This window comes from Thiorhodospira sibirica ATCC 700588, assembly GCF_000227725.2.
Lineage (GTDB): Bacteria > Pseudomonadota > Gammaproteobacteria > Ectothiorhodospirales > Ectothiorhodospiraceae > Thiorhodospira > Thiorhodospira sibirica.
Map to the genome: position 1 here is coordinate 2,599,011 of NZ_MU255056.1, position 57,335 is coordinate 2,656,345.

Consider the following 57,335-nt stretch of genomic DNA (forward strand, 5'->3'; position numbering starts at 1 on the left):
CAGCCGATCCTTGTGGGTAATGACCAGCCGCCGCATTTGCCGCCGCAAGATCATTTCTAATAGGCGTTGCAGTCCTTTTTTGCGGTCATTCATGCCCGATCCAAGGTCACGGATGACCTCTGCCCGCCATCCCTTAGCCGCGCAGTACGTTTCTAACATTTCTTGCTGGCGGTCGAGGTCGGCTTTCTGGTCATGACTGGATACGCGGGCATAGCAGATGGTCGGCGCATCTACATCACCCAGCCCAAGCAGTTGCGCGGTGTCGTAGTAGCGTGTGCCGCCTTTGGTCTTACGCGCAGGGAGCAATTCTCCGGTGGCCTCCCATCGACGCAAAGCGTCTATGGAACACCCCAGGAGTTTTGCGGCCTCGCCTATCTTAACTAATCGCTTTTCCATTATCGTAGATTATCAGAGATAATCAGATATTGTAAGCGTCAGTTAAAAACCCTTTAATGCAGTCATCACGCAATCATCGCCTAAATGGATAACGGTTATGCAGTGGCTTAAGCGGTTGTACGCACGGCATCGAGTGACAGCGGGGGGCGTGACTACTCAGCCCACACGCCCGCCGGATTGGAAACTCATGCTTGATGATCTGTTTGCCGAAATGCAGGCGGGAAAACGGGCATCGGTCGGCAATCCCCAAGCCCAATGGGCAAAGGACTTTGACATCCTCCCCGCCCTACCTGCCTGCGCCGCGTGCGTCGCGGCAGGCAGGAAGGACGGGGATTCCCGGCATTGCTGCTGAGCGCTTTCTGCTTCGCCGAGACCTGCCAAATGCCTCAAAGAGACACCGGACTTACAGTTTCTCCACAGACTAACCCCGCCAGCCCGGCGGTTAAAATGAAGATAGCATCCATGTATAAAGAGAGCAAGCTACCAAAGAGGAGGCCTCGGGAACAGGAGCACGCTTTGCGTGCTGCGCTATCCCTCCTTGGCCTTGCGGCCGGGGTTTCCCGCGCAAACTGATGACACAACGGAGAGCCATGGCCTAGACTTTGAACAAGGCCGCCAGATTGCGATTTAACAGCGTTTCATTGCCTAAATTGAGCTCTACCAAGCGGCGCAGGTGTTGGGCACTTTCGATATCCATTTGCTCAACCTGTAGGCCGATGGTGCCATCGGCGACACGCACCACGGTGACTTCCAAAAAAATATCCAGTCCGGCGCCCAGGGGGACGCGCAACTGATAGCGTGTCTCATCCATGGCGTAGTGCTGATCGGCCTTGATCAAGGCACCGTGCAAAGAGAGGTCGATAAGATCGACTTTGCGTTCGCTATCGCCGGGCAGTGAAAGGTACGCCTCGCCACCAAAGCTGATGCGATTAAAACGCCGTCTGTTCTGTTCCTGAACCATCTAGGAGACTCCAATTCTGTACAAGTATCCGCCGCCAAATAGCGCATGTTCAGCGGCCCCAAGGGTTAAGCATGCGAAGGTGAGCGCACGCGCCTTTAGGATTTTTTCGGAAGGTTGACCAGGCGCGTGCGTGACAACCAGTCATGCAGCATCAATTTTTGCGGATGTCGCAGACTAAAGGCAAGCCCGATAAATATCAGCGCTGCGATCAGGCCGACTCCGGCATACCAGTGTCGTATCCACACATACACCAGCGAAAGAATCACCAGCCATTGCAAAAAGGCGTAGATAAAGCGCAGCAAGGCAAGATTCCAGCCCACCGCGCGTCCATCATCAGCGATGAGCTTGACCCGCCAGGCGCGCATCCCCAACGATTGACCGCCGTGCGTCCAGACCCAGCCATACAGAAAAAAGCTCACGCCCACAAGAATGGGCAGATTGAGCACAAACAGAGGGCTTTCGGGACGCATGCCCACCACAACCAGGGCAAAAGAGACAAAGACCAGGGTTCCGGCAAGCAAGAACGCATCATAAATGACCACCAGCAGGCGCTTGATCAGGCCGACCGGGGTGTAGTGGATGGCGGCAGTGCTTTCGCTTTCCAAAATAAAAGACTCCCAGGCAAGGTTAATGATGAAACGTCGGGCCCCCGCCCGGCACATATAGAGCGCCGGGCACCAGGCATTTAGCAGCAGTTTTCCTCAACCCAGTCGAGCAGCTCCAGCGCCGTCTCATCGTCATGCGCCTCAAAGAGTTCCCGCAAGGAATTAAGATGTGCATGGATCAAAAACAAATCATCGGGCTGCGGGCCCGAGGCGCCGGTACGTTTGTTCAACAGGTAGCTCACCAAGGGGCCATGTTCACCGGCACGCTCGGCATAGCTTTCAACCTGCTGCATGAGCTTTTCAGCATTGCCATTGCAATCAATGCCTTTGAAGCTGATATAGCGATCGATCACGGTGTTTTGCGAGGGGTTGCCCTGTTCTTGCATTGAAAAACTCCACTGGCTAAGGTGAGTATTGGATATGTGAGACTGGCGGCGGCAAAGCCGGCCAAGTCCCATGGATTGATTCCCTGTTATAGTGCGATTGGTACAAAATTGGAAGGATTTTGTAAATGCTTTATCACAGTCATGACCCCGCCAGCCTGCAAGCGGCGTTTATACAGCATTTAACCAGCCAGCCCCTGGCGGTGTTTGCCCATGAATTGATTCTGGTGGATAGCCCGGACACGGCGTTTTGGCTGCAAACGGCGCTGGCACAGCCCACACAGCACGGCGGTCTGGGGATTGCCAGCGGCTTTGATTGGCGTTTGCCGGGGGCTTTTTTGCATTGGGCCATGCAGCGGGTGCTCGGCCCCGTCTCGTCCAGCGCGCCGCCCTTGGAACCGGCCAGCCTGCAATGGCGGATCTGGCGGGTGCTGCCTCAGCTCCTGCCCCATCCCGACTGTATCCCCCTGGCCCATTATCTGGCCGGCGATCAGGGCCAGCGCAAGCGCTATCAGCTCAGTGTGCAGGTGGCCGGGCTGTTTGCGCAGTATCAATATTATCGTCCCCAGTGGCTGGAGGACTGGTACGCAGGGCAGATGATCCAGCGTGATCAGCCCACATCCGAGGGCGTGCCTTTAGCGCCAGAACAACGCTGGCAGGCGGTTTTGTGGCAGGCATTATGTGCCCAACACCCAGCAGATACCACCGCAGCAAGCCCCTTGCGTTACCGCGAGGCCCGTTTTCTGGAGGCCCTGCACCGCGCACAACTCCCGTCAACGGGATGGCCTGAGCGCCTGTGGGTGTTTAGCCTGGGGCGCTTGCCCGCGCCGGTCTGTAAAACCCTGGAAGCCATACAGCGTACCAAGGTCATGCGCCTTCATCTGTTTCTGCGACGCGGGAGCGAACTGGACCCCGCAAGACCGCATCCACTGTGTCAATCATTAGGCCAACGTTCGCGGGAACACAACGGCTGGCTGGCGCGGCTCACTGAGCCTGACGCTCACGCGCTGCCAATGCCGCCGGGGGCAGATACCCTGCTTGGGCAATTACAGCAGCAGCTGCGTCATGGCAAGGCCCCTCAACGGGCCAGCGCCATCGCCCCGGATGATCGTTCCATCGTCTTTCATCTGGCACACAGCGCCCATCGCGAGGTCGAGATCCTGCATGATCAAGTGCTTGACGCCCTAACGCGCACCCCAGGACTGCATCCTGGGGATATTCTGGTGCTATCACCGGATATTAGTGCCTATAGCGCAGCGATTGAGGCCGTATTTGGGCAATATGCCCCTCATCATCCGGCCTATCTTCCCTTTGCCATTCATGACCAGAACCCATTGCAGCATCATCCCTTGCTGTTGGCCCTGCAAGCCCTGCTTGATGCTGAATTCAGCCGCTGGCAACACAGCGAGCTTCTGGCCCTGTTGGATGTTCCTGCCGTACGCGAGCGCTTTGCCCTGCGCGAGGAGGATTTGCCCACCCTGCAACGCTGGATCAGCGAGTCTGGCATCCGCTGGGGGCTGGATGCGCCGCAGCGCACGCGCCTGGAGCTGCCGGATGGGCTTCATCAGCACACCTGGCAATTTGGGTTGCAGCGCATGTTGCTGGGCTATGTCACCGACCAGCACAGCGCCTGGCACGAGATCGAACCCTATCCCGAAGTCGCGGGGCTGGAGGCCGCATTGGCGGGTAAGCTGGCACAGCTGATCGACGCCATCCAGCGCCTGCAAACGCAGCTCCTGCAAGCGACCCATGCGGCTCAGTGGCAAACGCGCTTTACGCAGGTACTGGATGATTTTTTTGCCCCGAACAGTGAGGCGGAGATCGCGCTGCTATCGGCTTTGCGCCAAGCCCTGACACACTGGATAACACAGCTCAGCGAGGCCGGATTGGAAGACGATGTGCCGCTGGACGTGGCGCGAGCAAGCTGGCTGGCCGAACTTACCCAGCTGCCGAGTACGCCGCTGCGCTTAGGTGTGGTGAATTTTGCCAGCCTCAGTAGCGCCCGCCTGCGGCCAACGCGCTACCTGTGCCTGCTGGGGATGCACGATGGTGCCTTCCCACGTACCCCCGCGCAGCTGGAATTTGACCTGCTAGCCCCGACTTATCAAGCGGGCGATCCCTCCGTGCGTGAAGATGAACGCGAGGTTTTCTTGCAGGCACTGCACACCCCCCAAGACACCCTCTACATCAGCTGGATCGGCCGCTTTATCCGGGATAACAGCGAACGCCCGGCCTGCGTACCGGTAGGACAGCTGCGCGACACCCTTGCGGTGATGGCGCATCCTGATGCGCCACAGCACGGTGCCCGGCTGCTCGTCCGCCTCACCACACAACACCCGCTCCAGCCCTTCAGCATCCGCTATTTTTCCAGTGCCCCGGAAGATCATGGGCTATTTACCTATGCACAGCACTGGCGGCGCGTCCATCAAGCCATGACTTACGCCGTCCCAACGCTTTCTCGTCTACCGCCCATGGATCATGAAATGATTCTAAGAATCAATGATCTGCAATCCTTTTTACGACATCCGGTGCGCTATTTTTACAGCCAACGCCTGCGCATTGACTTTGCCAGATTGCCCGATGCCGAGGTTTTGGATGAGGAAGCCTTTAGCCTGGATGGACTGAGCCGCTGGCAATGCCACAGCGAGGTATTGGATCAGGCATTGCTTGAAGAGCACGACCCCGCACAACGACACGCCGTGGCACAGCACGCCATTGCCCGACTACAACGCGCCGGACGGCTCCCCTTATTCGGGCGCGGTGAGCCCGCTCGCCAGCAATTGCAAACCGTCACCGCCACGCTGCTTGAGCGCTATGAAGCGCTACGAAGCCAATACCCCAACCCCGTAGACGCCGTGACACTGGAACTCACCCAAGGCCCCCGCGTGATTCGTGATACCGTACACGGCCTGTATGAAAACGCCAGCGCGCAGCGCGCATCCATCACACTCTTACCCACCACGCTGAAAAACAAACATCACCACCTGGTCAGACCCTGGGTCAGGCACCTGCTGCTGTGTGCCAGTGGCCAAGCCTTAACCAGCTACCTCATCGCCCATGATCAAATCTGTTTTTGGCCGACATTGGCAGACACTGCCGCCACGCAATACCTCAGCGATCTCCTCACCGCCTGGGAAGAAGGCACCCAACGCCCGCTAGGACTGGCCTGCAAAACCGCATTTGCCTGGCTTGAGGCCCTCCACAAAAACGACGGCGACAACACCGCCGCTTCACACAAAGCACAGCAATGCTACGAAGGCAGCTACGCCCGCACCGGCGAAGTCTCTAACGACCTGTGCCTACTGCGCGAATTCCCCCGCTTTGCACCACTCATCGCCACCAACGACCTGCCCCAATGGGCCGAGCGACTCTACCAACCCCTGTTAAATATCGACATACGCACCGATACCTAGACGGTGTCGTCATGGCGATATTTTATCTTATCGATCTATTTGTGACGACGCACTCTATTTTTATGCACTATCCCAAAACCGGCAGCCAATCAAGGTGCAACAGCCCCCAGGCCAGTAAATGCAACACCGCCGCTGCCGCTATCCCGGCCAGGACATCATCCAGCATAATCCCCATGCCGCCGTGAACCCGGCGATCAATCCAGCGAATCGGCCAGGGTTTCCAGATGTCAAACAGGCGAAATAGCATAAAGCCCACGACCATCCATTCCCAACCGCTTGGTGCTGCGATCATTGCAATCAGATAACCGACAATCTCATCCCACACCACCGAGGGCGGGTCATCACGCCCGAGCTGGCGCGCCGCCAGCTCGCAAATCCACACCCCCAGGGCAAACAACACCAGGGTAATTCCCAGATACCACCACAGCGGTAAATCGGCCATCAGCCAAAATAAAAACACCCCCGGTAAGGTTCCCACCGTCCCCGGCGCCTTTGGCACCCGCCCGGTGCCAAAGCCTTGTGCAATAAATAAAATCATAGAATTCATAACGCGTTGATCTCCATGCTTTTCAGATTGTGTGTTTGCCTTTCAAGGCGTTGAATCACTGGAATGGTGAGCGCTGCCGGACGCAGACGGCCAGTCGATAAACCCCCGCGCATTTTAAGGTACACGATACCTGGTCATTGTCGCTACTTTGTTTGGCTCAGTAGACGGCGTCAACAGCGGTTAGCCGGGGAGAAATGCACGAAGCTTCGTTCAAGACGTTCCTTGCGAAAACAGGGCCTGGATAGAATGTTTAATCGCTTGCCCGCCGACGTGCGGCGCCCCTCCTTGAGGAGGAGGGGCGTTTTTAGAGGCGCAGCGCTTAGAGCGGGGTGTCGAAGGGGTGGCGAAGGAGGATGGTTTGTTCCCGATCCGGGCCAGTGGAGATGATGTCAATCGGCACGCCGGTGAGGCTTTCGATACGTTTGAGGTAGTCTCTGGCGTTTTGCGGGAGTTCCTCGTATTGGGTGATGCCCAGGGTAGAGCTTTGCCAGCCCGGCAGGGTTTCGTAGATAGGCTCGCAGGCGGCGAAGGATTCAGCGCCCGAGGGAGGGACGGCAAGATCCTGGCCGTCACAGCGGTAGCCAATGCAGACGTTGATGGTTTCAAGGCCATCGAGGACGTCGAGTTTGGTCACGCACAGGCCGCTGATGCTGTTGATGGCAATCGCCCGGCGCAGAGCCACGGCGTCAAACCAGCCGCAGCGGCGCGGACGGCCCGTGGTGGAGCCAAATTCATGCCCACGCCGGGCGAGATGTTCGCCCATCGCGTCAAACAGTTCGGTGGGGAAGGGGCCGGCGCCGACGCGGGTGGTGTAGGCCTTGGTGATCCCCAGCACATATTCAAGCCCCAGCGGGCCGATCCCGCTGCCGGTACACACGCCGCCAGCGGTGGTGTTGGAGGAGGTGACGAAGGGGTAGGTGCCGTGATCAATATCCAGTAATGCGCCCTGTGCGCCTTCAAACATGACCTTGGCGCCGGCCTGGTGAAGCTGATGCAGGCGCTGGGGCACGTCAATGACCATTGGGGCGAGAAGTTCGGCGGCTGCCAGCGATTGTTCCAGCAATGGCTGAAATTCGACCGGATCCGTTTTGAAATAGTGTTTGAGGACGAAGTTGTGATAGTCCAGCACTTCGCCCAGTTTGGCGGCAAAGCGTTCGCGGTGGAACAGATCGGCCAGACGCAGCCCACGACGGGCAACCTTGTCTTCGTAGGCCGGGCCGATACCGCGTCCGGTGGTGCCGATGGCGGCGCCGCCCCGCGCCTGTTCTCGCGCCAGATCAAGGCGGACATGGTAGGGCAGAATCAGCTGGCAGGCATCGGAGAGGCGCAGGCGTTCACGCACGGGCACGCCTTTTTGCTCCAGCATGTGCATTTCTTTGAGCAGGGCCTCCGGCGAGAGCACCACGCCGTTGCCGATGAGGCACTCCACCCCGGCGCGCAAGATGCCGGAGGGAATCAGGTGCAAGATGGTTTTTTCGCCGTTGATGACGAGGGTGTGGCCGGCGTTGTGGCCGCCCTGAAACCGTACCACGGCGGCAGCGCTTTCGGTGAGCAGGTCAACAATCTTGCCCTTGCCCTCATCGCCCCATTGACTGCCAATGACTACAACAAATTTAGGCATGTGTTAAATATCCGCAATAATCCACTGTTGGTTGTGTTGGTGCAAACGGCGCTGACACCCCAGCGCATCCGCCGTATCGCCCGGCGCTAGAGCATGTACGATGCACATGCCCTGGGCGCGCAGGGTGGCGATGGTCTGGGTTAATGCCGGGTCATCGCTGCAGGGGGCAAAAATGCGCTCTGGCGCGGGCGGTGTACTCGGTGAAAGCCCCGCCAGGGTTTTGAGATCCGCACTAAAACCTACCGCTGGCCGGGCCCGGCCAAAGACTTCGCCGATGGCATCATAGCGCCCGCCGCGAGCAATTTCCTGACCCATGCCGGGGGTGTAGGCGGCAAAGACCAGGCCGGTATGGTAGTGATAGCCGCGCAGTTCTGCCAGATCAAGATGCAGGCCGATGTCGGGATGTTGTGTTTGCAAGGCGCTGGCGGTGGCCTCCAGGTGGCGCAAGGCCGCCTCAATGCCCGGCTGTTCGGTAGGCAGGGCAGCGCGGGCCTCACCCAATACGTCCAGATCGCCGTTGAGTTGCGCCAAGGCCGCCAGCGCCTGACGATACTGCGGGGCGGCATCATGGGCGTTGAGAAACTCTTCAATCTCGGGCAGGGCCTTGCGTTGCAATAGCTCAAATAACAGGGCTTCCTGCGGCTGATCCAGCCGGGCCAGGGTGCTGAGCGTGCGAAAGATGCCGACATGGCCCAGGTCAAGGTGAATCGACGGGATCTCACAGGCTTGCAGCGTGGCCAGCATGAGTTTGAGGATTTCCAGATCACTGGCCAGACCGGCATGACCATAAAGCTCTGCGCCGATTTGCAGCGGGGCGCGTGAGCCCGCCAAACCATCCGGGCGGGTGCGCAATACGCTGCCCATATAACATAGCCGGGTGGGCGCACTGTGTTTGAGACGATGCGCGTCAATGCGCGCCACCTGCGGGGTCATATCCGCCCGCACGCCCATCAGGCGACCATTGAGCTGGTCGGTGAGTTTGAAGGTGTGCAGGGAGAGATCATGCGCCGCACCGGTCAGCAAAGACTCCAGATATTCGATCAGGGGCGGCATGACCAGTTCATAGCCCCAGGCGGTATAAATATCCAGCAGATGACGACGATAGTGCTCAAGCTTGCGCGCCAACGGCGGCAGGGCCTCGTCAATACCCTCAGGCAATAACCAGCAATTGGAATCTGTCATGAATTTTTGCCTAGCCTCTTACCCACCATAGCAGCAACAGTCCCGCGAGCATACAAAAAAGGCCGACGCCGCGAAAAACGCCGGTAGGGATCTGGGCCATTTGCAGCAGACGGCGACGGGTTCCAGCGGGGTCTAAAAACGGCAGTATGCCCTCGATGATCAACAACAGGGCAATGGCTGCCAGAAAATCCGTCCATAACATAATGGGGTCACTTGGGAGCAGGCAGCGAGCCGCACACGCAGGGTGTGCGGCCCACCATCGCTACGGCGGGCGCTTAACGACGCCCCGTGGCGGGTGCGGCGGCAGAGGGTTGTTCAATCCCCATTCTGCCTTGCGGATGGGTGAAGTAGCGGAAGAAGTCTGAATCCGGCTCCATCACGAACATATTGCCTGAGCCGCTGAGGGTGTTGCGATAGGCGGTCAGGCTGCGATGAAAGCGGAAGAACTCTTCATCTTTACCAAAGGCGGCGGCATAAATCTGTGCCGATCCGGCATCCCCTTCACCGCGCACGGTTTCGGCCTCACGGTAGGCATTGGCGACAATGACGGTGCGCTCACGGTCTGCACGGGCGCGGATGCGTTCGGCCTCTTCCTGCCCTCGGGCACGGAAGTCTTGCGCAATACGCTCACGCTCGGCGCGCATCCGGTTATACACCGATTCGCTGACCTCATCGGGCAGGTCGATGCGGCGAATGCGCACATCCACCAGCGTTACCCCCAGTTCGCGGGCCGTCGGAGTGGCCGCTTCACGGACCGCGCCCATGATGGTGATACGCTCACCGGCGACCACATCGCGCAGGGTGTAACGGGCAAACTCGTTACGCATCCCGTCGCGCAGAATCTGCGCCAGACGATCCTGAGCACTGCGCTCATTACCCCGCGTTGAACGGAAAAACTGGCCTACATCGTCAATGCGCCATTTGGCATAAAAATCGACGATGACGTTTTTGGCCTCGCTGGTCAAAAAGCGATCCGGCGGAATATCCAGCGTCAGAATCCGCGCATCAAATTTGCGCACATTGTTAACCAGCGGAAATTTCAAATGCAAACCCGGATCCAGATCAACCTTTTTGATCTCACCCAGGCTAAATAAAATGACGCGCTCGCGCTCGTCCACGGTATAAGTCGATAAGGAGATGATCACACCAAGGACCGCAACCGCCATCAGGATATACTTAAACATCAGCGAATCTCCCGGGTGCGTGGATCAGGACGTTGTGAGGACAGGCTGCTTTGCTGCTGCGGACTGCGCACACCTACCGTACTGGAAGAGGGCATGGGGCTCAGGTTTTGTGAAGCACCGCCCTCGCGCATCAGCTTGTCGATGGGCAGATACAGCAGATTATTGCTGTTCTGGGTGTCAACAATGACCTTGCCCACGCTGCCCAATACGCTTTCCATGGTCTCCAGATAGAGACGCTCGCGGGTGATGCTGGGCGCGTTTTGGTATTCCACCAAAAGCTGAGTGAAGCGCGCACTGTCACCGGTAGCCTTGGCGATGACTTGTTCACGATAGGCCTCGGCTTCCTGAATCAGGCGAGCGGCCTCACCGCGTGCCCGTGGAATCACGGTATTGGAATAAGCCTCGGCCTCATTGCGGAAACGCACCTCGTCTTCGCGGGCGCGGATGGCATCGGCAAAGGCCTCCTGCACCGGCTCAGGCGGCTGCGCCTGCTGCATACTGACCGAGGTGATGAAAATGCCCGATTGATAGGCATCCAGGGCTTCCTGAATCACAGTGCGGGCGGTCACGGCGACATCGCCACGGCCTTCACCGAGAATGAATTCAAGATTGTTTTTGCCGACTCGTTCACGAATCGCGCTTTCCATGATCTGGCGGGCGGTAATGTCAGGACTGCGCACATTGAAGAGAAAATCTTCCGGATCACGCACGCGATATTGCATGGCGATATCCACATCAATGATGTTTTCATCGCCGGTGAGCATCAGGGCGCGATGTTGCAGGCTGCGGATGGTATCGATATCGACGATCTCCACCCGCTCCACCGGATAAGGGATATGCCAGTTAGGACCCGGCGTGGCAACTTTCTGGAATTCGCCAAAGCGCAAGACCACGCCACGCTGTCCTTCGCTGACAATAAAAAAGCCCGAAGCCAGCCAGATGACAAGGGCGAGAATCAGCACCAAACTGATTCCTGCCGAAGCGGCACGGCCCATACCACCGCCGCCATCACCACCGCCGCCTAACAGGCCGCCGATCTGGTTCATCAGTTTTTTCAGGGATTCATCAAGATCCGGTGGGCCTTGGTTACCGCCACCGCGATGACCGCCACCCCAAGGGTCTTTGCTGTTTCTTCCTGGTTCGTTCCAGGGCATGAGCATACTCCAACGTTGAATGACTGAGTGTATCGTTTAGAAAAAGGGCAATCTAGCGAGGGAATGGTGCATTGTAGTAGCAGCTTGGATAAATATCTATGCTTTCCATGCAGCGACGGTTTTCAGCTGCCGCAAAAGCGGTATCAAAAAGATGCCGCGACGTGTTTATGCCGGACAGGTGTCCGGCGTTTCCTGGGTGAGCGGCGAATCCTGCTTAGCGCCCGGTGCGGCCATAGGTGTCTTCAAAGCGTACGATGTCGTCTTCGCCCAGGTAGGTGCCGGATTGCACTTCGATCAGTTCAAGAGGGATTCTGCCGGGGTTTTCCAGGCGGTGTACGACACCTAGGGGGATGTAGGTGGACTGGTTTTCGCTCAGGACAAAGCTTTCTTCACCACGGGTAATGCGGGCGGTGCCGCTGACGACGATCCAGTGTTCGGCGCGGTGGTGGTGCATTTGCAGGGAGAGTTTTTCGCCGGGTTTAACGCTGATGCGCTTGACCTGAAAGCGCTCGGCGCGGTCGATGCATTCATAGCTGCCCCAGGGGCGCGAGACGCGCCGATGCGCCTGGGCCTCGTGGCGATTGTCTTTGCGCAGGGTGGTGACCACTTGCTTGACCTCCTGAGTGCGCGCCTTGTCCATCACCAGCACGGCATCGCCGGTTTCAATGATCACCAGATTTTCAATACCCACCGCCGCAATCAGGCGGTTTTGCGCGTGGATGTAGCTATCACGCACATCCTGGCTGATGACATCGCCATGCAAGACGTTGCCGTTTTCATCGCGACTTTGCACCTGCCACATGGATTCCCACGAGCCGATGTCGTTCCAGCCGGCCTGCAGGGGGACCACCACCGCCTGATCGGTTTTTTCCATCACCGCGTAGTCGATGGATTCGCTGCGACAGCGCTGGAAGGCCTCGGCATCCAGACGGATGAAGTCCAGGTCGCGGCGGGCGTGCTGTAGTGCCTGTTGACAGGCTTTCAAAATATCCGGGGCATGGCGGGCCAGTTGTTGCAGGTAGGTGCTGGCCTGAAATAAAAACATGCCGCTGTTCCAGAAATATTGCCCGGTGGCGAGATACTGCGCTGCCGTTTTCGCATCGGGTTTTTCCACAAATTCAGCTACGGGATACACTTCGCTGCCGGCCTCGGCAGTCGCGGCGCGAATATAGCCATAGCCGGTCTGCGGGCTGTCGGGGACAATCCCGAAGGTGACCAGCTTGCCTTGCGCTGCCGCCGGGCGGGCCACGCTGAGCGCATAGTGAAAGGCCGCCAGGTCGTGTAACACATGATCTGCCGGCATCACCAGCAGCTGGGCATCACCGGGTTGCAGCAGGGCGGCAATGGCAACAGCAGGGGCAGTGTTGCGTCCACAGGGTTCCAGCACCATTGCCGCCGGGCTAATGGCCTTGGCGCGCAACTGTTCGGCCACCAGAAAGCGGTGTTCGCCGTTGCAGACAATCACCGGGGCGCCCGCGTCTTCAATGCCGCTGACGCGCTCCAGCGTGCTTTGCAACATTGACGGCCCACTAGCCCCGATGGATAAAAACTGCTTGGGGTAGAGTTCACGCGATAACGGCCACAGCCGGGTTCCGGAACCGCCGGATAAAATCACTGGAATCATCAGGTTATTCTCGCCTCAGCAGTCGATCAATAAGAACATCAAACAAGGGGGTCGGTTTGAACTGCTGTTTGAGGGTGTCTCGTGCATAGCGGGTGTCAATCCATTCCAGCAGGGAGCACGGATGGATGCGCTGATCCGCCAGATAGGCCGCAAAAAAATAGTCCAGCCGGCCGGTTTTGGCGTAGCGATAATGAAAATAGGGCCACAGGCGCAGCTGGTGCGTTTGCTCCAGCGCAATCCCGCGCATCCAGTGCAGATATAAGGTCGCCATCAGACCCGCCCGGTCAGCCCCCGATTTACAGTGAAACCAGGTGGGATATTCCAGCAGGGGCAAGAGATCATGCACCGCGTGTAAGGCCTCTGGCCGGGGCAAGTCACGAGAATGCAGTTTAAGTGTATGCAGCGCTACACCAAGCTCGGCGCAGGTGGCACGCTCCAGGGCAAGCATCGGATTGCCCGGTTCCTCACCGCGCAGATTGACGACACTGCGAATCCCGTAGCGCGGGATGTAGTGGCGCAGATGGCGGGGCGAGGGTTGGCCGGAACGAAAAGCGTGGGCATCAATGCGGTGAAAATTGGTCAACAAAAATTCGCGCACCCACCCATGATCCTGCCACATAGCTACAGCATAACTGGGTCTACGCTCCGCGGTGTGTTGAGGCGGCGGTTTTTCAAGGTTTGGCGCGGTCATCGCTTGTGGGCATCGCGGGGGCAGGGGTTTCAAGCACCTGCATGCGTGTCTCAATCCAGGCACGGGTTTTTTCCAGCACCGCCTCGGCGGTTTGGCCGCTGGGATCAATCGCCGGGCCAAACTCCATGGAAATTTTGCCCGGATAGATTAAAAAGCCACGGCGCGGCCAATATTGCCCGGAATTGTGCGCCACCGGGATGATCGGGCTTTGGGTGTTGACCGCCAACATGGCCCCGCCGCTTTTGTAGCGCCCCTGCTGACCGACTGGCATGCGCGTCCCTTCCGGAAAGATTACCACCCACAGGCCGCGCTGCAGTCGATCTGTGCCTTGGGCAATCAGCTGGTCGATGGATTTTTTGCCGGCTTTGCGGTCAATGGCAATAGGGTGCATGATCGCCATACCCCAGCCAAAGAAGGGGATACGCATCAATTCGCGCTTGAGCACCCACACCTGCGGCGGGATAAAGCGCTGAATCGCCAGGGTTTCCCAGGTTGATTGGTGCTTGGCCATGACAATGGCGGCGCCTTCGCGGGGTAAATGTTCCAGACCACTCACCTCGCAGTCCAGACCGCAGCAGCGTTTGAGCCACCAGATATTAAAGCGGCTCCATTGCGACATGACGCGATAGCGTCCGCGAAAATCCAGAGGCCATAAAATCAGCCAGCCGAATGTGGAGAAAATCATCGTGCTCAGCCCAAATCCCATCCAGAAAAGTATCGAGCCAAGATAGACCCCAAGGCTTGGACGGACAGTGTTCAGGGCGTTGTTAGTCATCATTTTTTTGTCTATGCAAACACATCGTGGAGCGCCGGACGCTGGGCCAGTCACTGTGCCGGGCTGGTGACCGGCGCTCCATAAGCGGCGCTGTGTGCGCTCAGATCACCCGTGAGAAGCGTGATTTAGCGGCAGGGTCTTGCAAGTAGGCATCAAAGACCATGCAGATATTGCGGATCAATAAGCGGCCTTTGGGAGATACCGCAATATGCCGTTCTGAAACGGTGAGCAGACCGTCTTCCTGCATGGTGGCAAGGGCTTTGAGCTCGTTGGCAAAATAGGCGTTAAACACAATATTGTGGGCCTGTTCTACCAAGGCAAATTCGAGTTCAAAGTGGCAGATCAGTCGGGTGATGACCTCACGGCGCAGGAGATCATCGGCGTTCAGCTCAAGCCCACGGAAAATCGGCAAGTGCCCGGCGTCGATGTCGGCCTGATAGGCTTCCACATCGTGGCGGTTCTGGCTGTAGCTGTTACCCACCATGCCGATACTGGTAGCGCCCAGACCGATCAGATCACAGTTGGAATGGGTGGAATAGCCCTGGAAATTGCGATACAGGGTGTGGTCGCGCTGGGCCACGGCAAGTTCATCATCGGGCTTGGCGAAGTGATCCATGCCGATATAGACATAGCCCGCCTCGGCCAGCTGTTCGGCGGTGTTTTTCAAAATCGCCAGCTTTTCTGCCGGGGAGGGCAATTCGTCTTCATTGATGCGTCGCTGCGCCTTGAAGCGGTCGGGCAGATGCGCATAGTTAAATACCGAGATACGCGCCGGTGAGATCTCAATCACCTTCTCGATGGTGGTGCGGAAACTGGCCTGATTTTGATGCGGCAGGCCATAAATCAGATCCAGACTGGTCGAACCAAAACCCAGCCGCCGCGCTTCTTCCAGCACCGCCATGACCTGGGTTTCGCTTTGTACCCGGTTGACCGACTGCTGCACCTTCTCGTCAAAATCCTGCACGCCGAGACTGATGCGATTAAAGCCCAGACTGCGCAGCAGGCTTAAGGTGTCATCACCGACCTCACGCGGGTCAATCTCAATGGAAAATTCCGCATGGGCCTCTTTGCTGAGCAGAAAATGGCGGCCTGTGACCTCCATTAACTCACGCATCTCATCGGATGACAAAAAGGTCGGTGTGCCGCCGCCCCAGTGCAACTGCTCGACCGGGCGGGTGCGGTCAAACAGCGCGCCTTGCATGGCGATCTCGCGGTGCAGCCGGTCCAGATAAGGCTGGGCGCGGTTACGGTCGCGGGTGATGATCTTGTTGCAGGCGCAATAAAAGCAGACGGTATCGCAAAAGGGGATATGCACATACAAAGACAGCGGGCGAGCGGATGGATTGGTCTGTTGGGCGAGCTCTGCGTAGCGCGTAGCACCAAACCCATCGTGAAATTGCACCGCCGTAGGATAAGACGTATAACGCGGGCCCGCCGTGTCATAACGACGGATTAAATCGGTATCAAATTCTAGGGTTTGTGAGAGACTCATAAGACAATAGACTCCTGGTCACCACGCAAGCCGTTGCAACAACGCCAAGGCAGCGCACCATCAGATTAAAAAGTGATTAAAAGCCTTGGCGCCTGGCGTTCCCGTTCACGCCTGATCGCAGCGATCAACGCGGGCCATACAAACACCACAGCTCGAAGGGAAACGATTGTACTGACCCACAGCCACAGCGACAACCATTCACGCGGTGATTGCCATCAGCTTGCTGTGTTTTTGTCTTCAATGAGCGCCGCGAGCAGCTGTTGTTCATAGCGCGTGAGCATCTGCGCAAAAGAAAAACAACCGGCCCGTTGTCGGGCACCGGTGGATAGCTGCGCGGCCAAGGTGCGATCCTGCAACACCCGCTGCAATGCCTCTGCCAGGGCGGTGGCATCATCCACCGGCACCAGAATGCCGCTCTTACCCGCTTCAATGATTTCTTGCGGCCCCCATTCACAGGCGGTGGAAACCACCGGAATGCCCAAGGCCATCGCCTCAACCAGGGCATTGCCAAACCCTTCCAGCCGCGAGGCCATGGCGAACACATCCGCCCGCGCAATCCAGGGAAAGGGATTATCCTGATGACCAGGCAGCCAGACTTGCCCCTGTAAGCCCAGCGATGCCATCAACTGCTCCAGCCGCGCCCGATCCGGCCCTTCGCCGAGCAAAATCAGTTGCGCATCCATATGTTGTCGTAGCCGGGCGAAAGCCGCCAGCAAGACATCCAGACCCTTTTCTGCACTCAGGCGCGAGGCGGTGACAATCCAGGGGCGCTGCTTGGGTGGCAGCACCAGGGTCTGGCGAGCCTTGCTATGGATACGCGCTAAATCAACGCCGTTGTAAATGCAATGCAGGCGCGCTGCCGGGGCATGAAAATGCCTGATCAAATCCTCACGCACTCCGAATGAGGGCGTAATCAGCGCATCCATCCCGCGACAGATCAAGCCAAACAGAACACGTTCGTAGGTACTGGGCGGATGTCCGCAGAAGCGAAAATGCGCCGTTGGTGGCCCCAGAATGCAGCCAAAGCGCAAACCGCGCAAGCCTGCCGTCAAGGCCGCCAAGGTAACAAAATACGTGCCGTGGTGCATCCAGCCAAAGGTCAGCGCCGGGCGCAGACGGTGGGCCTTTAAGGCAATCGCCTGGGCATAATGCAGGCTGTTTTGCAGGTCATAGGCATAGGGATTGCTGCACTGCATATCCTCAAAATAATGACATTCCAGCGCCAGCTCACGGACACCCGGCAAGCTGCGCTGCGTCAGCAGCACCGGACGAATGCGCGTAAACTGCGGCAACATCTGCAACAAGCGAATCTCCGCCCCACCCGGCACCGTCGCAGGCAATACAAACAGCACCGTGGGACGTGGGGTGCCAAAGCGATACAATTTCATGACATTCCCTGGGTGGCAATCGTCCTGATCTTTGTCTCACAATAGCTCACCTTTTGATCTTTTATGTGGATCGCACCCACTGTCTGCAGTTTTTGCAGCAAAGCCTGATGCACTGCATCCGACTGCTTGGGCAGTTTAGCTTTGATGCTATTGCGCAAGGTCTGCTCTTTTGCAGGACGATTTTTGCTGTAGTTTGATAGATGCTGACAATAGACGATCAAGGGATCTGGATCGGTTGAGGGCTCTTGGTTGGACGGCGTAAATGGCGTCTCGCGCTCAAGGTTGCTGATGCGTTGCGCCTGACGTTGGTGCTGTCCGAGTAGGGTAATGACATGATCAAGGTCTTTATCATTAGATAAAATCCAAAATTCTGTGTCAGGCGGCAGTTGCATTGCCAGCATTCCAGCCAGAAAAGTGATCCCGAAATCTGCTGCATTTTTACCAATGGCCTCCATTTTGTGCAGCGTCAAGCGATGCTCTGCAATCGCTTTGCTCAAGGGTATGAGTAAATCAATCGGCAGTTTGACGCTGGGATTCGCGTAACAGATAAGAATTTTTGTAAAATCATCAAACCGTTGGGCAAGCTGTGTGAATTGTGTGGGGCAATTTTCCAGATCCACTAATAACACCCGAGGATGATTTGTGGTGTCAGCATTGTTTTTCTGATCTGGATTATCATCACTCATGGCGAGCGATTGTCCTTTGTTGCGGCGGCTTTTTGCCTGATCACATTCCCGCACAGGTCATGGGCATGGTCATGTTGATGCCGATAGGGTGCTACCCCGAAGGGCAGTTGTTCGCCAAACAATTTGAGGTATTCAGGATGGCGGCTGACCGCCTGTGGCTGTCCGGTGCAGCAGATGTGGCGATTGAGGCAGATCACCTCATCCGCAGCGGCCATCACCCAGTGCAATTCATGGGAAACCATCAATACCCCGCAATGGTAGCGCTGGCGCAGCTGCTCAATCAGCGCAAAAACCTCGCCCTGACGGCCAACATCCACCCCTTGGGCCGGTTCATCCAACACCAGTAACTGGGGGCGGCGCAACAAGGCGCGGGCCAATAAAATCCGCTGCATCTCACCGCCTGAGACGGACTGAATCGGTTGATTGAGCAGATAGCCCACCCCGGTTTCCTCCAGGGCGGCGGCCAGCTGTGCGGGCTGCACCCGCCCGGCCAGGCTTAAAAAGCGTCGCACGGTAATCGGCAATACCGGATCAATAACGATGCGCTGTGGCATATAGCCGATACGCAGCCGGGGGGCACGGCTGATATGCCCGGCGCTGGGCGCTAATAAGCCCAGCAACACCCGCAGCAGACTGGTTTTACCCGCGCCATTGGGGCCAATCAGGGTGATGATGCGCCCCGCCTGCAGACTCAGATCAATATGCTCAAGAATCACCCGGCCGCCCAACCGCAGCGTCACTGCATGGGCCTGGATTAAGGCATCTGGCGGCGCTGTGACGCTGGAACGATGGGGGGCTTGGGGATTCATCAGTTTCTCCGCGAGAAACCCCGGCCAAAAGGCCGGGGAGGGATAGCGGCTACGCGCTTGCAGCCGCCGGAAATCGTTAGGTGCAGGCCTTCCACCTGCTGGGCCGTGAGGCTCTGCCCGTAAGGGCCTGGTGACGGACAACGCCTCGCGGCGTGGTCGCTCCCCTCGCCAATGTGTACAACCGGCTCCCGCTTGCACGGCGATCAAAACCTTCGACGTTTTACCTTGCGTCAGCATGATCCTGATCTTTCAGAGCGGCAGACTGAGGAAGCATCCGCCGGTGAGTCTTGACGACCTGTTGTACACGTAGCCCCTTTAACAGGGCTTAGGCTGGTCAACCTAGCTTGTTTTCACCTGTCTGCGCCGCGTGCGCCGCGGCAGGCAGGCAAGCTCCGCCCTTTAGGGCGGGGTAGTTGACTATGGCGTGGCGTGATTGCGCCACAGCGACAGAGACAAACGATAAAGCCGCTCACTGATGAGGTCATAGCGGTGCGTCTCGCGCCAGCGGTGCGCGTTGGCGGTAATGGCTTGCGCCCTGGGGCTGTTCTGGCGCAGTTCATCCAGAATGCGATGCAGGCTGTGAGCAATCTCTTGGGGCTCTGTGCCACTCAGGCGAAACACGCTCTCGCCCAGATCATCAAAAATTTCCAGCGGACTGACGGCCACCGGGCGATGGCTGGCCATGCCGTGACGGGCGGCGGCGCTGGAAGATTCAGTGGTGTGCTGATAGGCAAAGACTAATAAATCAGCCTGTTGCAGGCGCGCCAGGGTCTCCGGCTCCGGAAGAAAGCGATGCTCGGTGATCACCAACGCTTCAAGTTGATGCTGCTGGATTTTTTGCTGCAGTCTCTGCATCAGTTCACGCGAGCTGTCCACCGGGTACTCGGCATTGAGCAGCAGCAGGCGGATCGGTTGCTGGCGCTGTTTGAGCAGTGCCGCAGCCTCCACCAGTTCCAGCAGACCTTTGTGTGGCAGACAAAAGCCATAGCTTGCCACCAGCGGCGGCTGGCGGCGTTTCAGATAATTTTTGATCCAGCGCGGCGGCGGCGGGGGCGGGTAATCCAGCACCCCATGCGGAAACAGGGTGACATTATCCACCAGACCCAGCGCCTTGAGGCGGTTAAGATCGCTGATGTTGTGTACCAGGATGCGCTCGCACGCCTGCAAGGCCTCACGCAGCTCCTGTAACTGCCAGTTAGGGGTTTCTCCGTAGGGATCACGGGTGGCATGCATGATCATGATCACCCTTCGGCCCACCGCCTGTTGTCCGCAAACAAATTCAGACAATGCGGCAAAATCAAACAGGCCATAGTTAAACTGAATCACCAGCATATCAGCCTGGATTTGCGCCAGCGGTGCCGCCAGCGCCTGCAGCTGATTGTCGGCCTTGCCGACGTGCCAGAGACGCTGGCAATAAACCGGATCAGGCCCTAATGGGCTGTCGGTTTTGGCGGCCAGTACATGGCGCTGGTTCTCCGGCCAGGCGCCTAGCAGATGATGCGCATACAGGGCAATCCCGCAATGGGTGTTATAAGTGGTAATCCAGGCCAGCTTCGGGGGAGGGCGTTGCGGGCCTTCGCTGAGCCGGTGGGCAAAATCTGCACAGCGTTGCGCGACCTGTTTCCAGCGAAAATCCTGCAGCAATTTTGTCCGTCCCTGTTCTGCCATGTGGGCCAGGCGTGCTGGCGGGGTCTGCGAGGCGGCGTGCAATGCCTCCCCCAAGGTCTTGACATCGGGTACGGCCCAGACCGAGTCAAACAGTGCAAAATGGCTTTGTGCCGGGGCAAATTGATAATCCAGCAGCCAACTGTTGTGATGATCACAAAAATCTCGTTGTCCACCCCAGGCGGTGGTAATCACCGGCAGCCCGCTCAGCAGGGCTTCAGCCAGCGGTAAACCAAAGCCTTCCGCGTAACTGGGGGCGACCAATACATGACAGGCGGCCATCAGGGCCTTGAGATCGGCCTCGGGAAGATCCTCCTGAATCAGCACCACATCGGGATAATCCGGCGCATGTGCCCGCAGCGCCTGCAGGGTGGCGGCAATGTCGTGGTGTGGATTGGGAAAAGTCTTGATCACCAGCGAGACATCATCATCCTGGGTAAAGGTCTGCCCATAGGCGTTCAGCAATGTCTCGATGCCCTTGCGCGGAAAGCACGAGGAGATATGCAGGAAGCGAAAAGACCGGGCGGTGAGGACAAAAGCCGGATTGGCATGGATGCGCTCCCAGTGATCCACACCACAGCCCGACACCTGCATGGGTACGCACACGCCATGATCTATCAGAATTTTCTGCACATGCCGGGAAAGCGTGGTCAGGCCATCCAGATGGCGATTGAAGGCCGCCACCCAGTCCTGCGGAAAACCCGATTCCTCCCAGGCGTAATGATGCAGCATCGACACCATGCCGCGCATATCATGCACCCTCGGCGGGTACAGATTGCGGCTGACCACATCGACCGGTACCGCTGGCTCGCGGCTGCGGGCATATAATTCGGCCAGGTCGGGCTGAGCGGCAAGAAAGGCGGGGTCTGGCGCAAAATCTCCAGGCCCTTCTGTGGAATGCAGGCTGACCGTGTGCCCCAGCGCAACCAGCGCCCGGGCGGTTTCACGATTCAGCAGGGCCAGGCTGTAGCTGCTGTCAAAAGGCCCTTCAATGCGCCAATGCACGGGGTGCGCGGGATTTAGGTGGCGACGTGCCCGGTAAGCGGTCTTGAGGTTTTGGTCCAGGCAGGCCGCGACATGACATAGCTCCACCTCCGTGATCTTGTAACGGTGCGCCAGGGCCGCAAGCCGTGTCTGAATGGCGTCATAATCCTGCGGACGCTGCCTGACGGGCTGGGCAGCAACGAGAGCCTCAAGCGCGACAAGGGCTTTCTGGGCGCATTGATCCCAGCTGAATTTTTGCGCCTGCAGATGCGCATGGTCTTTAAGACTTTGCCAGAAGTCCTGATCGCTTAAGGCGCGGGTCATCAGCGCGCCGATGGCATCGACGGAGGTCGGGTCAAAGGTGGCATCGGCGCGCCCAATGACCTCAGGAATGCTGGAGCTGTTGGAACCGATGGTGGCCGCGCCCAGGCTCATCGCCTCCAGCGGCGGCAGGCCAAAACCTTCATGCAGGGAAGGAAATACAAATAAGTGACACTGGGCATACAGCAGTGCAAGATCTGCATCCGGCAGATAACCGGTTAAAATCAGCTCCTCATCCTGCAGGCCGCATTGCCTGGCCAGCGTCTGTAAGTGGCTGCGTTGTTTTGGCTGTAATTTACACACTAACACCAGCTGATGTTTTTGCCGCAGCGGTGTGGGCAGGCGGGCATAAGCCTGAATCAGACCTTCAAAATTTTTGCGCGGCTCATAGGCACTGGTATGCATCACAAAGGGGCGGGTAATCCCCAAATGCTGCAAGCGGGTCTGGCGGGCGGCCTCCCTCAGCTGTGCATCGGGCGGTGTGATGCCATCCGCTGCCGATAAAATCGGCACAATCCGCGCCGGATCAAGCCCCAGATGATCCACGGCCTCGGTTTTGGCATAGGCCGAAATGGCCAGCAACAGATCAGCGCGTTTCAGATACTCAATTTTTTGATAATAGGATTTTTTTTGCCCTTGACCGGGGATAAATTGCGCGGGATTGATATAGGGAATCAGATCATAAAAAATCACCGCTGTCAGGCTGCTTTGCGGTAATTCTCCAATACTGGTGACGGTATCATCATAGCTGCCTTCAAACAGGCTGCCGATCAACACCACATCGGGATGCAGATCCTGCAAAAACTGCTCACGCAATAGCTTTGCGGCCTGTGGAAACCAGTCATTGACGGCGCAGGCCTCCTGGACCGGGCCGGGAATATGAAAGCTCAATATCTGCTGGGGCGGTAGATATTCCGCCAGCGAACGCTTTACTTCATCCAGGCTGTCAGCAAAGGCGGCATTGAGCACCACCAGGATTTCATGTCCGGCCTGATTGTTGCGCACCAGTGCTTTCAGCAAGGACTGGCAATAGCGCCCGATCCCGCGCAGACGGCTGTTATTCTGCGCGCCTTGCAAATCAATCACGATTCTCATGATCGTCTTGCCTTACCAGTTTGCGCCGCGCCTGCCTGCCGCGACGCACGCGGCGCAGGCAGGCAGGCGCGACAGGCAGGTGGGATGCGCTGTTTGATGGCGTGATAGAAGTGTCGCGCCTGTGGGCTTAGATCGTCAGCAGCGCGAATCTCATTAAGCCAGCGGCAGGCTTTAGGCTGCGTTCTTGCGCGTTTGGCAGGATGGAAACGGCGCAGTAGTGACGCCCCAAAAGAGAATTTTTCCCACAGATTAACAAGAAAAATTTGCCCAGCCCGGTGACGACTTAATTTTATTTGCAAGGAAAAAATGAGTTGTGCACGTCGTGCAGAGAGCGTGCGCCGGGTATGCAGCAACCCATCCAGGGTCCAGCGCAAGGGTGCCGTGATTTTCCAGGAAAGGCTGTTGGTTATCTGTTGTGCGCGGTCAATCTGCTGCTGTATATCTATCAGTTGGCCACGCAGCGCTTCCAGATGTTGTGCCTGACATCGCAGGGCCTGTTCTTGCTGTAACTGCTTTTGATCAAAGCGCTGCGCCAGGGCTAACAGGCTCAAGCCATACTCTTTGGCAAACAGGGCATCAAATGCCACCATTTGCGAAGGCAAGCCCGCTTTTTGCGCAATCACCGCATAATCCGGGCTCACCTGGGTCAGTACCTGCAGCAGGGTGATACGGGTTTCACTTTCCAGCTCGTGCAAATGCTGCAGACGGGCAATGAGGGTACGGGCCGCGCCATGATGCTCCGTTAAAAACCGCAATAAATCGGGGGGAAGAGGCCGTTGGTGGGTGGGATCAAGATAAAAGCTGTTGCAGCCCACGCTGATATTTTCCGGATTCGGGGTTTCCAGAATGAGCAGCCCGCCGGGACACAGCACCCGGAATGCCTCATCGAGCATCGCTTGCAGGCTTGCAAACGGCAAATGTTCCACCAGATGAAAGGCGCTGATGACGGCCTGCGAATTGCTGTCCTGTGTACGCAGATAGGCCAGCGCGTCCGCTTCATAAACTAAAAGACCTGCACGGCGCGCCGCTGCCAGCATGGCCGCATCGGTATCCACACCCACGCCATCAAAGCCATGCGCTTTCAGGACTTCCAGCCACTCTCCACGCCCGCAGCCCAGATCCAGCGCCTTGGGTTTTACACCCAACGCCGACAGCGGCTGCAGGAAGGGACGGTAAAAGCCAAGGCGTGAGATGATGGTGTCGCGAGTGCCGCGAAACTGCTCCTCAAAAGCACGGTAAAATGCAGACATCGTTAAGCATCAAGTGGCGGACACGTCGTGCGTTCGCATGTTCAGGCGGCATTGTGTGTAGCAAATCGTTTAGAAAAGCAGGAAAAGCTCAGCGCAGCACATACACCGTGCCGCAATAGGGGCAGCGGATCTGGCCATCGCTGGCTTCGTGAATGGGGAGGTATACCCGAGGATGCGAGGCCCACAGGGCACTGCCCGGTTCCGGGCAATACAGCGGCAGATCAGCGGCGCTGATCTCAATGTGCGCCTTGGTATTGGCAGCGGGATAGTGCGTCGGTTGCTTGGCCGTTTGTGGACTGGGCATGGTGGAGGTCCTCAAAAAATACCACGTGGCGGCATCATCTTGATGCCACTGAAAACCAAGCGAACGCAGGATGCGTCCGCCACCTCAATCTGGGAGCGCGCAGCACCCGCTGCGCATTCAGTCAACACACTGCAAAACTTAGGCGCCGCGTTCCCTGGATAAAAAACGGATGAAGGCGTTTAGACAAAGGTCAGCCATTGGCTGTGGCTGTCTGTGCGCCCATGCACCACATCAAAATACAGGCTTTGCAGGCGTTCGGTAATCGGGCCACGTCCGCCGTTGCCAATCTTGCGCCGATCCAGCTCACGAATGGGCGTGACCTCGGCAGCGGTACCGGTAAAGAAGGCCTCGTCAGCGACATAGACTTCATCACGGGTGATGCGTTTTTCGCGCACCTCAATGCCTTGCTCGGCGGCCAGGGTAAAGATGGTGCGCCGGGTAATGCCATCCAGTGCAGCGGTCAGATCCGGCGTAAAAATCACCCCGTCCTTGACCAAAAAGAAATTCTCGCCACTGCCCTCAGACACATAGCCTTCGGTGTCCAGCAGCAGGGCTTCATCATAGCCACCGCTCAAGGCCTCCTGCAGCGCCAGCATGGAATTCATATAATTGCCATTGGCCTTGGCCTTGCACATGGTGATATTGACATGATGGCGATTAAACGAAGAGGTGTGAATGCGAATGCCGCGCTCCATATTCTCCGCGCCCAGATAACTGCCCCATTGCCAGGCGGCGACAATGCAATGCACCTTTAGATTATCCGCCCGCAGGCCCATGCCCTCAGCACCATAAAAACACATCGGCCGGATATACGCACTTTCCAGGCCATTTTCACGCACAGCGGCACATTGTGCGGCGTTGAGCTCGTCCTGAGTGAAGGGGATCTGCATATTCAGGATATGCGCTGAGTTAAACAGGCGGCGGGTGTGATCCTGCAAACGGAAAATGGCGGTGCCCTGTTCGGCATGATAGGCGCGCACACCTTCAAATACGCCCATGCCATAATGCAGGGTATGGGTGAGCACATGGGTTTGCGCCTCACGCCAGGGAACCATCTTGCCATCAAACCAGATCAGACCATCACGGTCGGCCATCGACATCGAAATCACCTCAAGATTTGTCTAACATAGCGACATCTTCGTGGCAGCATCATCGTGATGCTGCATAACGCGACGGCTACCAGCCTGCGCCGCAAGCGTCGCGGCAGGCAGGGAAGCCGCTGCCACGCTGTGGCGGCATCATCTTTGATGCCGCTTCAAAAAACGACGGGCCAAGCCGCCGCTACAGCGAACGTACGATGCGTCCGCCACCTCAGTAACGCAACAAGGCCGAGCCCCAGGTAAAACCGCCACCAAAGGCTTCCATCATCACCATATCGCCCTCCCGGATACGGCCATCACGCACCGCCACATCCAGTGCCAGCGGAATCGAGGCCGCTGAGGTATTGCCATGATCCTCTACGGTGACCACCACCCGCTCCATCGGCATCTTCAGCTTGCGGGCAGTGGCCTGAATAATGCGGATATTTGCCTGATGCGGAATCAGCCAATCAATGTCTGCCTGATCAATCTGATTGTGTTCCAGCGTCTCATCAACAATGCGCCCCAGCGTATTGACCGCCATCTTGAAGACCTCGTTACCCTTCATCTGGATAAACGCTTCCCCGGCGAGCAGGCGCTCATAGCCGCTGGAGACACCATAGGGCACATTCAAAAGCTCGGCAAAACGGCCATCGGCATGCAGGTGCGTGGATAAAATCCCCGGCCTGTCCGAGGCTTCCAGCACCACCGCCCCGGCACCATCGCCAAAGAGCACACAGGTGCCGCGATCCTCCCAGTTCAAAATGCGCGAGAGGGTTTCTGCGCCCACCACCAGCGCACACTTGGCCCCACCAGTACGCACAAAGCGCTCAGCCACACCCAGGGCATAGATAAAGCCGGTGCACACCGCCTGAATATCAAAGGCGGCACAGCCATGCACCCCCAAGCGTTGCTGCAACAGACAGGCGGTGCTGGGAAAAACGTGATTCGGGGTGGTGGTTGCCAGCACAATCAGATCCACATCCGTGGGGTGGCGATTCGCCATCTGCAATGCCGCCCGGGCGGCCCGTTCCGCCAGATCACAGCAGGTTTCATCGGGGGCGGCAATATGGCGCTTTTTGATGCCGGTGCGTTCGGTGATCCAGGCATCCGTGGTATCGACGAGGTGCTCTAGTTCTGCGTTAGTCAAGGCCTTGGCGGGTAAATAGCCCCCGGTTCCGGTGATCCGCGCATAGCTCACGAGCCTCTCCTTTCATGCAAAAACCGCTCGATTTCCTTGCCAATGCGCTGTGGTACCCCTTTTTTGGCCTCCAGACAGGCAATGCGAATCGCATTTTCAAAGGCCGTGGCATCCGCCCCTCCGTGGCTTTTAATCACGATGCCCTGCAAACCCAGCAAACTGGCGCCGTTATAGCGGCGCGGATCAATGCGCCGCTTGAAACGCTGCAATACCGGCATGGCCAACAGACCGGCAAGCCGTCCGTACAGACTGCCCTTGAATTCAGCGCGCATGAAATGCGCCACCATCCGCGCCACGCCTTCCGTGGTTTTCAGTGAGACATTGCCGACAAAGCCATCACAGACGACGACATCCACATCGCCACAATAAATATCATCACCTTCCACAAAGCCAATGTAATTCAGCGCGCTTTGCTCCAGCAAACGGGCCGCATCCTTGACCTGCTCATTGCCCTTGATATCTTCCTCGCCAATATTGAGCAAACCGACCTTGGGCGCGGCATTATTATCAATGGCCCCGGCCAATACCGACCCCATCACCGCAAACTGATACAAATGCTCGGCGGTGCAATCGACATTCGCCCCCAGATCCAGCATGTGGGTGTGCCCGTTGATCGAAGGAATGGAGGTACTGATGGCCGGTCGGTCAATCCCTGGAAGGGTCTTTAACACATAGCGGGCCGTGGCCATCAAAGCCCCGGTATTCCCCGCACTGACGCACGCCTGCGCCTGCCCCTGCTTGACCAGATTGATTGCCACCCGCATCGAAGAATCTTTCTTGTTACGCAGCGCCAGGGCGGGTGGTTCTTCCATCCCGACCACCTGCGAGGCATGGTGAATTTTGAGCCGCGCATGACCCGAGGATTTAAGCGCAACCAGCTGAGCCTCAATAACGCCTTGATCCCCCACCAACACCAGCTCAAGCTCAGGGCGATGGCGCAAAGCCTGGACAGCCGCAGGGACAACCACGCCGGGGCCATGATCTCCGCCCATGGCATCAAGCGCAATCGTAAAGGTTTCGCTCATAATCGTATTCGGTGCACCCGGCTAAGGCGTTCGCAACACCTTAAAAAGTGAAATAAATTCAGATAGATTCAATGCAAGCTGTTTTAACCCTGCCAAGCCTGGCAGGGTTAAAGATAATTATTTAATCGTCGTCTTGTGCCACCGGCGCTTTAACCACCTGACGCCCGCGATAATAGCCATCGGCGGTCAGATGATGGCGGCGATGCACCTCACCTGAAACCGGATCAACCGACAGCGTCTGCCCTTTAAGGGCATCATGAGAACGGCGCATCCCGCGACGGGACGGCGTGGTACGACCTTGTTGTACAGCCATGCAATAACACTCCGCAAAGAAGATTTAATAAACCGCAACCCAAAAATCCGCCGTGTACCGTTTCATCCGGTGCCCGGCCAACCGCGCAAAAAACCTATGCCTGCAACGCTAAGTCTTGCGGTCTTTATCCTTGAGCTGTTTGAGTACCGCAAAAGGATTGGGTTTTGTCGGAGCAACCGGCGCTGCCTGCGCAACGCTCCCCCGGTGAGACACCCCACGACATGCCTCAAGATCGGCATGTAAGGGCGCAAACGGAATCCCTAACAACAGCTCATCCTCAATCAGACTCGCCACATGCAAGCGTCCCTCCGGCACCAACACCACATCCTCCTCATCTGGAAAACTGGCTAAATCCACCTCCGTTTCCACCAGCCAGGCATCCAGCGAAGTTTCCAGCGCATATGCAAACGGTTCAAGACAGCGCTGACACAGCAACCTCACCGTCGCCTCAACATGCCCGCTGACCTTATCCCGACCCGGTGCCACATGCCTGAACTCAAGGCGAAAAAAAACCGCACCGGCGGCATCCTCAACACCATCGGCCAGACGAGGAAAATCACAAAGCGGTAAACTGCCCTGCAGGGTGCGTCCTTGACTAGCAAGGCGAAAAGGATCAACCGTCAAGGATAAATCGACTTGAGACATAAGCACACAATGATAAAGCGTAACCTGCCCCAGTGTCAAAATTCCCCGCACAACCGCTCACCACGGATCACGGATTCACGGACATCTTATGGAGCGCCAAACCCCGGCTCGGTCTGTTTTGCCGCCCAAGATATTGCGCGGTAGACCCGTAATCTGCGTGTAAACCATGACAGCAAAAACCAAAGGCTTTGATCATGTAAAGGCGATGCGCAGCTGTGGGGTAGTTTCCGGGTTACGCAGGTGTAGTCAGTGGGTTGGGAACTGGCGTATTATCGGGGCGTATTTTTAAATCAGCTGGGCGGCATTGCGATGGCGGCGTTGTGCGCTCGGCAACCATCAACGCCATTTGTGAGGCTTTTGTGAATCCTGAACTCAAAGACAATCTGACCCGTACTTCTTCCTGGATTCGGGTGGCTTATATGGTGTTGTTTGCCATTGTGTATAACATTGCCGAGCTGGTGGGCTTGCTGGTGGTGTTATTCCAGATCGGCAGCACCTTGATTACGGGCAAGCGCAATGAATTTGTCAGCGGCTTTGGGCGCAGTCTGAGCCGCTATATTTTTCAAATCTGGAGCTATTTGACCTATTCCAGCGAACAGCGCCCCTTTCCCTTTATGGTCTGGCCGTCCTCTGCTCCTGGGCCTGATCTGGATTCAGGCCGGGTGAATCCGTCTTTGCCGGATCAGCATTAAGTTAGGTTCGTGATGTCAGCATCCCCAAAAGCGATTGTGCTGTTAAGCGGTGGCCTGGATTCGGCCACGGTACTGGCCTTGGCTAAGCGTCAGGGCTTTGCGGTGTATGCGCTGTCCTTTCGCTACGGCCAGCGTCATCAGATTGAACTGGCGGCGGCGGCTAAACTGGCCAAGGCGCATCAGGTGGTGGAGCATGTTTCCCTGGAGATTGATCTGCGCATCTTTGGTGGTTCGGCCTTGACGGCAGATATTGCCGTGCCCAAAGATCGCGCTGAGGTTTCAGGCGGTAGCGCCATTCCCGTGACCTATGTACCGGCACGCAATACCATCTTTTTATCCTTTGCCCTGGCGTGGGCGGAGGTTTTAGAGGCGGCAGATATCTTCATCGGGGTGAATGCGCTGGATTATTCCGGCTATCCCGATTGCCGCCCGGCGTTTATTCACGCCTATCAAGCCATGGCCAATCTGGCCACCCGCGCCGGGGTGGAAAACGCAGATCCCTTGCGTATCCATACCCCCCTGATTCACATGAGCAAGGCAGAAATCATCCGCTTGGGTCATTCTCTTGGTGTGGATTATGGCCTGACCTGCAGTTGTTATGATCCCTCGCCGGAAGGGCAGCCATGCGGCCATTGTGATGCCTGTCTGTTGCGGGCCAAGGGCTTTGCCGAGGCCGGGATGGCAGATCCGCTGTGCGGCGGCTGACTGATTTAAGAGCGCGTGTACATGGCGTATCAGGTCAAAGAGATTTTTTACAGCCTGCAAGGTGAAGGCGCCCACAGTGGCCGGGCTGCGGTATTTTGCCGTTTCAGTGGTTGCAATCTGTGGTCGGGGCAAGACCGTGATCGGGCCAGCGCGGTGTGTGGCTTTTGCGATACCGATTTTAATGGCACCGATGGCCCTGCAGGGGGGCAATATGCAGATGCCGCGCAGCTGGCTGAGCAGATTGCCCGGCATTGGCAGGCCCGCGATACCGCCTGTTCCCGCTTTGTGGTGCTCACCGGTGGCGAGCCGTTATTGCAGGTGGATGCGCCGTTGCTGGCGGCCCTGAAGGCACAGCATTTTCAGATTGCCCTGGAAACCAACGGCACCCTGCCCGTGCCCGAGGGGATTGACTGGGTCTGCGTCAGCCCTAAATCCTTACACCGCCTGCGGGTGCATCACGGCGATGAACTCAAACTGGTGTTTCCCCAGCCGCAATTATCGCCAGAAAAGCTGACAGGTCTGTCGTTTAGCCATTTTTTTCTCCAGCCGATGGACGGCCCTAACCTGGCTGACCATCAACAGCTGGCCGCGCAGTATTGCCTGCAGCATCCGCCGTGGCGTTTAAGCCTGCAGCTGCATAAACTGCTGGGCATTCCCTGATAGACACGCCGTGGGCGGCGTTACGCTGCAACTGGTCACCAAGACTCCCAATTCATTGTAATCGTTGATTAAGTGAGGTCGCAGACGATGGAGCACATGAGTGTGCAGGTCCGTTTGGCGCAGTTACGTTCTACGCCGTCTTTTCTGGGGCAGGTGGTTGCTGATCTGGCCTATGGGGCGCGGGTTTTGCGGGTGCGCAGTGAAGGAGACTGGCTACAGGTACGCAGTGACGGCCAGTACGGCTGGATGCATCAATCCGCCCTCACGCCCAAGGAAATCATTTTAAATCCCAGCGCCCAGGATGTAGAAAGGGCCGCCAATAGCACCGAGATTGCCCTGGCAGGCAAGGGCTTTAATGCCGAGGTGGAGAAGCAATATCGTCAGCGTCACCAGCAGGCAGATTTTGCCTGGGTCGATCGGGCCGAGACGCTACAAAGCACCACAGCGCAGATTGCGCGTTTTGTCACTCAAGGTAGCCTGAATAAGGTATAAGATACGCATCACGCAATGGGCCTTTGGCGGAGGCATTATCATGTCAGATCAAGCACGGCGGGCGGTGTTGGTGTGGGGCTGGCGTTCACTGGCCATCGGCCTGGGCGGTGGGATGCTGGGTGGCTGTAAAACCCTGGAAATCGGAGCTAATCTGGGGCAATCGCTGGGATTGCTGGATGCCCAGCAGGCGCAGTCTTTGGTGCGCACGGGCACTGCGGTGGGGCGCGCCATGGAGCAGATTGACCCAGAGCAGGAATATTATATCGGGCGCAGCGTGGGGGCGACCCTGTTAAGCCAATACCCGGTGTATCAAAACCCGGCCTTGCACAGTTATCTTAATCTGCTCGGCAGTTATGTCAGTCTGGCCTCGCAAACCCCGCAGACCTTCGGCGGTTATCGGTTTTTGGTGCTGGATTCTGAGGAAATCAATGCCTTTGCAGCGCCGGGCGGCTTGATTATGGTCACGCGTGGCATGTTGCGCTGCTGTACCTCGGAAGATGAGCTGGCGGCGGTGCTGGCGCACGAGGTCAGTCATATTCAACAGCGCCACGCGGTGCAGGCGATTTCACAGGCGCGTATTGTAGCCGCGATGCAGGCGATCACCGTGGAGGGGATACGCCATTATGCACGCGGTACGGATTTGACTATGCTGGTGGAGGCCCTGGAAGGTTCTATCGGTGACATTATGAATACGATGGTGCAGCGCGGCTATGCGCGGACGCAGGAGCAGGAGGCGGATCGTATTGCGGTGGGGATTTTGCAGCGCACCGGTTATGATGATCAGGCGCTGCCGACCATGCTTGAGCAGATGCAGCAGCGGTTGCAGCCGGGTGGGCTGGATTTTGCGCGAACGCATCCCGCCCCAAGCCAGCGCATTGAAGGCATTCAGCCTTTGCTGGCCAGCGTGCGTACCGCCATTCCCAAAAGTCGCACCCAGCGTTTCCAGCAGGCGCTGCGTGGTGTTTGAGAACCATTAACCCTTTCAGGTGAACATGCAAAACAGATTATTGATCATTGGCTGCGGTGATGTGGGCTTGCGCGTCGCACGCCAGGCACAGGGCGCAGGCTACCACGAGATCATCGGGGTAGTACGCTCTGCGCAGCGGGCAGAGGTGTTGCGCGCCCACGGAATTTCTGCCGAGGAGATGGATTTGCATGATGCGCAGGCGGTGCAGGCATTGCCCACCGAAGGGGCAGAGGTGGTCTATCTGGCGCCGCCGGCGGCGCTACACGGGAATCAAGACCAAGGCATGAGGCATTTTCTGCACCGCTGTCAAACGCAGACCCCAGCCAAGGTCGTCTATATCAGCACCAGTGGCGTGTATGGCGATTGTCAAGGCGCTACAGTGACCGAGCAAAGCCCGGTCAATCCGGCGACAGCGCGCGCCCGGTTGCGTCTGGATGCAGAACAGCAGGTGCAGGCCTTTGGCCGGACCTATGCCGTGCCTACGGTGATTTTGCGGGTGGCGGGGATTTATGGGCCTGGGCGTTTGCCGCTGGAGCGGATTCGTGAGGGGATGGTGGTGGTCTGCCCAGAACAAGCCCCCCTGAGCAACCGCATTCACGCCGATGATCTGGCCAGCATTTGTCTGGCGGCATTGCAACGCGGCCTGGCGCAGGCCATTTATAATGTCGCGGATGGTCAGGCCAGCACCATGACCGATTATTTTTATGCGGTGGCCGATATCGCCGGTGTGCCGCGTCCGCCCTGTGTGCCGCTGGCTGAGGCGGCAGCGCATTTAAGCCCGATGATGATGTCGTTTATCAATGAATCGCGCGTGCTGGATTGCCGGGCGCTGTTTAGCCAGTTGCAGGTACAGCTGCGTTATCCGCAGTTAAGCGACGGCATCCGTGCGAGTCTGGAAGTCCCCTCAGCGGAAAATAATTAATAAATCAGTTGACATGCTAATAAAAATCATTATCATTTGCATTGAGCATCGTTGTACTGCTTTGTGCCACACCCCATGTTGCGCAACACCAGTGATCGATCTTCATGTCGTTGACTTTTCTCCTCATTCTTTCTTTGCGACCCGTTCTCGGGTCGCTTTTTTTTCACGCGTCCGTGTCGCTTACCCCGCTGAGTATGCCCTGTGATGCGCCTGCCGTCTTTTACCAAGGCACGGGTAGCCGTTGTCGGTGATGTCATGCTGGATCGCTACTGGAGCGGGCTGGTTGCACGGATTTCGCCTGAGGCCCCGGTGCCGGTTGTACATATCCAGGACGTACACGATCACCTGGGGGGGGCGGCCAATGTCGCGCTGAACCTGGCCCAGCTGGGCGTGCAGGTGAGCCTAAGCGGTGTGATCGGTCGTGATGAGGCTGGCCACACGGTCACACAACTTCTGGCCCGACATGGCATTAGCAATGCGCTGCTGACGCACCCCCAGCATCCCACCATCACCAAGCTGCGCATTCTCAGTCAGCATCAGCAACTGTTGCGCCTGGATTTTGAGCAGCCGCTGCGCGACTGGGACAGCCGCGCTTTAGAGGACACCCTCAGCGCCCGCCTGGCGACAGGGGTTGAGGTGTTGGTGTTATCGGATTATGCCAAAGGGACTCTGCAGGAGGTCTCACGACTGATTGCACTGGCAAGGGCGCGGGGGATTGCGGTGCTGGTAGACCCCAAAAGCCGGGATTTTTCGCGGTATCGTCAAGCCACGCTGGTCACGCCCAACCGCGCCGAATTTGAGGCGGTGGTCGGTCACTGTGTCGATGAGCACAGCCTGAGTGAGCGCGGCGAGGCCCTGCGGGCAGCGATGCACTGGCCTGCCTTGCTGATTACCCTGGGGGAGCGCGGCATGTTGCTCTTGCGCGAGCACCAGCCCCCCCTATGCCTGCCAACCCAGGCGCGTGAGGTCTTTGATGTCACGGGAGCGGGTGATACCGTGATTGCGGTACTTGCGGCCTGTCTGGCCTGTGGTGAAGATCTGGCGGATGGGGCACGGCTGGCCAATCTGGCCGCCGGGATTGTGGTTGGCAAGCTGGGCACCGCCGGGGTTTGTGTCGCTGAACTCCAGGCGGCTTTGCGGCCGCCGCCTGCCCCGCACTGCGGTATCCTGGATCAGGCCACCTTGCAAAGCACCGTTGCCGACGCAAAGGCACGCGGAGAGCGCATTGTGATGACTAACGGCTGCTTTGACATTTTACATGCCGGGCATGTGCAGTATCTGCAGCAGGCTAAAGCCCTGGGGGATCGACTGGTGGTAGCGGTCAATGACGATGCCTCCGTGCAACGGCTCAAGGGGGCGACCCGGCCCGTGCATTCGCTGGCTCAACGCATGAGTATTCTATCCGCGCTGGCCTGCGTGGATTGGGTTACGGCATTTAGCGAAGACACGCCAGAGGCCCTGATCTGCGCGCTGTGTCCGGATGTCCTGGTCAAAGGCGGCGATTATCGGCCCGAGCACATCGCCGGCGGGGATTGCGTCCGCCGCCACGGCGGGCAAGTAATCGTGCTAGACTTTCTTCCCGGCCATTCCACCACTGCCTTGATTGATAAAATTCGCGGGCCCGCCTAAGCTCGGCCTGCTTTCCTAACCTTTGATGAGGGATTCCTGTTCATGCGCCTCGTTTCTCTATTACTACTCGGTATGCTCGCCAGCGGGCTTTGGTTCAGTGGCTTTAGTACAGCACAGGCCGTAGAAGCGGCCACCTGCGATTTACACCAAAGCGAATGCCGGGCACCGCTGCATACCGGCGAGGCTTTCGCGGTCCTATCCATCACCCCGCGCCCGATCAAAACCATGACCCGCCAGGAAATCAGCGTACAGCTAGAGGGCATCAGCCTGTCAGCACTGCTTATCGACTTCTCCGGCGTGGAGATGTTCATGGGTCTAAACCAGACCCGCCTGCAAGCAGATGCCGATGGTGTATTGCGCGGCTCGATCATCTTACCCGCCTGCATGAGCGCACAGATGACCTGGCAGGTCAAACTGTTCAGCGATACCGATAAAGCGCTGCTAACCGCCCCGTTTTTCTTCAAAACTGGACGATAGAACGACGTAGCGGCATCTTCACAGATGCCGCACCAGCTATGCAGGGATTAGCGGTCGCATTCACCGCCGATCATGTTGATCGAGCCGAAGGTGGCGACGATATCGGCGAGTTGGTAGCCTTCGAGCAGGCGGTGTAAGCCGCCCATGTGGACAAAGCTGGGGGCGCGGACATGCACTTTGTAGGGCGCGCCTTCGCCGGTGCTAATGAGGTAAAAACCCAGCTCGCCGTTGGGTGATTCATGGGCGCGATACACTTCGCCCGGCGGGACTTTGGGGCCTTCCATCACCAGTTTGAAGTGGTTGATCAGGGATTCGATTTCCTGATAGACGAGGGTTTTGGGCGGGAAGACGCAGCGCCGGTCATCGACGTTGATCGGCCCTTCCGGGAGCAGGTCCATGAGCTGGCGGATCATATAGACTGATTCGTCCATTTCGCACATGCGCACATAGTAGCGGTCGTAGTTATCCCCTTTAATACCTACCGGCACCTCAAACTCCAGCTCGCTGTAGGCCAGATAAGGCGTGTCTTTACGCAGATCCAGGGCGGCCCCGGTGGAGCGCAGGATCGGGCCGGTATAGCCCCAGTGAATGGCCTCTTGCGTGCTGAGCACGCCGATATTGCGCATCCGGTCGATGAAGATGCGGTTGCGATCGACCAGTGTATGTACCCGGCCCACAAAGGTTTCGTATTCCTTGAGAATTTCATCCAAGCGGCTGAGCCAGCCTGTGGGCAGGTCACAGGCCAGCCCGCCGATACGGCCAAAGCTGTGGGTGATGCGCGCCCCAGTGAGATCCGCCATGTGTTCATAGATGTAATCGCGGATGGTCATCAGGTATAAAAAGGCGGTCATCGCGCCGAGTTCCATGAGACCGGCGGCGGTGCAGGTGAGATGATCGGCGATGCGCGAATATTCTGACAGGAGGGTGCGCAGATAGCGGCAACGCGGGGTGATCTCGATATCCATCAAGGTCTCAACCGCATCGCAGTAGGCGAAGTTGTTGATCATGGCTGAACAGTAGTTCAGCCGATCCGTATAGGGGATGAGATTATGCCAGGTGTGATCTTCGCACTCTTTTTCAAAGCCGCGATGCAGATAGCCGCAATGCACATCCGCGCCCACCACTTTTTCACCCAACAAGCGGGTAAAGATCTGGATGGTGCCGTGCATGGCCGGATGTGACGGCCCCAGGCTGAGGATAACCTCGCCATCCTGGGGCGCGGCGTTAAGGGGGCTTGGCGGTATGCTGGAGGGATGCTGTGGCATAGGCGATCAATGCAATCCTGAGCCGTTAAAGGGCGCAGCAGGTCAGTTGAAATTCCAGGTCACGCCCGTTACCACATTGCTGCGGGCGTCCGAGCATATCGCCGGGTTCGAGAAAGCGGATGGAGAAGCGTTGCCGCCCGGCGCTGATTTCTGGATAGCAGGGAAAATCAAACGGCAAGATCACGCGCAGCATCTGCCAGGGAACGGTGTTATCGAGGGCCTGCTCAAAAAAACCTTGCACGGCAGTGACGCGACGCGGCTGGATGCTATTGCGAATCAGATCCAGAATCAGCACGATGGGTTCATGAATATCATAAAACGGTGCAGACCATTGACAGAGCAGCTCATGGCGCTGGGTTTGCGAGCGGGTCAACCAGTAATGATAGGCGGGCAGGTCAAAATCACAGGTGCCTCCGGGAATGGAGGTCCGCTTGCGAATGCTGTTAAACAACTCGTTGTTTTTAACGTACTGATCCAGCTGACCATTGATGGTGTGGATTTTTTCAATGAACAGGCGCTGACGATCCATGACTTCATGCAGCCGTTCCTGATCGACGGTAGGCTCCTCGGCCAGCCGCCCGAGATTGGCAATCTGGCGCTCCAGCTCTTTCATCAATTCGCGCTTCAAATCGATGCGATTGGTCAGATTGACCATCTCAATCAAGGTGCTCAGCGCCATGTGAGTGTCGATGCTGGTGTCTTTTTCCAGGCTGTGGTGAAAGCGCTGCGTGAGTTCTTCCACGCGCATAAACAATCGCATGCGCTCGTTGAGGGGTTGTTCGTAGACGACAAAGTCATTCACAGGCGAAACCATGGGTAAGTTGTGAATCGAGTAGTCGCTATTGTCTACTGTTAGGGCGAAATTGACAAACATTAGGATGTTTCCGGGTAAAACTTAGGCAAAGCGTGTCACCATCATCGCATCGTTAAAAGCATCCGCAACCGTATCAGCGCCGCTCACCTGTAAAAAGCACGGCCAGCGCTTTATCAGGCGGGGCCTCATGAGGAAGCCTTTTGTAAGGAGAATGGCGGTCTTTTAGGCCGGGAAGACAATGGGCGGCGGGCCAGATCAAGATAATGCCGATGCAGTGGACGGACTTGGTATTGCAGGCTCTGGGGCGTATGTTCATAGCCATTATCAATCAAATCGTGGGCACTGCACAGGCGTTGCATACGGGTACTTTGGGCATTGAGCATGTGCTGCACCTGTTCGGCAGAAAGCCCATCGCGAGCCATCACGCGCTCACGCTGCAAAATTTTCGGGCAGTCCACGACCAGGATGCGGTCAACCAGATCCTGCCATCCGGATTCGACCAGCAAGGGGATGACCATCATGACATACCGGCTGCGCGATTGCGCACGCAGCGCCTGCATGCGCTCGCGGATCAATGGATGCATTAGTTCATTGAGTGCCTCGCGGGCCTTGGCATCGGCAAAGATGCGGGCGCGCAAGGCGGCCCGATTGAGCTGGCCATCCGCCTGTAGAATCACCCGGCCAAACAGCAGGGTAATGTGGGCTAAGGCGGGTGAGCCGGGCGTGACCAGTTCACGCGCCACCACATCGGCATCAATGATTTCGGCACCCAACTCGGCAAAAAGCCGGGCAACCGTCGATTTGCCACTGCCAATCCCACCGGTCAGGCCCACGCAGAAGGGTAATAAGGGCGGTGGCCGCTTCAATAATACGGGCAGTGGTGTGTTCAAAATGCGCTACGCAGATAAAGCTGCATGATGTCTTCTCCCCACAGCAAGGCAATCCAGCCCGCAGCGGCCAGATAGGGACCAAAGGGCAGAGGAATATTGCGATCCCGCCCGCGCAGCAGGATCAAGGTCAAGCCCACGAGGGCGCCGGTGAAGGCCGAGAGCAAAATGATCAAGGGCAGCATCTGCCAGCCCAGCCAGGCCCCCAGCAGGGCAAACAGCTTGAAATCGCCAAAGCCCATGCCTTCCTTGCCGGTCAACAGCCGAAATGCCTGATACACCAGCCACAGGCTCATATACCCTGCGACCGCTCCCAACAGACTGCTGGTGGCATCGGTAAACAGCCCCGATAAATTCAGCACCAGACCCAGCCACAAAATGGGCAGGGTGATCACATCCGGCAATAAGGTGGTACGCAGATCAATCACCGCCAGGGCCAGCAAGGCCCAGGTCAGCACCAGCGCCGCCAGCGCCTCCCAGGACAGCCCGAAATACCAGACCACGACCATTGATAACCCGGCGCTGGCGAGTTCAACCAGCGGATATTGCCAGGAGATCCGGGTGCCACAGGCACGACAGCGGCCACGCAAAAACAGATAGCTGAGCAGCGGGATATTTTCCAGGGCGCTGATCTGATGATTGCAGTGCGGACAAGCCGAGCGCGGCACGATGAGATTATACGGCGTCGAGGCAGGCGGCTCGCCAGGCGGCGGGCCTTGGCTGGCCTCAAAGTAGCCATAGGCGTCCTGCGCCCATTGGCGTTCGAGCATGATGGGCAGGCGGTGAATCACCACGTTTAAAAAGCTGCCGATGACCAGACCCACAAGCCCGGTCAATAGCAGCAGCCAGAAAAGATCCTCCGCCAGGAAGGTTAAAATATCGCTCATCAGTAGGGGTATCCGTTTCGACATCTGCAGGCTTGCTGTCCGCAACGACAGCAAGCATCTGTGCAGATTATAGCGTATCGCAGAACCTGGCCGGTACCTAACGCGGCGGCTTGGCCGCGTTTAGGCGTGCTTCCAGCAGCTGCATGGTGCCCACGCTGGCCAGTCCGCTAATCATGATACTCATAAACAACCCGCTCCACGCCTGTTCCAGCAAGATAAAGCCGATCAGCGCCACCGCCAAAACCAGCTCCGGCACGCCTTTCCAGGGGTATCTGGCTTTGGCATGAGTGCCTTGCATCAGACCCTTGGGCGTGCGGACAAACTCACTTTGCCGTCCGATCAGGGCCTCAAGCACAGCGCGGGCATTCGATAACACCAAGCCACTGGTAAACATCAAGGACAGGGCAATCAGCACAAGGGGATGGGGTTCATGCGGCTCAGCGGGATCAGTGCGCCAGCGCTGGCCGGTGATTAAAAAACCGATGGTTCCGGCAAAACCCAGCACCGTCGCCAGAACGCCCAGAATCATCAATGCCGGATGCAACGCGATCTCTGCGGCCAGTAAGGGCAAACTCAACAGCAAGCACACCAACCCCAAGGGGAAAAACAGGCTTTGCCCCATCTGCAGACTGACCGCCAGCTTGTGCCATCCCGGCCATGCACTGCGCCAGATGGTTGGCGAGAGTTTCAGGGTGCATTGGGCAAAGCCCTTGGTCCAGCGGGCCTGTTGGGTACGCCATGCTTGGGCAGACGTCGGCAATTCACCCGGTACGCCCAGATCATGAAGGAATGCCGCCCGCCACCCGGCAAGATGCACCCGCATACTCAGATCCAGATCCTCGGAGAGGGTATCGCCTTGCCAGCCGCCTGCTGAATCAATGGCGCTACAGCGCCACATGCCACAGGTTCCATTGAAGGCCAAAGGCAAGCCGAGACGGGCACGGGTTTCCTGCTCCACGCGAAAATGCCCATCCAGCAACATCGCCTGCACCCGGGTCAAGAGGTTTTGTCGGCGGTTTGCATGGACCCAGCGACCCTGCACGAAAGCCAGGGCATGATCTGCCTCCAGTAAAGCCACCGTGCGGCGCAAAAAATCACGCGGCGGCATAAAATCTGCGTCAAACATGGCGACATACGGCACCTGTGGCAGTCGCTTCAAGCCCTCCGCCAAGGCCCCGGCTTTATAGGCATGGCGCTTTGTGCGGTGCAGCAATTCTACCTGCAAGCCCTGTGCTTTCGCCCACGCCACCGCCTGCTGACTGTGTATCAGCGAGCCGTCGGTGCTGTCATCAAGTATCTGGATATACAGCCTGTCGCGTGGCCAATCCAGTTGAGCCGTAGCCTCAAGCAAGCGTTGTGCAAGATCGCCCTCGTTATACAACGGCAATTGCACCAGTACCGCAGGCAATGCCGCCTCAGACAGGGATCGGGTGGGATAAACCCGCGTTGGAGCAACATGCCGCGCAATCGCCAAAAACAGCAGATTGCCAGACATCAACATCAGGCATACCAGCGCCACGCCTAAAAGAATTTGCAGCAGCGCATATACGTCAGTCAATGACATCAACATAATCTTTGCCAGTTGCCTCGTAAAAACAGGGAAATGGGGGGGATGAAACCGTTGGGTATGCGATGGCCTGAAGACAGTGCGACATCAAGCCAAGGGCAGATAACCGCGAAGACATGGCCTTGAGTGTCTGGATGACCGAACCAGCCACCCGCCTTAAGCTTTGACAATACGGCGCAAACCTGCGCCGTTTGCCGCTTAAACGGCGTTGGCCCGCTGCACCGATGACCACATCCACGCTTGGATCAGCGTGGCTAGTTTGACATGCTTTGCGTGAAAAGTGCGTGGCGCTCACAGGTATTTTTTATCTGTTGTGCAGATCTCCGGATTCTAGCATCTGGGCCGCTTGATCAGGTGGTTTTTAAAGGCCAAGATGTGTCAATATCAGGCTGCAAGCCCTACACTGATGACTGACCCGATAAGGAGGATAACGTGATCAAAAAACGTCGTATGGTTTTAAAAGGTACTCTGGCAGCCACTGCCGTGGGTGTTAGCGCGGGCACGGGCCTGTTGAGTGCCACCGCCCATGCCGCCCGGCCAGATAGCGCCTTTGCCAGCAGTTCATTTAATAGTGCGTTGCGGGCGGTTGCGGGAACCGAAAACCCCCTGGATGGTGATATTGCGCTGGACGCCCCACAGGTTGCGCAAAACCCTTCTTCAGTATTGATTACCATTGAAAGCACGATCAGTGGGGTGCGTGAGATTGCCTTGCTGGTAGCCCAGGGCAATGCCAGCCCGCTGAATGGGACCTATGTGCTAGGCCCCAATACCTTGCCCTATGTGGCTACCCGCATCAAAATGGCGGAAAGCAGCGACGTGGTGGCGGTGGTCAAAACCCGCGATCAGGCCTACAGCACCCGTACCCAGGTACTGGTGCCCGAAGGCGACGGCTGCGTATAAGTACATCAGGCTCTGAGGAGAATTTTTTATGTCCACCATTCGAGTTCGGGCGCAGATCAGCGAAGGCATTACCACGGTGCGGGCGCTCATCAGTCATCCCATGGAAAGCGGCAGACGGCGCGATGAACAGGGCCAGCTGGTTCCTGCACATTACATCACGGAAGTTAATGCCACAGTCAACGGTGAGCACGTCATCACCGCGTATTGGGGGCCAGCCGTGGCGCGAGATCCGCATCTTTCATTTAAATTCAGCGGTGCCAAAGCGGGGGATCAGCTGAACATTCGCTGGCAAGATAACCGGGGTCAACAGGACAGCGCAGAGACCACGATCAGCTGACCCGACGCAGCGGTTGTGGCAGGATAACACCCGCAAAAGCCAGCGCCAGGCTCTGCAGCTCTTCCCAAGGTCTGCCGCCTTGCGCCTGGCCTTTTAGCAAACGATCAAGCCGTGCGCACTGGCCAAGCAAAGCCTCCCAGCGCCTATAGCCTGCGCGCTTGAGTGCCGCCTGCATCAAGGGGCGCTGGATATAACTGCGCACCCCTTGCAAAATCGCCTCCAATGGCTCGCCACGCGCCTGACGAAAGGCCATCTCCGCCAGTGTGCGGGTCTCACGAGTTACCAGCCACAGCACCAATAAGGGTTCTACGCCTTCATCCTGCAAGCCTTGCATAATCTTGACAATGCGGGCGCCATCCGCTGCCAGCATGGCATCGCTTAGGTCAAACAGGCTGTAACGCGCATGATCGCCCACGGCACTGAGCATGGCCGCCTCATCGAGCGCGCCGCCGTGCGGATATAACAGGGCCAGTTTATGCACCTCCTGGGCGGCGGCCAACAGATTGCCTTCGCTGCGCTCCAGCAGCAATTGCACCGCCGCCGCCGAGGGTTGCAAATGATGTTTTTGCAGCCGCTGTTTTAACCAGGTCTCCATCTGCGCCGGTTTAAGCGGCATGCTTTGCACCCAGATGCCCTGTTTATCCAGCATCTCTACCCAGCGCGCTTGCCGGTCAAGTTTGCCGCACTGCACCAATAACACCACATCCTCAGGTCGCTGTTTGACATAAGCCTCCAGCATCTTGACCCCTTGGGTGCCGGGTTTACCTGTGGGCATTCTTAATTCCAGCAGCCGTTTGGCACAAAACAGTGAACGATGCTCCACGGATAACCAAAAGCCTGACCAGTCAAAACCGCTCTCAACCTCAAACACCTCGCGCTCATGATAGCCCTGCCCCTTAGCCACCGCCCGAATTAGATCCAGCGATTCCATCAACTGCAACGGCTCCTCGCCGCTTAACACATAAATCGGTGCAAGACCATGCTGGTGTAAATGCGCGCCCAGTTGCGCCGGTTTAAGTTGCATCGCTCCCCCCAAAGCAAAAAGGGGAGCTGAAAAGCTCCCCCCTGAATTACACAAACAACGGCGGCTTATTCGCCATACACCTGACTGGGAATCAGCAGCAGCGTTTTCCAGAACAGCTGCGCCTGCTGTGCAGTCAGCTTTTGCACGCCCATGTTATAGGTCACGGCACTTTTCACAGGCCGCTCCACCCCGCCGGTATAAGTATCCTTGAAATGGATGGTGCCGTTAATCGTGGAACGATTCGGCGTGCTCATGAAAAAGGCCTCTTCCCCTTGCGCATCGCCAAAGAAAGCCGCCTCATCCTGCGGACCGCCCTTATCCTCATTAAATACGACATTCAGCTCATAACGGCCTTCGGTATCACTGAGTTCCACCCACTTCATGCCGCCAGACACCACATCCTGGGTACCGCCATAGCTATAGGTGAGCGTCGGGAACCAGTTATCCGTTTCGTAGGAATACACCAGCTGGCCATCGACCACCGCCTCGGTATAATTGGCCGAAGGGCCAGCGGCCAGCGTCACCCGCTGAAACTTCACCGGATCCACATCGCCCAGCGTCACTGACACCTCACGCTCTCCCACCATGCGGGTGATCGTGGCGCTCTGTTTGGCCGCCGTATCCAAAGCCTCGCGCAGCGTGCTGGTGGCTTTCACGGGACTGGATACCACCACCCCGGCAAAACTTGAGGTAAAGGCCTGAGCGCGGCCCATCGCCTGCACTTCTATCCGCAAATTGGCGCGGCCTAAATCAACCCGCCCTTCACGATCTTTGGGCGCGGTGCCGACCACCTTACCCACGACCGCACGCTGGCTGGTATCCGCCGGGTTAATCACCCCAATATTGACATCATATTGGCAGCTCCCCTCTTGCAGCAAACGCCCCAAATGGCGCGAAAATACGTAGGGCACGCACTGGATACTGCCCTTGTAAAAGGTATTACCGACGGTGGCATCCAGTTGATAAAAATCCGCCACGCCCGGCTTGGGGGCGTCATTTTCCTGATTTTGTGGTAACCGCGAATGCCAGTCGATCACCATCGTTCCGGTGACATAGCCATCCTGGGTCACTGACTCATTTGCCAAGGTCGCCTGACTGGCCAACACCAGCCCTGAACCGGCAAGCAACGCAATGGATAAGGTTTTCAATGGGGTCTGCATATATCGCTCCTCGTTGTGAAAGGCCCGGCAGGCGCAAGCCGCCGGGCGTCTTTGTGCAATCCACACACTACTACATCAAACCGGCGATCCCAGCCCAAAGTTACGCAAGGCGGTACGGAAAGAATTAAAGGGACTGAGAACGGCATCAATCAAAATCACCGCACAACCAAACCAATGGAAAAAGGTCGGTGTCTCCTTCAGCGCAAAAATCATATACGACATCAGCACCGTTGCCACCACCAGGGCAAACACCGCGCTGAGAATATCTATCAGAAAGGCAAACTCGTTCACATCTCCAGACTTAAAGAACTCAAAAAATAACACCACCAGACACAAAACCAGGAAAATGTAACCAGCCACACCCGACATATCGATGTTGATGAAATGCACCACCACCATATACAAGATAATCGTCAGGGTCCAAGGAATCTTGCTAAAGGTTGACATCGTGCGCCCCGCAGGTCGAAGAGGGAGATTGACAGCCATAAAGGGAACCCCCGTTATGCAATAGAGTGAAATGACCCTCGCAGTATAGGCCACACCCACGCCACTTGTTAAGCCATTCGACAAGGCTTTGCCTGTGCTTCATGAAGCACAGGCCAGCAGACCGGCAACGAGGCCGCGGTGTTTGTCGTGCTATTGGCATAACCACATCTTCGAGATGTCCAGGCCGAGGCTCGGCGTTCCCATGGCGACACCCTTTTATTCGCTGGCTCCGATGCACAAGATTTTTTCGCCCCGGCGGCAGACTTTCACCGGACCATAAAGGGCATCCTGAGAGCGCAGGGTTTGGCCGTCCAGATGGAAAATGCAGTCAGAGTAAATCTCTTTGCGGGCAAGCACTTCCAGTACCTGGTGATTTTTGAATTCTTCATGCAAGGCATTGATTTCTTCATCCGTTTGGCTAATGCGCCGCCCCAGCTCCTCGGCTTGCAGCTTGAGGGTCTGCAAGATGTTGTATTTATTTTGCGGCAAATGCGGGGTATCAATGAACGGGGCGATCTTTTTATCAATGCTTTCCTTCATGTTGATGTAGCCTTGACGTTGGCTTTCCAGCTCTTCGAGCAGCTCCTCAAGCTGGTAGTCTTCACCGCTGGTGATGGTGGTGACGATATTGGCCTCGGTGCCGATGTAATCGGACTCAACCCCTTGCAAGGCGAGGATATGCCCGCCGACGATGCGGCCGTTATTGACAATCACCTTGCCGCGTGAGCGTACATTGGATTGATCAATGCCGCGTTCAACAATCACATCCCCCCCGGCCTCAATCTCGGCGTTTTGAATGAATTTGGCGTGGATGGTGCCGGCGGCGCGGATGTAGCCTTCCATGCCAATGATGCCGCCTTTGACGATAATATTGCCGCCACAGATCACCACGGCATTTTCAATATAGCCATCGATTTCGATATCTCCATCGGTCTCAACACGCGATTCAGCTTCGACATTTTGACGCACCACCAAGGCACCGGGATGGCTGATATTGCCGGTTTCCAGGCCAACGCTGCCGGGGATCATGTAGACATTATCCACCGCCAGAATCTGGTTGACAAAACGCAAACGCCCCTTGATGGCGGAGTAATATTCCCCTTTGACGGTATCCACCTTGACGTTTTTGGCCACCCGCAACTTGACATGTTGTGGTACCCGCGCCGGCAGAATACGGCCAAACACATCCACGCCGGCTTTGCCGGGCTGGGGTGGATGCAAGATGGCGAGCAACTGGTCATCACGCACCGACAGATTATTCCCGCGCTCGCGATAATCCACGCTCCCCTGATCCGGGTCAACGCTCATTTCATGGCTAAAAAAATCCTTGGCCCATTCCAGGCGGGCATCTTGCGGCTCAACCGGCGGGGTGCCGGTGAGCAGCACCTGCTCGTGCAGGCGCACCATCCGTGGTTTGTCTGCATAGGCAGATGGATTATTGTTCCGGGCTTGTTGTTCAAGTTCCAGCGCGGCGCCAATCATCAGATCGATATTCACCAGCGCCTCTTCCATGATGTTGTGCTTGCGACAGCCCATTTTTTTCAGGCTCTGCACCATATATTCCTTGAATTCATCGACCAGCTCCGCCTCAAATTCTGCATTCAGGGAAAGCGTGCATTTATCCGAGGACAGCATCATCTGTACGCTGCTGGTGTTCAGGCTGGGCTTGGGTGGTGCCTCAACGGCAGGCGCTGCCGCCTCTGCCGCTGTCTCGGCATCTGGAGGGTCTTGAGGGGGTGGCGCAGGGGCGGCCTCCTCGCCGCTGGGCGAAGTGACTTCGCTAACGGCAACGATTTGTGCAGACTCAGTGACTGATGTGGTGTCGTCCGATGAACTGTCCGTGGAATCCGTTTGCGGTGTTGCTGGGTTGTTTTCTGGGACTGAATTCATCATCGTAGTATTGAGGAAGCAGCGGTTTGGCCGCGCCTGGGATTACCCACCCCCCTCCTTCATATCGTTAAATAAGGTTAATAGCAACACGTTGGCAGTGCCTGCCAACCGATTTATGCAACCGCAGAGAAAAAAATGGTCAGCTTCTCATCCGCGCCCGCTGTAGAAAGCCGATAAGCAGCAGCAATAATAATGCCGGGACATACATCCATTGCGCTGCCGGTCGCTCGGTGCGCACCAGCACCGCACTGACGCGAGATCCCGGCTCCAGACCCAGACGCTCCGCCTGAGAGGAAAAATCCACTTGGGTGATGCTGACCTGACCGGCAAAACTCATCACCCCAAGCCCGGCATCTCTAAGCCGCTCCTGGGCGCTACCCTCAGACCCTAAAGCCAGCATCACCTGGCGCGTTTGCACGCGGCCATCCAGACTCAATCCCTCAACCTCAAGGCGCAGATGCGCAGCGGGTTTAAGGTCGTCGATGGTGGCAAACAGTGCTTCGGCGGGTGCCGCTCGAAACTCCGGCTGTAAGCGATCCAGCCACAGACCGGGCATGAATAAGGTCAGCGCAATTAAAAGCAGCGCCAATGATTCCCACCAGCGGCTGCGGGTCAGCCAGTAGCCCTGGGTGGCAGCGGCAAATATCAGCATCCCCACCAGTCCGCCAAATACGGTGAGCAGTAATTGCCATACGCTGTGTACCCCAATCAGCAGCAGCTGCGGATTGAAGACAAAGAAAAACGGCAAGGCCACGGTGCGCAGACTGTACCAGAAAGCCTGGATGCCGGTTTTGATGGGATCAGCCCGCGACACCGCCGCCGCCGCGAAGGAAGCCAGGCCCACCGGCGGCGTGACATCCGCCATGATGCCAAAATAAAACACAAATAAATGCGCGGCAATTAACGGCATCAGCAAGCCGTTAACCGCCGCCAGCTCGACAATCACCGGCGCCATTAAGGTGGCGACAATAATGTAATTGGCGGTGGTGGGTAGCCCCAGACCCAAGATCAGACAAATGAACGCTGTCAGAAACAGCATCAGGAGCAGATTGCCCCCGGAGACAAACTCGACAAAATCAGTCATCGCCAGGCCAATGCCGGTCATCGCCACGGTGCCCACGATGATCCCGGCGGCGGCAGTGGCTACGCCGATACCGATCATATTGCGTGCGCCCTGCACCAAACCCTCCAGCATTTCACGCACCCCGCGCCGGATTGCTGCGGGTACGCCGCGCTGCCGGGTAAACAAAACGCTGAGCGGACGCTGGGTCAGCAGAATGAAGATCATGAACAGCACGGCCCAGAAGGCTGACAGGCCCGGCGAAAGGCGCTCAACCACCAATGACCAGATCAGCACCACCACCGGCAACAGGAAATGCAAGCCGCCCAGAATCGTTGGCCCAGCCGCCGGCAAGATCAGAGTATCCCCATCTTCCATCGAGGTCGGCGGGATCTTACAGGCTATCCACAAAAGCCCCAGATAAGCCAGCAGCATCAAGGCCAGAATGAGATAAATCGCGGCTTCCCCGGCGACGGTTTTAATCCACCCCAGCCCGTAATACACCAGCGCCGCCAGAATAATCAGCCCGCTCAGGCTTAAACCAAACCCTACTAAACGCCCCTGCCAGGTACTCCCCACGGCCCTCGGCAGACCTTGCATGTTGGCTTTAAGGGCCTCCAGATGGACGATATATAAGAGTGCGGCATAGGAAATCACCGCAGGCAAGAAGGCATGCTTGATCACCTCGGCATAGGAGATGCCCACATATTCGACCATCAAAAAGGCGGCTGCCCCCATCACCGGCGGCATCAATTGCCCATTCACCGAGCTGCTGACCTCAATCGCCCCGGCTTTATGCGCTGGAAAGCCCACCCGCTTCATCAAGGGTACGGTAAAGGTGCCGGTGGTCACGGTGTTGGCAATGGATGAACCCGAGATCAGGCCGGTCATCCCGGAGGCCACCACCGCCGCCTTGGCTGGCCCACCGCGCAAATGTCCCAGCAGGGCAAAGGCCACGCGAATGAAATAGCCTCCGGCGCCGGCCTTGTCCAGCAATGCGCCAAACAACACAAACAAAAATACAAAGCTGGTGGAGACCCCCAGGGCAATCCCGAATACCCCCTCGTTGGACAGCCATTGCTGACTCATCGCCCGTCCCAGCGAGGCGCCGCGATGGGCAATCATATCCGGCATCCACGGCCCGGCAAAGGTATACACCAAAAACACCAGGGCAATGATCATCAAGGCCGGTCCCAGCACTCGCCGGGTGGCCTCCAGCAACAGCGCAATCCCGCACACCGCCACGAGCAGATCGCTCAAGGTCGGCGACCCTGGGCGTAGTGCCAGCTCGCGGTGATACAGATACAGATAGGCCGCACAAAAAGCCCCGGCAAAGGCCAGCAGCCAGTCATTGAGCGGTACCCGGCGCGGATCTTCCGGGCGCAAGGCGGCATAGGCCAGCAGGCCATTGAGCAGCGCCAACATCAGCAAAACCAGCGGGCGGCCGGAATCCTGGGTATATTGATACAGCGCCAGCAGCACAAAGCCCAAGGCAGCCAGCACATACACCGGCCCGATGAAGCTCGCCCCGTTGCCCAACGCCGGACGGGCGGGAAACATCAAAAAGGCGAGGAAAATGGCAAAGGCCAGATGAATCGAACGTGCCTGGGTCTCGCTGACCATGAACACATCGAACCAATACGGCAAAGGCGAGGCAATCCACAGCTGAAACAAAGACCAGGCCAGCGCGGTGAGATAAATCAGCCGCCGCGTCAACACCCCTGGCTCGCGCCCACCTGAGTCTATTTTGTCAAGCGCCAGGGCGCCAGGAGCTAGCTTAGTCATCGGAGTCTTTTTCGTCCTCACACAGGCCGTGGCATCATCGGCACTTAGCTGAATTTAAGGCGGATATCAAAGGGCTTAATCCGTTCAGCCTCCAGCTCCAGATCCGCACAGGTCAGGGGATGCTGATCCAGCCAATGCGGGGCGAAGCGCAGCTTAAGCCAGGCGTCACTGGCTTTGATGGTCGCCAGCTCAATGGGGTTTTCACTGCGATTGCGATGCAACAACACCGCCAGCCGCAATAAAATGGCCAGCCGCAGCACCATCAGGCGTTGTGCCGCGTCCAGTGCGTGCGCCTGCTTGAGCGACAATTTGCGTCGATGCAGCCGCACCAACAGCGCAAGGATCCGCTGGTCCTCGCGTGAAAAACCGGCCAGATCAGCGTTTTCCATGATATAGGCCCCATGCTTATGGTAGTCGCTATGGGAAATGGATAAACCCAACTCATGCAGGCGGGCCGCCCACACCAGAAAATCAGCGGCGGTTTCATCCAGCGCCCACACCTGATTGACCGCATTAAACAGGCTGATGGCGGTGGCTTCCACCCGGCCTGCATGCTGGGTGTCGATTTGAAAGCGCCGCATCAGGGAATCAACGGTACGGGTACGCACATCCTCATCACGAATCCGCCCCAGCAGATCGTAGATCAGACCCTCGCGCAAGGCCCCATCCGAGACCTGCATGCGTTCAATACTCAGTGCCTCAAACAAGGCCAGCATCACCACCACGCCGCCCGGAAAGACCGGCTTGCGCTCCTCGCTCAGCCCCTGCAGATGCACGCGCTGCATGTGGCCTGCCTTGATCAGATGCGCACGCAACTGCAACAGGCCGGTCAAGGTAATGCCATCATTCGACCAGCCCTGTTCGCGCAGCACCCGCTCAATGGCCAGCGCCGTACCCGAGGCCCCAAAGCCCGCCTGCCAGCCCACCCGCCGATACAGCTGCTCAATCGGCTGAATCTCCAGACGGGCGGCAATATCCGCCGCCCGCCAGGCCATCTCGCCAAGCTCGCCCTTGGGGAAATACAGCCGGGTCATATTGACACAGCCCATGTGCAGGCTTTCGGTGTGCAGCGGATTGAAGCGTTCACCGATGATCACCTCGGTGCTGCCGCCGCCAATATCAATCACCAGACGATGCCCTTCGTGCTGGGCCACGCAATGCGACACCCCAAGATAAATCAGGCGCGCCTCTTCACGCCCGCCGATGACCTCAATGGGATGCCCCAGACAGCGCTGTGCCTGCGCCAGAAATTGTGCGGCATTGCGCGCCTTGCGCAAGGTATTGGTGCCCACGGCGCGCACCGTGCCCTGCGGTAAATCCTTGACCCGCTGGCCAAATCGACCCAGGGTATTTAAAGCCCGCTCGGTTGCCACAGCGGTAATCTGATTGCGCTCATCCAGACCCCCCGCCAGACGCACCGTTTCGCGCAGCCGATCCAGCACATGCACATTGCCATCGGTAATGCGCGCCACAATCATGTGAAAACTGTTGGATCCCAAATCAACCGCTGCAACCAATTCGGGGAGGGTACGGCGTCGAAACATGGGCGGCATAGGCAAGACACCTCATCAATAGCGGGGCAGGAAGGGCGCCTGTGCAGCGCCTTCGATGTGCTGCACACAGGCACTGAGGGCATCAAACAACCCCTCAATCAGGGTCGGATGATACTGCGGGGCCTGATTGAGTAGTTCGCGGGCCGTCAGGCCCTGACTGATGGCCAAGGCCAGATAATGGGCGATGTATTCGCCATCCGGCATGCACAACTGCGCCCCCAGCAGGCGCCCATCGGCCCGTGCGGCATAGACGCGCAACACCCCTTGCTGGCGCGCCATGACAATGGAGCGCCCCTGCATCACAAAACCGCGCTCACCGATGACGATATCGGCCTCATCGAGCTGATTAAAGGGGACGCCGACCTGGGCAATTTGTGGATCGGTAAAGGCTATCGCCAGCGCCGGACGGCGGGCAAAGGCGGTATCATGATCCCGCGCCGCGTTATAGCCGGCCACCGTGCCTTCATCCGCTGCCTCATGCAGAATCGGTCGATACGCGGCCGCATCCCCCGCCACATAAATCGGCCAATCCCCCAGACGCTGGGTGCGCGTATCCAGCAGGCTTTGCCATTGTGCCGACAGATCCTCCAGACCCAGAGCCTCCTGCAGATTCAGGTGATCAATATTAGGGCGTCGTCCCAGCGAGGCCAGCACCGCATCAACCTGCACCTGACGCCCATCGGAGCCATTCACCAACACCCCTTGCGCCGCCGGTTCCAGCGCTGCGGTAACCCCAAGCCAGAGATCCATATCGGCACCCAGGGCCTCAATGGCTGCCTTATTGACCACCGGGTCTGTCAGCCCGGCAAGCTGCTGGGTCTGCTCGATGCCCGTGACCTTAACGCCCAGGCGCGCCATCGCCTGCCCCAACTCCGAGCCAATCGCCCCCAGACCAATCACCGCCATCCGCGTCGGCAGGGTGGGCAATTCAAAAAATTGTTCGGTGGTGATCACCCGCTCACCCAGCGCCCGCCAGGCATCCGGCAACACGGGGCGCGAACCGGTGGCAATGATAATTTTGTCGGCCTGAATGCGCTCGCCGTTGACCTCCAGCGTATCCGGGGCGACAAAGCGCGCCTGTCCCTGCAGATTGCGCGCACCGATTTTATCAATGCCCTGCATCACCCGAGAGACAAAAAAATCGCGCTTTTCGCGCACATAACGCATCACCTGCGCGGGATCAATGCCCAAGGCCTCCGCCCCGGTGATCCCAAACTGACTATAGTGACGACGCCGTTCAAACTCACGCGCCACCTCAATCAACACTTTCGACGGCATACAGCCCACCCGGGCACAGGTCGTCCCATAGGGGCCATCATGGATCAGCACCGTCTCTGGTTTATGGGGAGCCACCTGCTTAAAGGCATTCAAGCCCGCAGTCCCGGCCCCGATAATCGCAACATCAACACGGCGTGACATACATCAATTCCTCAATCATTAGTTTTGCCCATAGAGAGTCCGGCATTCATTAAAAAGACGCAGGCCTGCCACCTGACAGGCTATGTTGGCCTTGGATCATCACCCCGACCACCAGGGCCTCGTGTGTCGATCATCGGGGCGCGCAACCGTCGTGGATACATTTGACGCAGACCTCCGGTGACAGCTTCAGCCAAGTGCTTGAGGCGTCCCATGATTCCCCCTTCGCTTCTTTTTTAAGTTTAGCGCATCTCGGCGTTTGTCATAAGGTGATAAGCCGTCAGGGATGATCCAAAGGCAACGGCGTGCCTGATGCATAAAAAGCGACATCACGGCCCGCATGGAAGCGGCCATGATCAAGGTATAGCGGCGGAGGTGGCACGTTATCATGCTTGGGATGCGGTTTGCAGAATTACGCACCGCATCAATACCAATCCCCACAGCAGCTTGCAACGGAGCGCTGTATAAATTATTGCCCCCCGTTTTTTCAGCGTGTTTTAAGCCTGTCTTTTGCATACTGCGCGTGTACTTAATCCTTCATCTCTCATCATGGAGACGCCGTATGAGCTCGCAACAAAACATCAAAATCTGGGATGCCCTGGTGCGTTCCTTTCACTGGTTCGTGGTGCTGGCCGTGTTGGTCGCCTGGCTGAGTGCCGACGATTATCTGGAGATACATACCTTTGCCGGCTATGCGATTTTCTTTTTAGTGGGCTTGCGTATCTTGTGGGGGATCATCGGCCCCACCCATGCCCGTTTTCATGATTTTGTCAAACCCCCAACACAGGCTGGCAGCTATCTTTTCGGCCTGATACAGAGCAAGGCCCCCCGTTTTCTCGGACATAACCCGGCTGCGGGATGGATGATTCTGCTGTTGTTAACGGTGTTGCTATTGGTGGCCATCAGTGGCGTTGCAACCCTGGCGGTTGAGGAGCACACCGGGCCGTTGGTGCAGGCCTTAAGTGGTCTTTCCCATGCGCAGCGCGAATGGATAGAGGAGGCACACGAATTTTTGGCAAATCTACTGCTGGGCTTGATTGCTTTACATATCGCGGGGGTACTGCTCAGCAGCTTAGTACACCGCGAAAACCTGATTATGTCGATGATTACTGGCTATAAACGCCAATAATGCGTGTTTTTAACCCAAACCTGAGATGACGATAATGATGCGTAAAAAATCCCGTTATGCCCTGATTCCGATGACCGTATTACTGTTTAGTGCGGTAGTGAGCTTGAGCCCGCCGGTCTTTGCCAGCGATAAGCTGTCGCAAACCGAGGTTCGTGAGCTGCGTCAAAACGGTACGATTTTGTCCATGGAAAGCATTTTAGCCAAAACGCGCACGGTGCAACCCGGCGATGTAGTGGAGATTGAACTGGATCGCGAAGACGGGAGATACGTCTATGAAGTTAAGCTGATTGATGCGCAGGATCGTTTCCATAAGCTTTATCTGGATGCCGGTTCTGGGGAGGTTATTCGTCAGAAAACGCGCTAAGCCGCTATCGCTGCCCTGGTGAGTCAAGAAATCATCAGGGCAGTTGTATGTTGTATTCATTGAGGTTTTTTATGGGAGCGGGATATTTATGCAGCGCATATCACGACATATTTTGCTGGCCGTGCTGCTGGGCATACCGTCGGTAGGGATGGCGGGTGCATCGGCAAATACCTTGATTGAAAGCCGTGCCATTGCCGAACAGCTTGAACAGCGTTTACAGCGCGACTTAAAAGAGAGGCTTGAGTCGGCATCCGGGCAGGGGGCGCTGGCGCGGTGTCATCAAATAACCCAGGCGATTCTGGAGCAGATGTCTGCAGACACCGGCTTTACCATCAAGCGCATCAGTTTATATGCCCAGCATCCCCAGACTCAGCCGGAGCGCTGGGAAAAGGTTGTGCTGGAAACCTTTAACGCACAGTTAAAAGCCGGTGATGCCCTTGAAAAACTGGAGTTTTATGAACGCCATCAGCACAAAACGACGACTGAGTTTCACTATATGCGCGCACTCCAGCCCGCCGGGGTGTGCGCACACTGCCACCAATCGCCGCAGGGCGCGGTGGTGGGTGCGCTCAGCGTGGTCAAGATTGTGCCGCTGCGCTGACTGCCATGATGAGCATGCGGCGGTAGCGCTCAGTTACCGCCGGGAGTTTTTTGCCAACCGCGACGGTATTTACACATTATGCGTCTGCTTTTGATTGAAGATGATGCCCTGCTTGGCGCACGACTGAAACAGCGCCTGCAAAAGGCCGGTTATGCCGTCGATTGGCGAACCTGTGGGGTTGATGGGCTGCATGAGGGGCACTATGAACCCTATGATGTCATCGTCTTGGATCTGGGCCTGCCGGATATCTCCGGCATGGAGGTATTAGCCCGCTGGCGCAATGCCGGGGTCGATACCCCGGTCTTGATTCTGACGGCCCGCGATGGCTGGAGCGAACGGGTGGCCGGTCTGCATGCCGGTGCTGATGATTACCTGGGCAAGCCTTTTAAAACCGAGGAATTGCTGGCACGTCTGCAGGCGATTTTGCGGCGCAGTGCCAAGGTCTATGCACTGGAGCTGCGCATCGGTCGGCTGCGTCTGGATGAGCAGCGTCAGTGCCTGGTGGATGAACAGCAACAGGCTATCGCCCTGACCGCCACTGAGTTTCGCCTGCTACGCTATTTTTTACGCAACCCCGAGGTGGTGCTGTCCAAGACGCAATTAAGCGAGCATATCTATGATGATCAGGACACCCGCGACAGCAATATCCTGGAGGTGTATATCCGCCGCTTGCGTGAGCGCATTGGTGTGGATGCCATTCAGACACATCGCGGCAAAGGCTACAGCCTCAATCCCCGTGCCCTGGAATAAACCATGTATTCATTGCGCCAGCGCCTGATTATCCTGCTGACCGTAGGGCTGGGGACGGTCTTTATCATCGTGGGGCTAGTCCTGCACGCTCAGCTCAAAACCCTGGTCGAAACCTATGTTTTGTCGCGGCTGGAACATGATGCCGATATGCTTTATGCCAAGGTGCTGGAGACGGCGGATCTGCATCATGCCGCGCAGGCCATGAGCACAACCGTCTACGCCTTGCCGCTCTCGGGCCATTATTTTCTGCTGGAACGGGGCACCGAGCAGATGGGATCGCGCTCCTTGTGGGATGAGGCATTGCACCTGTCACCCCGGCACGCTGAGGCCGCTACAGCAATCATAGAACTCAGCCAATTGGCCGGTCAGCCTTTATTGGTATTACGCAAGCCCTACGATCTGGACGCAGACACGGTATGGATCACGGTTGCCGAGGATATCAGCATCTTTCAGCAGACCCTGGAAAGCCTGCGGGGATTTTTGCTGGTGGGTTTAAGCGCTGCATTGCTGGGGCTATTTATAGTACATAGCCTGATGATCCGGCGGGCGCTGCGTCCGCTGGATGAGGCGATTATCGCCTGCCAACGCATCGAACGCGGCGAGGCGGTCACGCTCCCGCTGCGCGGTCCGCAAGAAATTGTGCCCTTGCTGCAAGCGGTGAATCAGCTGGCGCATTACCATAATCGGCGCCTGACCCGTATTCGCCACGCCCTGGCTAACCTCTCCCATGCCCTGAAAACCCCCTTAACCCGGCTGTATCAGCTCGTCGAGATGCAGGAATCATCCAGCGTGGACGCACAGGCGATGCACAGCGAACTGGATGCCATGCACCACAGCATTGACCGTGAGCTACGCCGTGCCCAGCTTGCGGGCGGCGGCTTTGGCACCCATCGCTTTATGCTCGCCCCCCAGCTGCGCGAACTGGCGACAGCCCTGCAGCGCTTATATGCAGAACGCATCACCTTGCACATGGAGATTCCGCCCCGCGAGTATCCGCTGGATGCACAGGACATGCTGGAGCTGTTCGGCAATCTGCTCGATAACGCCCATAAATGGGCCCGCAGCACCGTCACCCTGCGGGTGCTGGATACCCCGCAGTTGGCCTTTTATATCGAAGACGACGGCCCCGGTATGAACCCGGCCACCCTGGAACGCCTGGCCAAAGGGGTGATGCGCTACGATGAAAAACCCCTCGGACATGGCCTGGGCCTGTTGATCGTTCACGATATCGTTGCGCAATACGCAGGACACATTGAATTCAGCCGCTCAGACACCCTCGGCGGATTAAGCGTCTATGTCCGCTTATTTGATGCCCAATTGCCGCCATAAGAAATGCAGCACATAGGGTTTGTAACTGGTGGCCATAATATGCGTTTTTCTATGAAAACCCCCTATTTTCTCGATAACTTGACAACCCCCCGAGCGGTTATATAGAGGTTGTCCAGCACGATAACCCAGTGCTGATCATGGTCGCGACGCGCTCAGGCGAGACCTTAAACGCACGCAAGCGTCAGGTAAGACGGGTTCGCCCGCACTGGCGTTGACGGCGTGAACATGCCAAAGATCATCATAGATTTTCGTGATTTTCCTAAGTATTTATGAGCGGCTTAGGAGTCATTCTGATCGAGTTTCGCTAACAAACGTTAGCGCGCACCCTCAAGTGAGGATGGGCCGATCCGCCAAAGCCAGATGAATAAACATCTGGCGCTAAGTTCTTGAGTACGCTTTAGGTTTTACATCTGAGACTTGCCCAGATAACCGCAAACCTAAACTCATTAAAGAACTAGAACAGCCCTTGGTTCTCGGGCTAAGGCCATAGTAGGGTATGCTAAAGCGGTATGTAAACCTTATTTCTAACTGAACTTTCTAGGAGGGTTTGTCTGTAAATGTTAGCGAATCGAAACCTAGGTGTAAGCTCCACAGATCTGGTTGCGTCCTTGATGTTTGGCGCGGTAGAGGGCTTGGTCGGCGCATTCCTGGAGGTGGCGCAGATCGGTCTTGGTGCTGTCTGGTCCATGGGTGGCGACCCCAATGCTTAAAGTGACCACCGAACCAACGCTGGAGCGGGCATGGGGGATGGCCAGCGCCTCCACGGCGACGCGCATCTGCTCGGCAAGATGGAG

The 57,335-nt window shown here is 57.4% G+C and carries 55 protein-coding genes (1 of these 55 only partly in view); 17 read left to right on the forward strand and 38 right to left on the reverse strand.

The window, feature by feature from the left end; all coding sequences use genetic code 11:
- The coding region (locus THISIDRAFT_RS12075) for an IS607 family transposase (protein WP_221914013.1) at nt 1-396 on the reverse strand (396 nt) is incomplete at its 3' end.
- Nucleotides 397-583: 187 nt separating this feature from the next.
- Between THISIDRAFT_RS12075 and THISIDRAFT_RS12080 the strand changes: the two genes are divergently transcribed.
- Nucleotides 584-748, forward strand: a complete 165-nt coding sequence (locus THISIDRAFT_RS12080; RefSeq protein WP_159098543.1) for a hypothetical protein — start codon at nt 584-586, stop codon at nt 746-748.
- A 243-nt stretch (nt 749-991) separates the two neighbouring features.
- On the opposite strand, the gene THISIDRAFT_RS12085 is transcribed toward THISIDRAFT_RS12080, so the two are convergent.
- The 3 genes from THISIDRAFT_RS12085 to cowN all read right to left on the reverse strand — a co-directional run bounded on the left by THISIDRAFT_RS12085 (nt 992) and on the right by cowN (nt 2,348).
- Nucleotides 992-1,357 (reverse strand): PilZ domain-containing protein, encoded by a 366-nt coding sequence (locus THISIDRAFT_RS12085; protein WP_006786377.1) that lies wholly within the window; start codon nt 1,355-1,357, stop codon nt 992-994.
- Nucleotides 1,358-1,452: 95 nt separating this feature from the next.
- Nucleotides 1,453-1,962, reverse strand: coding sequence for an RDD family protein (locus tag THISIDRAFT_RS12090; RefSeq protein WP_159098498.1), 510 nt, complete (start codon nt 1,960-1,962; stop codon nt 1,453-1,455).
- A gap of 80 nt (nt 1,963-2,042) precedes the next feature.
- Complete coding sequence (gene cowN / locus THISIDRAFT_RS12095; RefSeq protein ID WP_006786375.1) at nt 2,043-2,348, reverse strand: N(2)-fixation sustaining protein CowN; 306 nt, start codon at nt 2,346-2,348, stop codon at nt 2,043-2,045.
- 125 nt (nt 2,349-2,473) lie between these two features.
- Between cowN and recC the strand changes: the two genes are divergently transcribed.
- Nucleotides 2,474-5,758 (forward strand): exodeoxyribonuclease V subunit gamma, encoded by a 3,285-nt coding sequence (gene recC / locus THISIDRAFT_RS12100; protein ID WP_006786374.1) that lies wholly within the window; start codon nt 2,474-2,476, stop codon nt 5,756-5,758.
- A 67-nt stretch (nt 5,759-5,825) separates the two neighbouring features.
- Here recC and THISIDRAFT_RS12105 read toward each other — a convergent pair whose 3' ends face one another.
- From THISIDRAFT_RS12105 to THISIDRAFT_RS12205, 21 genes are all read right to left on the reverse strand, one after another.
- Nucleotides 5,826-6,305: a phosphatidylglycerophosphatase A family protein gene (locus tag THISIDRAFT_RS12105; protein WP_006786373.1), complete on the reverse strand. Its 480-nt coding sequence runs from the start codon at nt 6,303-6,305 to the stop codon at nt 5,826-5,828.
- A gap of 319 nt (nt 6,306-6,624) precedes the next feature.
- Nucleotides 6,625-7,926 carry an adenylosuccinate synthase gene (locus THISIDRAFT_RS12110; protein ID WP_006786372.1) on the reverse strand — a complete coding sequence of 434 codons (1,302 nt, stop codon included), beginning with the start codon at nt 7,924-7,926 and terminating at the stop codon, nt 6,625-6,627.
- 3 nt (nt 7,927-7,929) lie between these two features.
- Complete coding sequence (locus THISIDRAFT_RS12115; RefSeq protein ID WP_006786371.1) at nt 7,930-9,108, reverse strand: ATP phosphoribosyltransferase regulatory subunit; 1,179 nt, start codon at nt 9,106-9,108, stop codon at nt 7,930-7,932.
- 10 nt (nt 9,109-9,118) lie between these two features.
- Nucleotides 9,119-9,310 (reverse strand): DUF2065 domain-containing protein, encoded by a 192-nt coding sequence (locus THISIDRAFT_RS12120; protein ID WP_006786370.1) that lies wholly within the window; start codon nt 9,308-9,310, stop codon nt 9,119-9,121.
- A gap of 73 nt (nt 9,311-9,383) precedes the next feature.
- Nucleotides 9,384-10,292, reverse strand: coding sequence for a protease modulator HflC (gene hflC / locus THISIDRAFT_RS12125; RefSeq protein ID WP_006786369.1), 909 nt, complete (start codon nt 10,290-10,292; stop codon nt 9,384-9,386).
- Nucleotides 10,292-11,446, reverse strand: coding sequence for an FtsH protease activity modulator HflK (gene hflK / locus THISIDRAFT_RS12130; RefSeq protein ID WP_006786368.1), 1,155 nt, complete (start codon nt 11,444-11,446; stop codon nt 10,292-10,294). Before hflK ends, hflC begins: the two co-directional genes overlap by 1 nt.
- Before the next feature lie 214 nt (nt 11,447-11,660).
- Nucleotides 11,661-13,070: a mannose-1-phosphate guanylyltransferase/mannose-6-phosphate isomerase gene (locus THISIDRAFT_RS12135; protein ID WP_006786367.1), complete on the reverse strand. Its 1,410-nt coding sequence runs from the start codon at nt 13,068-13,070 to the stop codon at nt 11,661-11,663.
- 4 nt (nt 13,071-13,074) lie between these two features.
- Complete coding sequence (locus THISIDRAFT_RS12140; protein ID WP_006786366.1) at nt 13,075-13,668, reverse strand: protein-tyrosine phosphatase family protein; 594 nt, start codon at nt 13,666-13,668, stop codon at nt 13,075-13,077.
- Nucleotides 13,669-13,741: 73 nt separating this feature from the next.
- Entirely contained in the window at nt 13,742-14,446 is a 705-nt protein-coding gene (locus THISIDRAFT_RS12145) for a lysophospholipid acyltransferase family protein (RefSeq protein ID WP_246585390.1), read from the reverse strand.
- Nucleotides 14,447-14,636: 190 nt separating this feature from the next.
- A complete protein-coding gene (hemN, locus tag THISIDRAFT_RS12150; RefSeq protein WP_006786364.1) occupies nt 14,637-16,028 on the reverse strand; it encodes an oxygen-independent coproporphyrinogen III oxidase in 1,392 nt (463 codons plus the stop codon).
- Nucleotides 16,029-16,243: 215 nt separating this feature from the next.
- Complete coding sequence (locus THISIDRAFT_RS12155) at nt 16,244-17,416, reverse strand: glycosyltransferase (RefSeq protein ID WP_006786363.1); 1,173 nt, start codon at nt 17,414-17,416, stop codon at nt 16,244-16,246.
- Complete coding sequence (locus THISIDRAFT_RS12160) at nt 17,413-18,102, reverse strand: PIN domain-containing protein (protein ID WP_006786362.1); 690 nt, start codon at nt 18,100-18,102, stop codon at nt 17,413-17,415. Before THISIDRAFT_RS12160 ends, THISIDRAFT_RS12155 begins: the two co-directional genes overlap by 4 nt.
- A complete protein-coding gene (gene znuC / locus THISIDRAFT_RS12165) occupies nt 18,099-18,911 on the reverse strand; it encodes a zinc ABC transporter ATP-binding protein ZnuC (protein WP_006786361.1) in 813 nt (270 codons plus the stop codon). Before znuC ends, THISIDRAFT_RS12160 begins: the two co-directional genes overlap by 4 nt.
- Before the next feature lie 417 nt (nt 18,912-19,328).
- Nucleotides 19,329-22,976, reverse strand: coding sequence for a glycosyltransferase (locus THISIDRAFT_RS12170; protein ID WP_006786360.1), 3,648 nt, complete (start codon nt 22,974-22,976; stop codon nt 19,329-19,331).
- A complete protein-coding gene (locus THISIDRAFT_RS12175; protein WP_006786359.1) occupies nt 22,973-24,226 on the reverse strand; it encodes a class I SAM-dependent methyltransferase in 1,254 nt (417 codons plus the stop codon). The genes THISIDRAFT_RS12170 and THISIDRAFT_RS12175 overlap by 4 nt, the downstream gene beginning before the upstream one ends.
- 88 nt (nt 24,227-24,314) lie before the next feature.
- Nucleotides 24,315-24,530, reverse strand: a complete 216-nt coding sequence (locus THISIDRAFT_RS12180; RefSeq protein WP_006786358.1) for a zinc-finger domain-containing protein — start codon at nt 24,528-24,530, stop codon at nt 24,315-24,317.
- A 179-nt stretch (nt 24,531-24,709) separates the two neighbouring features.
- On the reverse strand, nt 24,710-25,630 hold the full coding sequence (locus THISIDRAFT_RS12185) for a branched-chain amino acid transaminase (protein ID WP_006786357.1): 921 nt from the start codon (nt 25,628-25,630) through the stop codon (nt 24,710-24,712).
- A 211-nt stretch (nt 25,631-25,841) separates the two neighbouring features.
- Nucleotides 25,842-26,810 (reverse strand): beta-ketoacyl-ACP synthase III, encoded by a 969-nt coding sequence (locus THISIDRAFT_RS12190; RefSeq protein ID WP_006786356.1) that lies wholly within the window; start codon nt 26,808-26,810, stop codon nt 25,842-25,844.
- A complete protein-coding gene (gene plsX, locus THISIDRAFT_RS12195; protein ID WP_006786355.1) occupies nt 26,807-27,835 on the reverse strand; it encodes a phosphate acyltransferase PlsX in 1,029 nt (342 codons plus the stop codon). Before plsX ends, THISIDRAFT_RS12190 begins: the two co-directional genes overlap by 4 nt.
- A gap of 121 nt (nt 27,836-27,956) precedes the next feature.
- On the reverse strand, nt 27,957-28,148 hold the full coding sequence (gene rpmF / locus THISIDRAFT_RS12200; protein WP_006786354.1) for a 50S ribosomal protein L32: 192 nt from the start codon (nt 28,146-28,148) through the stop codon (nt 27,957-27,959).
- 108 nt (nt 28,149-28,256) lie between these two features.
- Nucleotides 28,257-28,793 (reverse strand): YceD family protein, encoded by a 537-nt coding sequence (locus THISIDRAFT_RS12205; RefSeq protein ID WP_040851447.1) that lies wholly within the window; start codon nt 28,791-28,793, stop codon nt 28,257-28,259.
- Between the two features lie 320 nt (nt 28,794-29,113).
- On the opposite strand from THISIDRAFT_RS12205, the gene THISIDRAFT_RS12210 reads away from it, so the two are divergent.
- The 8 genes from THISIDRAFT_RS12210 (at nt 29,114) to THISIDRAFT_RS12245 (ending at nt 35,337) form a co-directional block, all read left to right on the forward strand.
- Nucleotides 29,114-29,485: a DUF4389 domain-containing protein gene (locus tag THISIDRAFT_RS12210; RefSeq protein ID WP_006786352.1), complete on the forward strand. Its 372-nt coding sequence runs from the start codon at nt 29,114-29,116 to the stop codon at nt 29,483-29,485.
- 12 nt (nt 29,486-29,497) lie between these two features.
- On the forward strand, nt 29,498-30,190 hold the full coding sequence (gene queC / locus THISIDRAFT_RS12215; RefSeq protein ID WP_006786351.1) for a 7-cyano-7-deazaguanine synthase QueC: 693 nt from the start codon (nt 29,498-29,500) through the stop codon (nt 30,188-30,190).
- A 21-nt stretch (nt 30,191-30,211) separates the two neighbouring features.
- Nucleotides 30,212-30,850: a 7-carboxy-7-deazaguanine synthase gene (gene queE, locus THISIDRAFT_RS12220; protein ID WP_006786350.1), complete on the forward strand. Its 639-nt coding sequence runs from the start codon at nt 30,212-30,214 to the stop codon at nt 30,848-30,850.
- A 96-nt stretch (nt 30,851-30,946) separates the two neighbouring features.
- Nucleotides 30,947-31,342 carry an SH3 domain-containing protein gene (locus THISIDRAFT_RS12225; protein ID WP_050984831.1) on the forward strand — a complete coding sequence of 132 codons (396 nt, stop codon included), beginning with the start codon at nt 30,947-30,949 and terminating at the stop codon, nt 31,340-31,342.
- Nucleotides 31,343-31,382: 40 nt separating this feature from the next.
- Entirely contained in the window at nt 31,383-32,309 is a 927-nt protein-coding gene (locus THISIDRAFT_RS12230) for a M48 family metallopeptidase (RefSeq protein ID WP_006786348.1), read from the forward strand.
- A gap of 25 nt (nt 32,310-32,334) precedes the next feature.
- On the forward strand, nt 32,335-33,231 hold the full coding sequence (locus tag THISIDRAFT_RS12235) for an SDR family oxidoreductase (RefSeq protein ID WP_006786347.1): 897 nt from the start codon (nt 32,335-32,337) through the stop codon (nt 33,229-33,231).
- A 204-nt stretch (nt 33,232-33,435) separates the two neighbouring features.
- Nucleotides 33,436-34,860 carry a bifunctional D-glycero-beta-D-manno-heptose-7-phosphate kinase/D-glycero-beta-D-manno-heptose 1-phosphate adenylyltransferase HldE gene (gene hldE / locus THISIDRAFT_RS12240; RefSeq protein ID WP_006786346.1) on the forward strand — a complete coding sequence of 475 codons (1,425 nt, stop codon included), beginning with the start codon at nt 33,436-33,438 and terminating at the stop codon, nt 34,858-34,860.
- Between the two features lie 42 nt (nt 34,861-34,902).
- Nucleotides 34,903-35,337 carry a hypothetical protein gene (locus tag THISIDRAFT_RS12245; protein ID WP_006786345.1) on the forward strand — a complete coding sequence of 145 codons (435 nt, stop codon included), beginning with the start codon at nt 34,903-34,905 and terminating at the stop codon, nt 35,335-35,337.
- A gap of 47 nt (nt 35,338-35,384) precedes the next feature.
- On the opposite strand, the gene nuoD is transcribed toward THISIDRAFT_RS12245, so the two are convergent.
- From nuoD to THISIDRAFT_RS12270, 5 genes are all read right to left on the reverse strand, one after another.
- Complete coding sequence (nuoD, locus tag THISIDRAFT_RS12250) at nt 35,385-36,602, reverse strand: NADH dehydrogenase (quinone) subunit D (protein ID WP_006786344.1); 1,218 nt, start codon at nt 36,600-36,602, stop codon at nt 35,385-35,387.
- Nucleotides 36,603-36,627: 25 nt separating this feature from the next.
- Nucleotides 36,628-37,404 (reverse strand): cell division protein ZapD, encoded by a 777-nt coding sequence (zapD, locus tag THISIDRAFT_RS12255; RefSeq protein ID WP_246585391.1) that lies wholly within the window; start codon nt 37,402-37,404, stop codon nt 36,628-36,630.
- Nucleotides 37,405-37,601: 197 nt separating this feature from the next.
- Nucleotides 37,602-38,306, reverse strand: coding sequence for a dephospho-CoA kinase (coaE, locus tag THISIDRAFT_RS12260; RefSeq protein ID WP_006786341.1), 705 nt, complete (start codon nt 38,304-38,306; stop codon nt 37,602-37,604).
- Nucleotides 38,303-39,190 carry a prepilin peptidase gene (locus THISIDRAFT_RS12265; RefSeq protein ID WP_006786340.1) on the reverse strand — a complete coding sequence of 296 codons (888 nt, stop codon included), beginning with the start codon at nt 39,188-39,190 and terminating at the stop codon, nt 38,303-38,305. The genes coaE and THISIDRAFT_RS12265 overlap by 4 nt, the downstream gene beginning before the upstream one ends.
- Before the next feature lie 97 nt (nt 39,191-39,287).
- Complete coding sequence (locus THISIDRAFT_RS12270) at nt 39,288-40,754, reverse strand: glycosyltransferase family 2 protein (RefSeq protein ID WP_139063948.1); 1,467 nt, start codon at nt 40,752-40,754, stop codon at nt 39,288-39,290.
- Nucleotides 40,755-41,189: 435 nt separating this feature from the next.
- On the opposite strand from THISIDRAFT_RS12270, the gene THISIDRAFT_RS12275 reads away from it, so the two are divergent.
- Entirely contained in the window at nt 41,190-41,657 is a 468-nt protein-coding gene (locus THISIDRAFT_RS12275) for a thiosulfate oxidation carrier protein SoxY (protein ID WP_006786338.1), read from the forward strand.
- 28 nt (nt 41,658-41,685) lie between these two features.
- Entirely contained in the window at nt 41,686-41,994 is a 309-nt protein-coding gene (soxZ, locus tag THISIDRAFT_RS12280; RefSeq protein WP_006786337.1) for a thiosulfate oxidation carrier complex protein SoxZ, read from the forward strand.
- On the opposite strand, the gene holA is transcribed toward soxZ, so the two are convergent.
- The 7 genes from holA to THISIDRAFT_RS12315 all read right to left on the reverse strand — a co-directional run bounded on the left by holA (nt 41,987) and on the right by THISIDRAFT_RS12315 (nt 52,371).
- Nucleotides 41,987-43,018 carry a DNA polymerase III subunit delta gene (holA, locus tag THISIDRAFT_RS12285; protein ID WP_006786336.1) on the reverse strand — a complete coding sequence of 344 codons (1,032 nt, stop codon included), beginning with the start codon at nt 43,016-43,018 and terminating at the stop codon, nt 41,987-41,989. The genes soxZ and holA overlap by 8 nt on opposite strands.
- Before the next feature lie 65 nt (nt 43,019-43,083).
- Nucleotides 43,084-44,178 carry a hypothetical protein gene (locus THISIDRAFT_RS12290; RefSeq protein WP_006786335.1) on the reverse strand — a complete coding sequence of 365 codons (1,095 nt, stop codon included), beginning with the start codon at nt 44,176-44,178 and terminating at the stop codon, nt 43,084-43,086.
- A 75-nt stretch (nt 44,179-44,253) separates the two neighbouring features.
- Nucleotides 44,254-44,664, reverse strand: coding sequence for a hypothetical protein (locus THISIDRAFT_RS12295; protein ID WP_040851445.1), 411 nt, complete (start codon nt 44,662-44,664; stop codon nt 44,254-44,256).
- 216 nt (nt 44,665-44,880) lie between these two features.
- On the reverse strand, nt 44,881-46,557 hold the full coding sequence (locus tag THISIDRAFT_RS12300; RefSeq protein WP_083824556.1) for a DUF342 domain-containing protein: 1,677 nt from the start codon (nt 46,555-46,557) through the stop codon (nt 44,881-44,883).
- 136 nt (nt 46,558-46,693) lie between these two features.
- The gene (locus THISIDRAFT_RS12305; RefSeq protein WP_006786332.1) at nt 46,694-49,399 is read right to left on the reverse strand and encodes a TRAP transporter permease; all 2,706 of its coding nucleotides are present in this window, start codon (nt 49,397-49,399) and stop codon (nt 46,694-46,696) included.
- 44 nt (nt 49,400-49,443) lie between these two features.
- Nucleotides 49,444-50,943: an exopolyphosphatase gene (gene ppx, locus THISIDRAFT_RS12310; RefSeq protein WP_040851454.1), complete on the reverse strand. Its 1,500-nt coding sequence runs from the start codon at nt 50,941-50,943 to the stop codon at nt 49,444-49,446.
- A gap of 24 nt (nt 50,944-50,967) precedes the next feature.
- The gene (locus THISIDRAFT_RS12315) at nt 50,968-52,371 is read right to left on the reverse strand and encodes a dihydrolipoyl dehydrogenase (RefSeq protein WP_006786330.1); all 1,404 of its coding nucleotides are present in this window, start codon (nt 52,369-52,371) and stop codon (nt 50,968-50,970) included.
- Between the two features lie 559 nt (nt 52,372-52,930).
- On the opposite strand from THISIDRAFT_RS12315, the gene THISIDRAFT_RS12320 reads away from it, so the two are divergent.
- The 5 genes from THISIDRAFT_RS12320 (at nt 52,931) to THISIDRAFT_RS12340 (ending at nt 56,541) form a co-directional block, all read left to right on the forward strand.
- Nucleotides 52,931-53,497 (forward strand): cytochrome b/b6 domain-containing protein, encoded by a 567-nt coding sequence (locus THISIDRAFT_RS12320; RefSeq protein WP_006786329.1) that lies wholly within the window; start codon nt 52,931-52,933, stop codon nt 53,495-53,497.
- Between the two features lie 34 nt (nt 53,498-53,531).
- Nucleotides 53,532-53,861 carry a PepSY domain-containing protein gene (locus tag THISIDRAFT_RS12325; RefSeq protein WP_006786328.1) on the forward strand — a complete coding sequence of 110 codons (330 nt, stop codon included), beginning with the start codon at nt 53,532-53,534 and terminating at the stop codon, nt 53,859-53,861.
- Nucleotides 53,862-53,949: 88 nt separating this feature from the next.
- Nucleotides 53,950-54,462: a c-type heme family protein gene (locus THISIDRAFT_RS12330; RefSeq protein ID WP_006786327.1), complete on the forward strand. Its 513-nt coding sequence runs from the start codon at nt 53,950-53,952 to the stop codon at nt 54,460-54,462.
- Nucleotides 54,463-54,540: 78 nt separating this feature from the next.
- Complete coding sequence (locus THISIDRAFT_RS12335; RefSeq protein ID WP_006786326.1) at nt 54,541-55,212, forward strand: response regulator transcription factor; 672 nt, start codon at nt 54,541-54,543, stop codon at nt 55,210-55,212.
- 3 nt (nt 55,213-55,215) lie between these two features.
- Nucleotides 55,216-56,541 (forward strand): sensor histidine kinase, encoded by a 1,326-nt coding sequence (locus tag THISIDRAFT_RS12340; RefSeq protein WP_006786325.1) that lies wholly within the window; start codon nt 55,216-55,218, stop codon nt 56,539-56,541.
- Nucleotides 56,542-57,116: 575 nt separating this feature from the next.
- Here THISIDRAFT_RS12340 and THISIDRAFT_RS12345 read toward each other — a convergent pair.
- Nucleotides 57,117-57,335, reverse strand: partial view of a diguanylate cyclase gene (locus THISIDRAFT_RS12345; RefSeq protein ID WP_006788411.1) — the end only. It continues 2,454 nt past the right edge of the window; the window shows 219 of its 2,673 coding nt (coding positions 2,455-2,673); the start codon falls outside the window, past its right edge; it ends in the stop codon at nt 57,117-57,119.

Bases quoted from the DNA above. Each gene is read 5' to 3' on its own strand.
- THISIDRAFT_RS12080 (WP_159098543.1), top strand. From the start codon at position 584: ATGCTTGATGATCTGTTTGCCGAAATGCAGGCGGGAAAACGGGCATCG.
- THISIDRAFT_RS12085 (WP_006786377.1), bottom strand. From the start codon at position 1,357: ATGGTTCAGGAACAGAACAGACGGCGTTTTAATCGCATCAGCTTTGGT.
- cowN (WP_006786375.1), bottom strand. From the start codon at position 2,348: ATGCAAGAACAGGGCAACCCCTCGCAAAACACCGTGATCGATCGCTAT.
- recC (WP_006786374.1), top strand. From the start codon at position 2,474: ATGCTTTATCACAGTCATGACCCCGCCAGCCTGCAAGCGGCGTTTATA.
- THISIDRAFT_RS12105 (WP_006786373.1), bottom strand. From the start codon at position 6,305: ATGAATTCTATGATTTTATTTATTGCACAAGGCTTTGGCACCGGGCGG.
- THISIDRAFT_RS12110 (WP_006786372.1), bottom strand. From the start codon at position 7,926: ATGCCTAAATTTGTTGTAGTCATTGGCAGTCAATGGGGCGATGAGGGC.
- THISIDRAFT_RS12115 (WP_006786371.1), bottom strand. From the start codon at position 9,108: ATGACAGATTCCAATTGCTGGTTATTGCCTGAGGGTATTGACGAGGCC.
- THISIDRAFT_RS12120 (WP_006786370.1), bottom strand. From the start codon at position 9,310: ATGTTATGGACGGATTTTCTGGCAGCCATTGCCCTGTTGTTGATCATC.
- hflC (WP_006786369.1), bottom strand. From the start codon at position 10,292: ATGTTTAAGTATATCCTGATGGCGGTTGCGGTCCTTGGTGTGATCATC.
- hflK (WP_006786368.1), bottom strand. From the start codon at position 11,446: ATGCCCTGGAACGAACCAGGAAGAAACAGCAAAGACCCTTGGGGTGGC.
- THISIDRAFT_RS12135 (WP_006786367.1), bottom strand. From the start codon at position 13,070: ATGATTCCAGTGATTTTATCCGGCGGTTCCGGAACCCGGCTGTGGCCG.
- THISIDRAFT_RS12145 (WP_246585390.1), bottom strand. From the start codon at position 14,446: ATGATTTTCTCCACATTCGGCTGGCTGATTTTATGGCCTCTGGATTTT.
- hemN (WP_006786364.1), bottom strand. From the start codon at position 16,028: ATGAGTCTCTCACAAACCCTAGAATTTGATACCGATTTAATCCGTCGT.
- THISIDRAFT_RS12155 (WP_006786363.1), bottom strand. From the start codon at position 17,416: ATGAAATTGTATCGCTTTGGCACCCCACGTCCCACGGTGCTGTTTGTA.
- THISIDRAFT_RS12160 (WP_006786362.1), bottom strand. From the start codon at position 18,102: ATGAGTGATGATAATCCAGATCAGAAAAACAATGCTGACACCACAAAT.
- znuC (WP_006786361.1), bottom strand. From the start codon at position 18,911: ATGAATCCCCAAGCCCCCCATCGTTCCAGCGTCACAGCGCCGCCAGAT.
- THISIDRAFT_RS12170 (WP_006786360.1), bottom strand. From the start codon at position 22,976: ATGAGAATCGTGATTGATTTGCAAGGCGCGCAGAATAACAGCCGTCTG.
- THISIDRAFT_RS12175 (WP_006786359.1), bottom strand. From the start codon at position 24,226: ATGTCTGCATTTTACCGTGCTTTTGAGGAGCAGTTTCGCGGCACTCGC.
- THISIDRAFT_RS12180 (WP_006786358.1), bottom strand. From the start codon at position 24,530: ATGCCCAGTCCACAAACGGCCAAGCAACCGACGCACTATCCCGCTGCC.
- THISIDRAFT_RS12185 (WP_006786357.1), bottom strand. From the start codon at position 25,630: ATGTCGATGGCCGACCGTGATGGTCTGATCTGGTTTGATGGCAAGATG.
- plsX (WP_006786355.1), bottom strand. From the start codon at position 27,835: ATGAGCGAAACCTTTACGATTGCGCTTGATGCCATGGGCGGAGATCAT.
- rpmF (WP_006786354.1), bottom strand. From the start codon at position 28,148: ATGGCTGTACAACAAGGTCGTACCACGCCGTCCCGTCGCGGGATGCGC.
- THISIDRAFT_RS12205 (WP_040851447.1), bottom strand. From the start codon at position 28,793: ATGTCTCAAGTCGATTTATCCTTGACGGTTGATCCTTTTCGCCTTGCT.
- queC (WP_006786351.1), top strand. From the start codon at position 29,498: ATGTCAGCATCCCCAAAAGCGATTGTGCTGTTAAGCGGTGGCCTGGAT.
- queE (WP_006786350.1), top strand. From the start codon at position 30,212: ATGGCGTATCAGGTCAAAGAGATTTTTTACAGCCTGCAAGGTGAAGGC.
- THISIDRAFT_RS12225 (WP_050984831.1), top strand. From the start codon at position 30,947: ATGAGTGTGCAGGTCCGTTTGGCGCAGTTACGTTCTACGCCGTCTTTT.
- THISIDRAFT_RS12230 (WP_006786348.1), top strand. From the start codon at position 31,383: ATGTCAGATCAAGCACGGCGGGCGGTGTTGGTGTGGGGCTGGCGTTCA.
- THISIDRAFT_RS12235 (WP_006786347.1), top strand. From the start codon at position 32,335: ATGCAAAACAGATTATTGATCATTGGCTGCGGTGATGTGGGCTTGCGC.
- hldE (WP_006786346.1), top strand. From the start codon at position 33,436: ATGCGCCTGCCGTCTTTTACCAAGGCACGGGTAGCCGTTGTCGGTGAT.
- THISIDRAFT_RS12245 (WP_006786345.1), top strand. From the start codon at position 34,903: ATGCGCCTCGTTTCTCTATTACTACTCGGTATGCTCGCCAGCGGGCTT.
- nuoD (WP_006786344.1), bottom strand. From the start codon at position 36,602: ATGCCACAGCATCCCTCCAGCATACCGCCAAGCCCCCTTAACGCCGCG.
- THISIDRAFT_RS12265 (WP_006786340.1), bottom strand. From the start codon at position 39,190: ATGAGCGATATTTTAACCTTCCTGGCGGAGGATCTTTTCTGGCTGCTG.
- THISIDRAFT_RS12270 (WP_139063948.1), bottom strand. From the start codon at position 40,754: ATGTCATTGACTGACGTATATGCGCTGCTGCAAATTCTTTTAGGCGTG.
- soxZ (WP_006786337.1), top strand. From the start codon at position 41,686: ATGTCCACCATTCGAGTTCGGGCGCAGATCAGCGAAGGCATTACCACG.
- holA (WP_006786336.1), bottom strand. From the start codon at position 43,018: ATGCAACTTAAACCGGCGCAACTGGGCGCGCATTTACACCAGCATGGT.
- THISIDRAFT_RS12290 (WP_006786335.1), bottom strand. From the start codon at position 44,178: ATGCAGACCCCATTGAAAACCTTATCCATTGCGTTGCTTGCCGGTTCA.
- THISIDRAFT_RS12295 (WP_040851445.1), bottom strand. From the start codon at position 44,664: ATGGCTGTCAATCTCCCTCTTCGACCTGCGGGGCGCACGATGTCAACC.
- THISIDRAFT_RS12300 (WP_083824556.1), bottom strand. From the start codon at position 46,557: ATGATGAATTCAGTCCCAGAAAACAACCCAGCAACACCGCAAACGGAT.
- THISIDRAFT_RS12305 (WP_006786332.1), bottom strand. From the start codon at position 49,399: ATGACTAAGCTAGCTCCTGGCGCCCTGGCGCTTGACAAAATAGACTCA.
- ppx (WP_040851454.1), bottom strand. From the start codon at position 50,943: ATGTTTCGACGCCGTACCCTCCCCGAATTGGTTGCAGCGGTTGATTTG.
- THISIDRAFT_RS12315 (WP_006786330.1), bottom strand. From the start codon at position 52,371: ATGTCACGCCGTGTTGATGTTGCGATTATCGGGGCCGGGACTGCGGGC.
- THISIDRAFT_RS12320 (WP_006786329.1), top strand. From the start codon at position 52,931: ATGAGCTCGCAACAAAACATCAAAATCTGGGATGCCCTGGTGCGTTCC.
- THISIDRAFT_RS12325 (WP_006786328.1), top strand. From the start codon at position 53,532: ATGATGCGTAAAAAATCCCGTTATGCCCTGATTCCGATGACCGTATTA.
- THISIDRAFT_RS12330 (WP_006786327.1), top strand. From the start codon at position 53,950: ATGCAGCGCATATCACGACATATTTTGCTGGCCGTGCTGCTGGGCATA.
- THISIDRAFT_RS12335 (WP_006786326.1), top strand. From the start codon at position 54,541: ATGCGTCTGCTTTTGATTGAAGATGATGCCCTGCTTGGCGCACGACTG.
- THISIDRAFT_RS12340 (WP_006786325.1), top strand. From the start codon at position 55,216: ATGTATTCATTGCGCCAGCGCCTGATTATCCTGCTGACCGTAGGGCTG.